The 57,671-nt window shown below is 36.3% G+C and carries 61 protein-coding genes and 1 riboswitch (1 of these 62 only partly in view); of the genes, 35 read left to right on the forward strand and 26 right to left on the reverse strand.

The genetic code is table 11. The features are described 5' to 3' along the window. Positions 1-422: 422 nt before the first annotated feature. Positions 423-926 (reverse strand): hypothetical protein, encoded by a 504-nt coding sequence (locus K9M53_RS10630; protein ID WP_224014646.1) that lies wholly within the window; start codon positions 924-926, stop codon positions 423-425. 227 nt (positions 927-1,153) lie between these two features. On the opposite strand from K9M53_RS10630, the gene miaB reads away from it, so the two are divergent. The 12 genes from miaB to K9M53_RS10690 all read left to right on the forward strand — a co-directional run bounded on the left by miaB (position 1,154) and on the right by K9M53_RS10690 (position 12,265). Further along, positions 1,154-2,569, forward strand: coding sequence for a tRNA (N6-isopentenyl adenosine(37)-C2)-methylthiotransferase MiaB (miaB, locus tag K9M53_RS10635; protein ID WP_224014648.1), 1,416 nt, complete (start codon positions 1,154-1,156; stop codon positions 2,567-2,569). A gap of 53 nt (positions 2,570-2,622) precedes the next feature. Beyond that, the gene (locus K9M53_RS10640; protein ID WP_224014650.1) at positions 2,623-3,864 is read left to right on the forward strand and encodes a sigma-54 interaction domain-containing protein; all 1,242 of its coding nucleotides are present in this window, start codon (positions 2,623-2,625) and stop codon (positions 3,862-3,864) included. Then, entirely contained in the window at positions 3,848-4,411 is a 564-nt protein-coding gene (gene lptE, locus K9M53_RS10645) for an LPS assembly lipoprotein LptE (RefSeq protein WP_224014652.1), read from the forward strand. The genes K9M53_RS10640 and lptE overlap by 17 nt, the downstream gene beginning before the upstream one ends. Positions 4,412-4,487: 76 nt before the next feature. Continuing rightward, the gene (locus K9M53_RS10650) at positions 4,488-5,357 is read left to right on the forward strand and encodes a hypothetical protein (protein WP_224014654.1); all 870 of its coding nucleotides are present in this window, start codon (positions 4,488-4,490) and stop codon (positions 5,355-5,357) included. 1 nt (position 5,358) lies between these two features. Next, complete coding sequence (gene secG / locus K9M53_RS10655; protein WP_224014656.1) at positions 5,359-5,697, forward strand: preprotein translocase subunit SecG; 339 nt, start codon at positions 5,359-5,361, stop codon at positions 5,695-5,697. 91 nt (positions 5,698-5,788) lie between these two features. After that, the gene (mltG, locus tag K9M53_RS10660) at positions 5,789-6,811 is read left to right on the forward strand and encodes an endolytic transglycosylase MltG (RefSeq protein ID WP_224014658.1); all 1,023 of its coding nucleotides are present in this window, start codon (positions 5,789-5,791) and stop codon (positions 6,809-6,811) included. A 21-nt stretch (positions 6,812-6,832) separates the two neighbouring features. Continuing rightward, positions 6,833-7,804 (forward strand): YihY/virulence factor BrkB family protein, encoded by a 972-nt coding sequence (locus K9M53_RS10665; RefSeq protein ID WP_224014660.1) that lies wholly within the window; start codon positions 6,833-6,835, stop codon positions 7,802-7,804. 2 nt (positions 7,805-7,806) lie between these two features. Next, positions 7,807-8,733 (forward strand): WG repeat-containing protein, encoded by a 927-nt coding sequence (locus tag K9M53_RS10670; RefSeq protein WP_224014662.1) that lies wholly within the window; start codon positions 7,807-7,809, stop codon positions 8,731-8,733. 168 nt (positions 8,734-8,901) lie between these two features. Next, positions 8,902-10,290 carry a dihydrolipoyl dehydrogenase gene (lpdA, locus tag K9M53_RS10675; protein WP_224014664.1) on the forward strand — a complete coding sequence of 463 codons (1,389 nt, stop codon included), beginning with the start codon at positions 8,902-8,904 and terminating at the stop codon, positions 10,288-10,290. 87 nt (positions 10,291-10,377) lie between these two features. Next, entirely contained in the window at positions 10,378-11,217 is an 840-nt protein-coding gene (locus K9M53_RS10680) for a mechanosensitive ion channel family protein (protein WP_224014666.1), read from the forward strand. A gap of 99 nt (positions 11,218-11,316) precedes the next feature. Next, on the forward strand, positions 11,317-11,754 hold the full coding sequence (locus K9M53_RS10685) for a 5-fold beta-flower protein (RefSeq protein ID WP_224014669.1): 438 nt from the start codon (positions 11,317-11,319) through the stop codon (positions 11,752-11,754). 268 nt (positions 11,755-12,022) lie between these two features. Further along, positions 12,023-12,265 carry an NINE protein gene (locus K9M53_RS10690; RefSeq protein WP_224014671.1) on the forward strand — a complete coding sequence of 81 codons (243 nt, stop codon included), beginning with the start codon at positions 12,023-12,025 and terminating at the stop codon, positions 12,263-12,265. 70 nt (positions 12,266-12,335) lie between these two features. Here K9M53_RS10690 and rlmB read toward each other — a convergent pair whose 3' ends face one another. Then, positions 12,336-13,100, reverse strand: coding sequence for a 23S rRNA (guanosine(2251)-2'-O)-methyltransferase RlmB (gene rlmB, locus K9M53_RS10695; RefSeq protein ID WP_224014673.1), 765 nt, complete (start codon positions 13,098-13,100; stop codon positions 12,336-12,338). A 141-nt stretch (positions 13,101-13,241) separates the two neighbouring features. Here rlmB and K9M53_RS10700 point away from each other — a divergent pair, with 141 nt between their 5' ends. Beyond that, positions 13,242-13,682, forward strand: coding sequence for a DoxX family protein (locus K9M53_RS10700; protein WP_224014675.1), 441 nt, complete (start codon positions 13,242-13,244; stop codon positions 13,680-13,682). Here the strand turns inward: K9M53_RS10700 and K9M53_RS10705 are convergent. The 5 genes from K9M53_RS10705 to K9M53_RS10725 form a co-directional block, all read right to left on the reverse strand. Then, complete coding sequence (locus K9M53_RS10705) at positions 13,679-13,921, reverse strand: CBU_0592 family membrane protein (RefSeq protein WP_224014677.1); 243 nt, start codon at positions 13,919-13,921, stop codon at positions 13,679-13,681. The genes K9M53_RS10700 and K9M53_RS10705 overlap by 4 nt on opposite strands. 23 nt (positions 13,922-13,944) lie before the next feature. Next, positions 13,945-16,365 (reverse strand): T9SS type A sorting domain-containing protein, encoded by a 2,421-nt coding sequence (locus K9M53_RS10710; protein WP_224014679.1) that lies wholly within the window; start codon positions 16,363-16,365, stop codon positions 13,945-13,947. Between the two features lie 97 nt (positions 16,366-16,462). Further along, a complete protein-coding gene (gene metK, locus K9M53_RS10715; protein WP_224014682.1) occupies positions 16,463-17,716 on the reverse strand; it encodes a methionine adenosyltransferase in 1,254 nt (417 codons plus the stop codon). 99 nt (positions 17,717-17,815) lie between these two features. Next, a complete protein-coding gene (locus K9M53_RS10720) occupies positions 17,816-19,324 on the reverse strand; it encodes a DUF4270 family protein (protein WP_224014684.1) in 1,509 nt (502 codons plus the stop codon). Between the two features lie 29 nt (positions 19,325-19,353). Beyond that, positions 19,354-20,166: a glycogen/starch synthase gene (locus K9M53_RS10725; protein ID WP_224014685.1), complete on the reverse strand. Its 813-nt coding sequence runs from the start codon at positions 20,164-20,166 to the stop codon at positions 19,354-19,356. A 112-nt stretch (positions 20,167-20,278) separates the two neighbouring features. On the opposite strand from K9M53_RS10725, the gene panC reads away from it, so the two are divergent. From panC to K9M53_RS10750, 5 genes are all read left to right on the forward strand, one after another. After that, positions 20,279-21,124 (forward strand): pantoate--beta-alanine ligase, encoded by an 846-nt coding sequence (gene panC / locus K9M53_RS10730; RefSeq protein ID WP_224014687.1) that lies wholly within the window; start codon positions 20,279-20,281, stop codon positions 21,122-21,124. A 42-nt stretch (positions 21,125-21,166) separates the two neighbouring features. After that, positions 21,167-21,511, forward strand: a complete 345-nt coding sequence (gene panD / locus K9M53_RS10735; RefSeq protein WP_224014689.1) for an aspartate 1-decarboxylase — start codon at positions 21,167-21,169, stop codon at positions 21,509-21,511. An 82-nt stretch (positions 21,512-21,593) separates the two neighbouring features. Then, positions 21,594-22,607 carry a lysylphosphatidylglycerol synthase transmembrane domain-containing protein gene (locus K9M53_RS10740; protein ID WP_224014691.1) on the forward strand — a complete coding sequence of 338 codons (1,014 nt, stop codon included), beginning with the start codon at positions 21,594-21,596 and terminating at the stop codon, positions 22,605-22,607. Next, positions 22,594-23,082, forward strand: coding sequence for a D-glycero-beta-D-manno-heptose 1-phosphate adenylyltransferase (rfaE2, locus tag K9M53_RS10745; protein WP_224014693.1), 489 nt, complete (start codon positions 22,594-22,596; stop codon positions 23,080-23,082). Before K9M53_RS10740 ends, rfaE2 begins: the two co-directional genes overlap by 14 nt. 142 nt (positions 23,083-23,224) lie before the next feature. Then, positions 23,225-24,520, forward strand: a complete 1,296-nt coding sequence (locus tag K9M53_RS10750) for a hypothetical protein (protein ID WP_224014696.1) — start codon at positions 23,225-23,227, stop codon at positions 24,518-24,520. A gap of 11 nt (positions 24,521-24,531) precedes the next feature. On the opposite strand, the gene K9M53_RS10755 is transcribed toward K9M53_RS10750, so the two are convergent. Further along, the gene (locus K9M53_RS10755; protein WP_224014698.1) at positions 24,532-25,638 is read right to left on the reverse strand and encodes a hypothetical protein; all 1,107 of its coding nucleotides are present in this window, start codon (positions 25,636-25,638) and stop codon (positions 24,532-24,534) included. Between the two features lie 141 nt (positions 25,639-25,779). Here K9M53_RS10755 and ppk1 point away from each other — a divergent pair, with 141 nt between their 5' ends. Both ppk1 and K9M53_RS10765 read left to right on the forward strand, forming a co-directional pair. Next, entirely contained in the window at positions 25,780-27,867 is a 2,088-nt protein-coding gene (gene ppk1, locus K9M53_RS10760) for a polyphosphate kinase 1 (protein ID WP_224014700.1), read from the forward strand. Positions 27,868-28,052: 185 nt separating this feature from the next. Continuing rightward, positions 28,053-28,931, forward strand: coding sequence for a Ppx/GppA phosphatase family protein (locus tag K9M53_RS10765; protein WP_224014702.1), 879 nt, complete (start codon positions 28,053-28,055; stop codon positions 28,929-28,931). A gap of 4 nt (positions 28,932-28,935) precedes the next feature. Here the strand turns inward: K9M53_RS10765 and K9M53_RS10770 are convergent, their stop codons facing one another. From K9M53_RS10770 to K9M53_RS10785, 4 genes are all read right to left on the reverse strand, one after another. After that, entirely contained in the window at positions 28,936-29,727 is a 792-nt protein-coding gene (locus K9M53_RS10770) for a 5'-nucleotidase, lipoprotein e(P4) family (protein WP_224014704.1), read from the reverse strand. 107 nt (positions 29,728-29,834) lie between these two features. Beyond that, positions 29,835-31,211, reverse strand: a complete 1,377-nt coding sequence (locus K9M53_RS10775) for an ATP-binding protein (RefSeq protein ID WP_224014713.1) — start codon at positions 31,209-31,211, stop codon at positions 29,835-29,837. 19 nt (positions 31,212-31,230) lie between these two features. Further along, positions 31,231-31,773, reverse strand: coding sequence for a YfiR family protein (locus K9M53_RS10780; protein WP_224014715.1), 543 nt, complete (start codon positions 31,771-31,773; stop codon positions 31,231-31,233). Positions 31,774-31,780: 7 nt separating this feature from the next. After that, positions 31,781-33,895, reverse strand: a complete 2,115-nt coding sequence (locus K9M53_RS10785; RefSeq protein WP_224014717.1) for a TonB-dependent receptor plug domain-containing protein — start codon at positions 33,893-33,895, stop codon at positions 31,781-31,783. A gap of 234 nt (positions 33,896-34,129) precedes the next feature. Between K9M53_RS10785 and K9M53_RS10790 the strand changes: the two genes are divergently transcribed. The 4 genes from K9M53_RS10790 (at position 34,130) to K9M53_RS10805 (ending at position 37,922) form a co-directional block, all read left to right on the forward strand. Next, entirely contained in the window at positions 34,130-36,319 is a 2,190-nt protein-coding gene (locus K9M53_RS10790; RefSeq protein ID WP_224014719.1) for a PAS domain S-box protein, read from the forward strand. 3 nt (positions 36,320-36,322) lie between these two features. Further along, on the forward strand, positions 36,323-36,697 hold the full coding sequence (locus K9M53_RS10795; RefSeq protein ID WP_224014721.1) for a response regulator: 375 nt from the start codon (positions 36,323-36,325) through the stop codon (positions 36,695-36,697). Positions 36,698-36,804: 107 nt separating this feature from the next. After that, entirely contained in the window at positions 36,805-37,662 is an 858-nt protein-coding gene (locus K9M53_RS10800) for an SDR family oxidoreductase (protein ID WP_224014723.1), read from the forward strand. 20 nt (positions 37,663-37,682) lie between these two features. Further along, positions 37,683-37,922, forward strand: coding sequence for a hypothetical protein (locus K9M53_RS10805; protein ID WP_224014725.1), 240 nt, complete (start codon positions 37,683-37,685; stop codon positions 37,920-37,922). A gap of 28 nt (positions 37,923-37,950) precedes the next feature. Here K9M53_RS10805 and K9M53_RS10810 read toward each other — a convergent pair whose 3' ends face one another. The 3 genes from K9M53_RS10810 to K9M53_RS10820 form a co-directional block, all read right to left on the reverse strand. Continuing rightward, the gene (locus K9M53_RS10810; protein WP_224014727.1) at positions 37,951-38,244 is read right to left on the reverse strand and encodes a hypothetical protein; all 294 of its coding nucleotides are present in this window, start codon (positions 38,242-38,244) and stop codon (positions 37,951-37,953) included. Positions 38,245-38,299: 55 nt separating this feature from the next. After that, complete coding sequence (locus K9M53_RS10815) at positions 38,300-39,136, reverse strand: hypothetical protein (RefSeq protein WP_224014729.1); 837 nt, start codon at positions 39,134-39,136, stop codon at positions 38,300-38,302. Positions 39,137-39,210: 74 nt separating this feature from the next. Beyond that, on the reverse strand, positions 39,211-40,305 hold the full coding sequence (locus K9M53_RS10820) for a DNA topoisomerase IB (protein ID WP_224014731.1): 1,095 nt from the start codon (positions 40,303-40,305) through the stop codon (positions 39,211-39,213). Positions 40,306-40,496: 191 nt separating this feature from the next. On the opposite strand from K9M53_RS10820, the gene K9M53_RS10825 reads away from it, so the two are divergent. Further along, positions 40,497-40,691: a hypothetical protein gene (locus K9M53_RS10825; RefSeq protein WP_224014733.1), complete on the forward strand. Its 195-nt coding sequence runs from the start codon at positions 40,497-40,499 to the stop codon at positions 40,689-40,691. 125 nt (positions 40,692-40,816) lie between these two features. Here the strand turns inward: K9M53_RS10825 and K9M53_RS10830 are convergent, their stop codons facing one another. The 3 genes from K9M53_RS10830 to K9M53_RS10840 all read right to left on the reverse strand — a co-directional run bounded on the left by K9M53_RS10830 (position 40,817) and on the right by K9M53_RS10840 (position 43,339). Continuing rightward, the gene (locus K9M53_RS10830; protein ID WP_224014735.1) at positions 40,817-41,404 is read right to left on the reverse strand and encodes a DUF4142 domain-containing protein; all 588 of its coding nucleotides are present in this window, start codon (positions 41,402-41,404) and stop codon (positions 40,817-40,819) included. Between the two features lie 79 nt (positions 41,405-41,483). Then, entirely contained in the window at positions 41,484-42,776 is a 1,293-nt protein-coding gene (locus K9M53_RS10835; protein WP_224014737.1) for a PQQ-dependent sugar dehydrogenase, read from the reverse strand. 308 nt (positions 42,777-43,084) lie between these two features. Then, positions 43,085-43,339: a YtxH domain-containing protein gene (locus tag K9M53_RS10840; RefSeq protein ID WP_224014739.1), complete on the reverse strand. Its 255-nt coding sequence runs from the start codon at positions 43,337-43,339 to the stop codon at positions 43,085-43,087. Between the two features lie 200 nt (positions 43,340-43,539). Continuing rightward, positions 43,540-43,639, forward strand: a riboswitch (TPP riboswitch). A gap of 102 nt (positions 43,640-43,741) precedes the next feature. Between K9M53_RS10840 and K9M53_RS10845 the strand changes: the two genes are divergently transcribed. After that, on the forward strand, positions 43,742-44,266 hold the full coding sequence (locus tag K9M53_RS10845; protein ID WP_224014741.1) for an inorganic diphosphatase: 525 nt from the start codon (positions 43,742-43,744) through the stop codon (positions 44,264-44,266). A gap of 397 nt (positions 44,267-44,663) precedes the next feature. Here the strand turns inward: K9M53_RS10845 and K9M53_RS10850 are convergent, their stop codons facing one another. After that, complete coding sequence (locus tag K9M53_RS10850; protein ID WP_224014744.1) at positions 44,664-45,038, reverse strand: hypothetical protein; 375 nt, start codon at positions 45,036-45,038, stop codon at positions 44,664-44,666. A gap of 135 nt (positions 45,039-45,173) precedes the next feature. Here K9M53_RS10850 and K9M53_RS10855 point away from each other — a divergent pair, with 135 nt between their 5' ends. Continuing rightward, positions 45,174-45,428: a hypothetical protein gene (locus tag K9M53_RS10855; RefSeq protein ID WP_224014746.1), complete on the forward strand. Its 255-nt coding sequence runs from the start codon at positions 45,174-45,176 to the stop codon at positions 45,426-45,428. A gap of 93 nt (positions 45,429-45,521) precedes the next feature. Then, entirely contained in the window at positions 45,522-46,046 is a 525-nt protein-coding gene (locus tag K9M53_RS10860; protein WP_224014748.1) for a hypothetical protein, read from the forward strand. Between the two features lie 85 nt (positions 46,047-46,131). Here K9M53_RS10860 and K9M53_RS10865 read toward each other — a convergent pair whose 3' ends face one another. After that, positions 46,132-46,464: a four-helix bundle copper-binding protein gene (locus tag K9M53_RS10865; protein ID WP_224014750.1), complete on the reverse strand. Its 333-nt coding sequence runs from the start codon at positions 46,462-46,464 to the stop codon at positions 46,132-46,134. A gap of 84 nt (positions 46,465-46,548) precedes the next feature. Here K9M53_RS10865 and K9M53_RS10870 point away from each other — a divergent pair, with 84 nt between their 5' ends. The 5 genes from K9M53_RS10870 (at position 46,549) to K9M53_RS10890 (ending at position 49,014) form a co-directional block, all read left to right on the forward strand. After that, the gene (locus K9M53_RS10870; protein WP_224014752.1) at positions 46,549-46,725 is read left to right on the forward strand and encodes a hypothetical protein; all 177 of its coding nucleotides are present in this window, start codon (positions 46,549-46,551) and stop codon (positions 46,723-46,725) included. Positions 46,726-46,765: 40 nt separating this feature from the next. Continuing rightward, the gene (locus tag K9M53_RS10875) at positions 46,766-47,230 is read left to right on the forward strand and encodes a response regulator (RefSeq protein WP_224014754.1); all 465 of its coding nucleotides are present in this window, start codon (positions 46,766-46,768) and stop codon (positions 47,228-47,230) included. A 3-nt stretch (positions 47,231-47,233) separates the two neighbouring features. Beyond that, positions 47,234-47,512 (forward strand): hypothetical protein, encoded by a 279-nt coding sequence (locus K9M53_RS10880; protein WP_224014757.1) that lies wholly within the window; start codon positions 47,234-47,236, stop codon positions 47,510-47,512. A 94-nt stretch (positions 47,513-47,606) separates the two neighbouring features. Next, positions 47,607-48,290: a uracil-DNA glycosylase gene (ung, locus tag K9M53_RS10885; RefSeq protein WP_224014759.1), complete on the forward strand. Its 684-nt coding sequence runs from the start codon at positions 47,607-47,609 to the stop codon at positions 48,288-48,290. Position 48,291: 1 nt separating this feature from the next. Next, positions 48,292-49,014, forward strand: a complete 723-nt coding sequence (locus tag K9M53_RS10890; protein ID WP_224014762.1) for a lysophospholipid acyltransferase family protein — start codon at positions 48,292-48,294, stop codon at positions 49,012-49,014. Between the two features lie 72 nt (positions 49,015-49,086). Here K9M53_RS10890 and K9M53_RS10895 read toward each other — a convergent pair whose 3' ends face one another. Continuing rightward, entirely contained in the window at positions 49,087-50,229 is a 1,143-nt protein-coding gene (locus K9M53_RS10895; RefSeq protein ID WP_224014764.1) for a DUF2891 family protein, read from the reverse strand. Positions 50,230-50,459: 230 nt separating this feature from the next. Here K9M53_RS10895 and K9M53_RS10900 point away from each other — a divergent pair, with 230 nt between their 5' ends. Continuing rightward, complete coding sequence (locus K9M53_RS10900) at positions 50,460-51,296, forward strand: hypothetical protein (RefSeq protein ID WP_224014766.1); 837 nt, start codon at positions 50,460-50,462, stop codon at positions 51,294-51,296. A gap of 13 nt (positions 51,297-51,309) precedes the next feature. On the opposite strand, the gene K9M53_RS10905 is transcribed toward K9M53_RS10900, so the two are convergent. Together K9M53_RS10905 and K9M53_RS10910 are read right to left on the reverse strand one after the other, a co-directional pair. Then, positions 51,310-52,644: a hypothetical protein gene (locus K9M53_RS10905; RefSeq protein ID WP_224014768.1), complete on the reverse strand. Its 1,335-nt coding sequence runs from the start codon at positions 52,642-52,644 to the stop codon at positions 51,310-51,312. Between the two features lie 376 nt (positions 52,645-53,020). After that, entirely contained in the window at positions 53,021-54,316 is a 1,296-nt protein-coding gene (locus tag K9M53_RS10910; protein WP_224014770.1) for an alpha-amylase family glycosyl hydrolase, read from the reverse strand. Between the two features lie 109 nt (positions 54,317-54,425). Between K9M53_RS10910 and K9M53_RS10915 the strand changes: the two genes are divergently transcribed. After that, positions 54,426-55,658 (forward strand): 4-hydroxy-3-methylbut-2-enyl diphosphate reductase, encoded by a 1,233-nt coding sequence (locus K9M53_RS10915; protein ID WP_224014772.1) that lies wholly within the window; start codon positions 54,426-54,428, stop codon positions 55,656-55,658. On the opposite strand, the gene K9M53_RS10920 is transcribed toward K9M53_RS10915, so the two are convergent. The 3 genes from K9M53_RS10920 to K9M53_RS10930 form a co-directional block, all read right to left on the reverse strand. Continuing rightward, positions 55,653-56,270, reverse strand: coding sequence for a hypothetical protein (locus K9M53_RS10920; protein WP_224014774.1), 618 nt, complete (start codon positions 56,268-56,270; stop codon positions 55,653-55,655). The genes K9M53_RS10915 and K9M53_RS10920 overlap by 6 nt on opposite strands. 299 nt (positions 56,271-56,569) lie before the next feature. Continuing rightward, the gene (gene cmk, locus K9M53_RS10925; protein WP_224014776.1) at positions 56,570-57,244 is read right to left on the reverse strand and encodes a (d)CMP kinase; all 675 of its coding nucleotides are present in this window, start codon (positions 57,242-57,244) and stop codon (positions 56,570-56,572) included. A gap of 83 nt (positions 57,245-57,327) precedes the next feature. Continuing rightward, on the reverse strand, positions 57,328-57,671 hold the end of the coding sequence (locus K9M53_RS10930) for an ATP-dependent Clp protease ATP-binding subunit (RefSeq protein WP_224014778.1). It continues 2,206 nt past the right edge of the window; only the last 344 of its 2,550 coding nucleotides appear in the window; the start codon falls outside the window, past its right edge; it ends in the stop codon at positions 57,328-57,330.

The raw sequence follows: 57,671 nt of genomic DNA on the forward strand, positions 1-57,671 counted from the left end.
CTTAAAAGTGAATATTATGATGCCTAATACATCCCGAAATAGTACCTCATACATCCCGAAGTAATGTCGATTCTCTAACCAACCAAACACGCATACGTTAGTAAGTAAATACGATTGTATGTTTAACCTATGCACCACCTCTTAACAACCTATACCCCATCACTTGTTTAAACAGGTATCCATACATAATTTGGAAATGGTGATTCCATAAACAACACAATCGCCATCTATATTTAACGTATACACCACCACTTCGCTATGTGTATACGACTACTTCAATACATTGTCGCCATACGTTGCACACCTATTCCGGTTACATGCAGTACCTATGTTCCATAAGCCTAACTTGCTGGTAATAATTCAATTAAATAAAAATGCCCGTTCTTCAACGGGCATTCACTTAAACCTTACTTACGAACAAGTCAACTATTATTAGCAGGTGCATCAGGCGTATCGCTGTCTCCACCATTGTTATTTGTTTTAAAAAACGGCAACAGGTCATTGTATTTAGTTTCCCAGCCGGCACCGGCATCGCCTGCTTCCATACGGTATTTTACGTAATTGTAATCTGTACGGGCGGCATTGTAAGCATCATAATCATGCGTAATGCGGATATTATCAAAAATCAAACTGGCTTCTGCCATGCCGCTTATTAAGCCTGCAACAAAAGTTCTGTCATCCCAATCGGCGATTGTTTCTACATAATCAACTTCAGGACAATTTAGGTGCGGCTGATTTTTATTGTATTCCAATACCTTCATTACAACCAGCTTGTTTTGCTCGGCAACACTGCCATATTTCTTACGCTCTTCCGGCGTAAGGTTTTTCTTTTTAGTCTCAATTAATTGGCGAATGGCAGTCCAGTGTTGATTGATTTCATCTTTTTCTGCCTGGGTAAAGTGTACGTTGTTCAGATTCGTGATCATGGTACCTATAGTTTTTAAAATTAGAAAATACGATAGAAGAGATTGATAGATCAAATGTAAAGGCTTGCACCGGCTATAGAAAGAAGGCTATGTAAAATATCTATCAAACATCAAGTAGTTTTTTTAATTGTTATACGTTCTTAAGCGTAAACATCTTTAACATTCCTTATCTGCCAGAACGTCAGCAATCAATCTGTTTTAGTTATATTTGCAGACTAAATTTCTACATGGAAGGCTTATTAATTGATAGTAAAGTGCACGACGAATCCCGCCAGGGAGAGGCATACGCCATAGATAATACCGCTCAATACAAAAAGTATTTTTATATTGAAAGCTATGGCTGCGCCATGAATTTTGCAGATACGGAAGTGGTGGCATCTATCCTTCAAACCAATGGTTTTGGTGCTACAAAAAATGCCGAAGAGGCGGAACTGATCTTCATTAATACCTGCTCTATCCGTGAAAAAGCAGAGCAAACCGTTCGTAAGCGTTTAACAGAATTTAAAAGCCTGAAAAAACAAAGACCGGGTTTGGTTATTGGTGTATTGGGCTGCATGGCGGAACGCTTGAAAGATAAATTTTTAGAAGAAGAAAAGCTGGTGGATATAGTGGTAGGACCGGATGCTTACAGAACATTACCTGCTTTAATTGAAGAAGCAGAAGGCGGACAAAAAGCAGTGAATGTTTTATTAAGCCGCGAAGAAACCTATGCGGATATTTCACCCGTTCGTTTGAACAGCAATGGCATTAATGCGTTTGTAAGCATTATGCGTGGCTGTAACAATATGTGTGCTTTTTGTGTTGTTCCGTTTACCCGTGGCCGTGAGCGTAGCCGCGATGCCAATAGTATTGTTAAAGAATGTGAAGAGTTATTTAATACTGATTATAAAGAAGTAACCTTGCTGGGGCAAAATGTAGACAGCTATTATTGGGCAGATGAGCAAAAAGGTGAAACAGTAACATTTGCCATGCTGATGGAAAGAGTAGCACTGATATCTCCCTTATTACGTGTGCGCTTTTCTACTTCTCATCCGAAAGATATTACAGATGAAGTATTATTCACGATGGCTAAGTACGAGAATATTTGCAACTACATCCATTTGCCTGTACAAAGCGGCAGCAGCAGGGTGTTGCAGATGATGAACAGAACGTATACAAGAGAATGGTACATCGCTAAGGTAAATCGTATTAAAGAATTATTGCCCGATTGCGGATTATCTACCGATATGATCACCGGTTTTTGTACCGAAACAGAAGAAGAGCACCGGGAATCATTAAGCCTGATGGAATATTGCAAATACGACCTGGCATATATGTATTTTTATTCCGAACGTCCCGGTACATTGGCGGCAAGAAGATACAAAGATGATATACCTGAAGAAGTGAAGAAAAGAAGATTGCAGGAAATGGTAGCATTGCATCGCACTCATTCTTTATTAAGCATGCAAAAAGAAGTAGGCAAAACATTTAAAGTATTAGTAGAAGGGATTTCTAAAAAAAGTGAAGAGCATTTATATGGCAGAAACGATCAGAATAAAGTAATTGTTTTTCCGAAAGAAAATTACCAGCCCGGTGAATATGTATATGTAAAAGTGAATAGCTGTACGGCAGGAACATTAATTGGAGAAGCGATCGTTAATTAATAATCTATAATTAACAATTAGTAATTATTTACTTTTTGTTGGAGCTAAGAAATATGGCAGACATACAAAGTATTAAAAACCGTTTTGGAATCATAGGCAACTCCCCTGCTTTAAATCATGCATTGGATATTGCAGCACAGGTTGCCAATACAGATTTAAGCGTATTGATAAATGGTGAAAGCGGTGTAGGTAAAGAAGTAATATCGCAGATCATACATTCTTTATCTGCAAGAAAACACAATCCTTTTATTGCGGTTAACTGCGGCGCTATTCCCGAAGGCACCATCGATTCCGAATTATTCGGACACGAAAAAGGTTCTTTCACCGGCGCTGTTGATAGTCGTAAAGGTTATTTTGAAACAGTGAACGGCGGTACAATTTTTTTAGATGAAATTGGTGAAATGCCGTTGGGTACGCAAGCCCGTTTGTTGCGTGTACTGGAAACCGGTGAATACATTCGTGTAGGAAGCAGCAAAGTACAAAAAACCGATGTGCGTGTAATTGCAGCTACCAATAAGGACCTGTTGGATTTTACACAGATAGGCAAATTCCGAGAAGACCTGTACTATCGTTTAAATACAGTGCCCATCCGCATTCCGGCATTGAGAGACAGAAAGGAAGACATCCCTTTATTGTTCAGAAAATTTGCTGCTGATTTTGCAGACCGTTATAAAGGCGCTCCCATACAGTTAAATGAAGAGGCAAAAACAGAGTTGGCTAATTACAGTTGGCCCGGTAACGTAAGAGAGTTAAAAAATATGGCAGAGCAAATATCTGTTTTGGCAAAAGAAAAAACTGTTACCGCAAAAGATCTGCAGGCATTTTTGCCCGATCATAGCCAGAATCGTTTACCCGTTCTGGTTAGTGGCAAAGGCGCTGTTAGCCAGCAGGAGTTTGCCAATGAAAGAGAGATATTATACAAATTGTTCTTCGACATGAAGAAGGATGTTACCGAACTGAAGAAGATATTGTTTGATATGTTGCAGAATCCTAATGGTGCAAGGCATATCCCTGTTTATAACGATAATCTTATTTCAGAAATTCCCTCGGCTCCTCCCGTTACATCATATAGTCAGCAGCCGTCACAACCTGTAATTATTAATCAGAATGGTTCCGGAAATATAGATCATCATGAAGATGTTGAAGAATCATTAAGCATAATGGATAAGGAAAAAGAGCTTATCATCAAGGCATTAAAAAAACACAAAGGCAAACGTAAAGATGCTTCTGCCGACCTGGGTATAAGTGAAAGAACACTTTACAGAAAATTAAAAGAGTATGATATTGAAGAGTAATGTAGAGGCAAAAAGCAAAAAGTTTAATAGATACATTGCCTCATTAAAGTTGTTGGTAGGGTTAAGCCTAGTGCTTTACGCTTTCAGCTTTTCCACCTGCAAGTATTCTTTTAAAGATACCTCTCCTATTCCCGTAGATGTAAAAACATTCAGGGTAAATTATTTGGAGAACAAAGCCCGGTATATTAATACACAATTAAGTCCGCAACTCACCGAAAAACTAAAACAAAAAATTATCGGCAATACCCGCTTACGTCAAACCAACGATGACAGCGCTCATTATGATATCAGCGGTTTTGTATCGCAATACGATGTAAGCACCAGCGGCATCAGTGGCGCTTCCGTTGCTACCAACCGGTTAACGGTCAGCTTTCATCTGATCTTTAAAAACAATATCGACCCTACTAAAAACTTTGAAGCGGATATTTCCAATAACTTCGATTTCCCCGCATCTCAAACCCTAACGCAAGCAGAAGGTTCTTTAAGCGACCAGATCATTTCGAATACGGTTGATGGTATCTTTAATAAGATATTCTCTAACTGGTAATCGAATAAAATATCCTTGGAATTGCGATTTTGAATTTGTTTTTTGGTATTTGTTATTTGTAAGTTAGTTTTGAATTATGCGTTCTTCTATTGATCTTTTTGAAGCCTTATTTAAAAGAAATATAACTGCTGCCGGCAATGTTGAATACCTGCAACAGCTGGCAGAGAAATATGCGTTCTTTGCTCCTGTGCAATTTTATTTATTGCAACAGAAACCGGAGAGCGATGCTGATTACAACCAGGTAGCAGCAAAACTAAATTTGCTGTTGAACAATTCTTATTGGGTGAATTTTCAGCTAATGCATACCAATGAAGAAATTGCTAATATTACTTCTACAGTAACTGAAACCCCGGCTATTGAAGATACTGTTCCGGCGAATGAGCCTGAAAGCACTATTATACCGGTTAACGAGCCTACTCACGAAGAGGTAGAAAACATAGAACAACCGCAGGAATTTGCAAGCAAAGAAAGCGTCGCATCGGCAACTGAAGAACCAGAAATTATACCCGCAGAAACACCGAATGAGCCGCCGCTCCCAATTTTGAATTTTAAACAGGAAACTATTTCCGGCACCGAGCTGCTTTTTGAGCCTTTGCATACAACTGATTACTTTGCCAGCCAGGGAATCAAATTAAGTACGGATGTTCAACCGGCAGATAAATTAGGCAACCAGTTAAAGAGCTTTACACAATGGTTAAAGGAAATGAAAAAGATCAATGTGAACAAGCCTACCATCGATCTAAACACAGCTACAGACAATTCAATAGAAAAACTTGCCGAAAAGTCGAATGTAGAGAATGAAATAGTTACCGAAACAATGGCTGAGGTTTTGATACAACAGGGCAAAATAGAAAAAGCCATTGAAGTATGGCAAAAATTAAGTTTGCTCAATCCTTCTAAAAGTGCTTACTTTGCAGCCAAAATTGAGCAATTAAAAGCGCATTAGCATGTTAATCATCTTTATTATTTTGATCATTTTATCAGCAGTTATCTTAGGAGCGATCGTATTGATCCAAAACCCTAAAGGAGGCGGTCTATCAGGCAGTTTCGGCGGAATCGGCAACCAATTAATGGGGGTAAAACAAACTACCGATATATTGGAAAAAGGAACCTGGATCTTTGCCGGTCTTTTGGCTATTTTATGCATCCTGTCTCCTATGTTCATTCCAAAAGAGGCTGGCAGTTCGTCTAAAAGTGGAGAACTGATCCAAAAAACGTCTGCAACACCTCCGGCAGCTCCTTCCGGCAATACAGGAACTTTGCCCGGCAATCAACCATCAAAATAAATATTTATAAAATATTCACAACCCTGTCGCATAACGACAGGGTTTTTTATTTTACTTGCGTATAATTCGTGTTTTAAAACTCGTGTAAAAAATGAAAAAACTTTTCCGCTTCCTCTTTTTAATAATCCTGGCAATAACAATTGGTGTGGTATGGCTTTTATTTGGCAGCAGCACCCATTTCAACGAAAGCAAAAAAAACTTTTACATACATACCGGCAGCAGCTTTAATGATGTGGTTCATGGATTGGAAGAACAAAACATTCTTTCCGGTACAGCTTTATTCACAAAACTGGCTGCCGTTACAGGATATAATGACAATACGGTAAAACCCGGAAGATATGTGATAAGTAATGGCGCAAGCTTATTCAGCATTTTACGCAAATTAAAATCCGGCGGTCAAACAACTGTTGATCTTGTAATTACCAAACTCCGTACAAAAGAAGACCTGGCAAAAAAGATCGCTGCCAATTTTGAATGTGACTCTGCAAATGTTATGAAATTCCTGAACAGCAATGATTCTCTTACAACATATGACCTGGATAGTAATACCGTGATGACGGCTGTCTTTCCAAACACTTATAATTTATTCTGGAATACGTCTTTCTCCCGCATCTTTAAAAAGTTATTTACAGAACATGAACGTTTCTGGACGGATGAAAGAAAAAAGCAGGCAGCAGCAAAAGGCTTAACGATGGTTCAGGCATATACACTGGCAAGTATCATTGAAGAAGAAACAAGGTTTGATGAAGAGAAAAGTAAGATCGCAGGCGTGTATTTAAACCGCATAAAAACCAATATGAAGCTACAGGCTGATCCCACAATAAAATTTGCATTAAAAGATTTTACCTTAAAAAGGATTTATGATGGGCATATCAATCGCAGCGCCGAATCACCTTACAATACCTATACACATTTAGGATTGCCGCCCGGTCCCATTTGTACTCCCTCTATTAAAACGATCGATATTGTTTTGAACGCACCTGCAACCGATTACCTGTATTTTGTAGCGCAACCTAATAATTCAGGACTTTCCAATTTTGCAAGCACGTACCAGCAACACAGTATTTATGCAAAAATGTATCAACGCTACTTAGATAGTATTAATATTAAATAGCTTCTTATATTGTGTTTGTAAATGCTGAAGATCGAACGCATTATATTAACAACTCCTCCTATTTCTTTTGTAGTACGCAAAAGCAAACACTGGATATTACCCGGCTTTGAAGGCGTGCCGTTATTTGATGTACTGAAATTCTTCCGAAAGCAATTAAAAACAGCCAGTCTTACAGAAAGAGCTTCCGCCATTTCCTACAATTTTATTATGGCGATACCTCCTTCTTTATTATTCCTGTTTACGTTATTACCAAGTCTTCCTTTTATAAAAAAGTTAGATCTTAAAAAGCAGCTCACTTTCTTGATACGGGATATTATTCCCGCTAAAGGCTACAATGATTCTATCATTAATTTCATCAACAGCACTTTCTTCCAATCCCCCCGCATCGAATTGATCTCTACCAGTTTGATACTGGCACTATTCTTTGCTTCCAACGGAATGATCGGGCTAATGCGTTCCTTCAATAAAAATTATTTAGGTTTTGAAAAACGCCATTGGCTGCGCAGTCGCTGGATCGCTATTCGGCTTACTATGTTGATATTTGGATTAGTATTAAGCTGCCTTATCTTATTGGTAACGCAACGTACTGCTTTAAAATGGATCGGTATTCAAAGCGCCGCTATAAGAGAGACGATTATTTACCTGCGATGGATATTGATCGTTACACTAATGTATTACTCGATTGCATTTATTTACAAGTTAGCGCCGGCGGTAAAAAAAAGATGGAGCTTAAAATCGCCGGGAACTATACTGGCAGCTTCTTTAAGCTTATTGGCTACTTATGGCTTTTCTACTTTCGTAAATAATTTCGGGCGTTATAATGCGTTGTATGGTTCTATCAGTGCCATCATCGTTTTAATGGCGCTTATTTATATCAACTCCTTAATGTTGTTGATAGGCTTTGAATTAAATGTTAGTATTAATTCTTTAAAAGCAATTGCAGAGCACAGGATGGAAGAAGAAAAGAAGAAAACTTCTACAACTACGAAATAATTATGGCTTCTAAAATAAAATTAAGATATACCCTTTTTATTGTTCTTTATTTGCATCCGGGTTTTTCTTTTTGCCAAAACTCTAAGCCGCTTACCAATTTCTCTGCAACAGAAAAATGCCTTTACAATTTTTTATCAGACAATAATTATATCCCTAAATCGCAAAGCCTTAATGATAGTTTTTATATTTTAAGTAAGGATAGTTTATTCATGTTTCAATGCCCGTTGAAAAAAACCGATACTACTTATATCTTGATCCATTTAATAAAAGACGGCAAAGAAAAATGCTCAACCATAAAATGGAAAATTGACAACATTGAATACATCATAAAAGGAATAACCCGCTATAATTCTGCATCTCACTACAAAAAATACTTTGATAGTTCAGATGTTTTCAGCAGCGATCTACTTGCGGTAAAAAGAAATAACAAATGGGGTGTTATAAATAGTTTTGGTGAAATTATTGTTCCTATAGAATTTGATGAACTTAAACCACATAGCTTGGGTATATGGGCTAAAAAAGATGTGCAGGTGAAAATTTTTGGAATAAGAAATACCGGCAGCACTATTAGAACAATTGCACAAAGCGATTATTTTGACGACATCGGAATAACTTCTCCCAAATTTAAGCCTTCCGGATTACGCCTTACAGGAGTTAAAAAAAATGGCAGGAATGGTATGGTGAATGCTGATCTAAACTTGATAGTTCCTATAGTCTACGATAAGTTGAACATTCTTGGGCAAAAATTTCTACTTGGATCCAGGTTGAAAAAAATTGTACTGATCGATCCTGTCAACGGTAAAGAAATATCTTCATTATATGATAAGGTCGCTTTATCAAATGATGGAACGTATTTATTAACTTCTATCGAAATAAACGGTAAAATAGTACAGGGAAAAATAGATATTAATGGCAAAGAAGTTGAGTAGACTCAGGTAACTCCGGGATACACTATCGATGCCTTTCAACCTGCACCTAAGATCAACGCAATCGATTGAGATACTCTCTGCCTCAACCTTTTGCTGTTTCCCTTGTTTAATATTAACTTCGCAACCGCAATAAAGCATTCAATATTAAATCTTAAATACACGATCAACATGGCATACGATGTAATTGTATTAGGCAGCGGACCCGGTGGTTATCCTGCAGCAATAAGAGCAAGTCAGTTAGGCAAAAAAGTAGCAATTGTAGAGAGAGAGAGCTTAGGGGGCATTTGTTTAAACTGGGGTTGTATTCCTACCAAAGCATTATTAAAAAGTTCGCAGGTATTTGAATATGCCAAACATTCGGTTGATTATGGAATTAACATCAGTAATCCAACGGCCGACTTCGGTGGGGTTATCAAACGCAGTCGTGGTGTAGCAGATAAAATGAGCAAAGGCGTTCAATTCTTAATGAAGAAGAATAAGATAGATGTGATAATGGGAACCGGCAAGTTCTTAGCTAAAGATAAATTGGAAATAACAGCCGCTGATGGAAGCAAACAAACTCTGGAAGCAAAGAACATTGTTATTGCAACCGGCGGCCGAGCCCGTCAATTGCCAAGTTTACCAATAGATGGTAAAAAAATTATTGGTTACCGTGAAGCAATGATATTACCTACACAACCTAAAAGCATGATCGTGGTAGGTAGCGGTGCTATTGGTGTTGAGTTTGCCTATTTTTATAACAGCATTGGAACCAAAGTAACCATTGTTGAATTCTTGCCAAGAATAGTTCCGGTTGAAGATGAAGACATTTCTAAAGAACTGGAAAAACAATTCAAAAAACAAGGTATCGACATTATGACCAACAGCGAAGTGTTGAGTGTTGATACAAGCGGTACCGGCGTAAAAGCAAAAGTAAAAACGCAAACGGGAGAAATTACGTTAGAAGCTGATATTGTTTTAAGTGCCGTAGGTGTTGTTGCTAACGTTGAAAACATTGGTTTAGAAACATTAGGTGTAAAAGTTGAAAAAGGAAAAATAATTGTAGATGCCAACCAGCAAACGAGTGTTCCGGGTTTATATGCCATTGGTGATTGTACTCCGGGACAGGCTTTAGCTCACGTCGCTACCAAAGAAGGTATCAATGCTGCAGAACATTTAGCTGGTCATCATCCTACTCCTATTGATTATAATAATATTCCGGGTTGTACATATTGTACGCCCGAAGTTGCCAGCGTTGGTTATACCGAAAAAGCAGCAAAAGATGCAGGCTATGAAATTAAAGTAGGTAAGTTCCCTTTCATAGCAAGTGGTAAAGCTACTGCTGCAGGCGCTACAGAAGGTTTTGTAAAAGTTATTTTTGATGCAAAATACGGTGAATTCTTAGGTTGTCATATGATCGGTTACGGCGTTACCGAAAACATTGCAGAAGCTGTGGCAGCACGCAAACTGGAAACAACCGGTCATGAATTATTGAATGCTATTCACCCGCACCCAACCATCAGCGAAGCTATAAAAGAAGCAACCGCTGTGGCTTATGGCGAAGCAACCGATATCTAACTCAGACAGTCTTTATAATATTTTAAAATGCAGGCTTTTCAGTCTGCATTTTTTTATTGTATCTTTCTAAAACTTAAAACTATCAACATGAATTTTCCTCTTTTGCAACAAGCCTTTTTAGACAAAGGCACCAGCATTGCTCACAAATTTGTAGCCACCGCTATTAGCTATGCACCTAAAGTTATTGGCGCCATTTTATTTTACCTCATTGGCAGTTGGATCATTGGCAGGCTTGCTATACTACTCCGCAAAACGCTTATTGCCCGTAAATTCGATGCTTCTTTACAATCCTTCTTAGTTTCTTTTTTTAAGATCATTTGTTTGGTGCTGCTCGTGATCACCATCTTTGGTATTTTAGGCGTTGACACCTCTTCCTTTGCGGCATTGATTGTTGGTGCAGGTGTTGCTATTGGCTCTGCCCTGAACGGCACATTGGGCAACTTTGCAGGTGGAGTAATGATGCTGATATTTAAACCGTTTAAAATAGGCGATATTATTGAAGCGCAAGGCTGTATTGGCACTGTAACTGAACAAGGCGTTTTCAATACTACTTTATTAACTCCAGATCATAAAACAGTAATACTTCCCAACGGGCCACTTTCTACCGGTGTTATTACAAACTTTAACACGCATGGCACCTTACGTGTTGATATAACCATGGCCGTTGCCCTGGATGTTCCTGTTGATAAAGCAAGAACAGTAGCTATACAAGCGATGCTGCAACATCCTAAAGTTTTAAAAGATCCTGCTCCGGAAGTGGCCGTTTCAAAGATCGGCGATGGCATGATAACATTGGCTGTTCGACCTTATACTACACAAACAGATTATTGGGATGTATTTTTTGGCGTGCAGGAATTGGTGAAAAATGCGTTTGATGCAAATGGTATAGCCGGGCCTATTCCGCATAGAGTGGTCATTCAAAAATAATTTTATTGAGACTGTAACCTGTTGAAGTTTTTCAATAATATAAGAGATACAAACTTTGATTGTTTTTTAAACTAATTAGTTCCCTATAGTCTTAGTTTCATGAAAGCATTTATCTCTATATTGTTGATTGTTTTTTTAATTGGTTGTGAAAAACCTATTTACCTACCAGACAATCCTGATGCAGGCTCTTTTGAAGATTGGCATCATTCAATACTCGGTTATGCAGATTATGATGGAACCATAAGAGATTGGCATCATTCAATAACAGGATATATTGATCCCAATGGCACAGTAAGCGATTGGCATTATTCTGTAATGGGATATATTGATGCGGATGGAACTGTTCGAGACTGGCATCATTCGACTATAGGATATGTAGATCCTGATGGCACGATAAGAGATTGGAATTATTCAATTATTGGATATATCGATGCGGATGGAACTGTTCGAGACTGGCATCATTCAATAATAGGATATGCAAACAACGTACCCCTTACATGGGCTGCGGCAGTATTTTTCTTTTTTGAATTTAAATAATAACCCTGATAAATGTTCAAAACAAATATCTCATTCAATCGTTTCCAATAAGAGAAATAAAATATCCCGTCATTCATCTTTATTACAACAAAAATCAACCTTACTAAAATACATTTTTGCGTATTCTACTTATCTGATTGTGTTATTGAACACTCACCAATAATTAAATACGATAAAATTAAATATTCAACAATTATCTTTATCTTGAATCAAGTTTTTCAATTTCGAAAAACAAACAAATTAAATATCAAAACTTAAAAAACGTTTTATGAAATCAAAAGGAACTGCTTATTTATTATGGCTGGTTAGCATTTTTGGAGTGTTAGGTATCCAGCATTTTTATTTAGGTAAAACAGGGAAAGGAATCCTATGGTTTTTTACCGGAGGACTTTTCGGCATAGGTGCTTTTATTGACCTGTTTACTCTTGGTGGAGCTGTAGACAATTATAACACCAAAGAAGAACTTAAAACGATCAGGTCTGCTACAATGGCTAATGCAGTAAAAAGCTAATCAAAAATTATTACTATTATTTGCGCACTTCCGATTGCTTTGTTCCTTCAACAACCGGAAGTGCTTGATCTTAGCTGTTTCGCTGTTTCATCGCTTCATATAAAATAACTCCCGCAGCTACAGAAACATTCAATGATTCAAAATCTCCCGGCATTGGTATTTGAAATTGTTCGTCACATATTTTCATCAATGCAGGAAAAACACCATGCTCCTCTCCTCCCATAACAATAGCACATGGTTCCGTAAGATCAATATCAAAAACTTTTTTAGCCGCTTTCATTTCGCTGGCAAATACTTTTATGCCATTTAAATGCAATTCATCTACCGCTTTCATTAAACTGTTTACCCTACATACCGGCAATTTTTCCAACGCACCGGCAGACGTCGTTATAGCATCTTCATTCAATGCGCCTACACCTTTATCAGGGATAATAATGGCATTTACGCCAAAGCAAAAAGCACTGCGGGCAATACCGCCAATATTACGTATATCGGTAACACCATCTAATATCAGGAACAAAGGCACTTCCCCTTTTTCTACAATAAATGAAATTACCTGCTGTAGATCCTGGTATTGAATTTTGGAAATAACAGCTACACAGCCATCATGATTGGAAATATTGAACCCATTTAATTTCTCAACCGGCACTTTATTTATAGGAACATTAAATGTTGCTGCCAATTTTTTAATATCATCTACAGCAGCACCGTGCCGGGTACTTTGCAAATAGATGCGCTCCAGCTGTTTACCGCTTTGCAGCGCTTCGGAAATAGCTTTAAAACCTATTACTAATGTATTTTTTTTGGGGCGTTGTTGTGGTCTGAAATTTTTCACATGGCAAAGAAAGTTATTTTCTTACAGAATATGTAAACACACCGCAAAATGAATGTTATAACAAGAAATAGCTGTTGACACAACGGATTAATTTGCTTAAATTTATAGTAGCTCTTTATTTCTTCACTTAAATCTTGCTATATGAACCTCATTCATCGTTTAGAGCATTGGGGGGATCTGCATCATCCTAAATGGCTCGACATAATACGAATGGTATTAGGAATCTTTCTTTGTTTTAAGGGATATCAGTATTTGCAAAACTCCGGCACTTTAACCAGCTTAATGACCCTAAGATCTCCTTTCAGCGGGTTAATGATCATTTTATTGGCACACTATGTTGCTTTTGCTCACTTGATAGGTGGTATTTTAATGACGGTTGGAGTATTTACCCGTTTTGCCTGTGCTATTCAAATACCTATACTCGTTGGCGCTATTATTTTCGTGAATTCAGCAGAAGGAATTTTCAGACCTTATTCAGAATTATTTCTTTCTGTTATAGTATTGTTGTTGCTCATTTATTTTATGATCATTGGTAACGGACCCTGGGCGTTAAATATAGATACTGAAGAAAAAAAGCCTTAGTTTGAAGGTTTTCGCCGATTGAGCAACCCGACTATAGAAACCAGCGTCCAGGCAGTTTCTAAAATAATAAAAGGAATATAGTGTAGCAATATAGAAGCTATACAGGCAATAGAACCTCCTGCTATATTCAACACAATATAAATAGTGCTATCGTTGCTTATTTTACCAGCAAGATTCAAAAAATAAGCGGTTAATAGTATAGTTACACCTGCAAAACCGATCCAGTCGATTATTGACATACAAAAAATTTGCTGCAAGATAATTATTGAAGAACAAAAGACTGTAATTTGCTTACCCCCTTCGCTGTAATTTTTAACCAATATGCCCCACGCTGAAGTTTTGAAAGATTCATGGAAGTTACCGGTTCAACAGTTGCATCTGTTTTTTTAGAAGCTACCTCTTGCCCCATTCCATTTAATACGGATATATACACTTCTCCGGAATATTTTTTTAATGGAATATTTATAAGGCTAAAAGCAGGGTTTGGATAAATATGCTCATCGCTGTTACCGATCTTATCTAAAGTAACGGTATTGGTATATGAATAACATTTATCATTATTATTAGAAACAACTGCTACACGATAATTATAAATTCCTATAGAAGGAATATCACTATCTACAAAAGAATAGTTTGGGAAAGGACCTGCAGGGACAGAACCGATATTGGAGAAAGCCATTGTTGGAAACAATGCTCTCTCTATTTCGTAATGATCGATGTTGGTTTGTTCATCATTCGTCCATTGTAACTGTAAAGTTCCGTTTGGCAAAGGTTGAGAATATAAATAAGACCCTCCTCTTATTGTTCCTTCCACACAAGGTTGGGTACAGGAATTAACGGTAAGTACCTGACCGGAACGTATCATATCTGCGGCTTCTTCATAAGTTGGTTTTTTAGGAAAACAAGTTAACGGGTTGGTCATACCAGCACGGATCGCTCTTATTTTATCCGCTTCGGGGGTATTGGCTAATTCAAAATCTCCATTATCAGGATCAACAAAAATTGCTTTTAATCCACGAGGATCTTTTCGAAGATCAAAATACAAACCGTTCTTATCAAAGCCTGTTTTTTGCTGCCATTGTTGAAAGGTGGTATAAGTATTAAGATCCAATTTCCATACTAAGCCATGCGATGCCAAATTGATATATACATTGTTATTCCATTTATTTTGCGCAGTTCCCTGAACAACATAAGCCATCGTTGCATTGCCTTCTGCAATAAAAATATTTCCATTAGCTGTAATTGAGTTTGTTGGCTCTATTGCTCCTATTACAAATGTCCCACCCAGTGACCCGTTAAGACTAATGATCGAATTACTAAGATTAAGTGTAGTATTCATGTTACATTGTACTCCTCTAACAAGAACACCTGAATTTGCTTTTATTAAAACATTATTAACAGCTATAGTACCCCCTGAATTTGATATAATTCCGTTACATACATTTCTGAAATAGCAATCTTTAAGTGATACGTATGATGAGCCGTTAATATACCCTGAATTAAAATTTTCTGCGTATGAGTTTGTAATAATAGTAGAATCTGTGTTAGCAGCAGAAACAAAAAGAGAACTTGGATATGAAGGTCCAAATGCTGCTATTTTATCTACTAATAGTTTATTGTATGTAGTTCCATAGCTTGTATGGGAATAAATTGGTGTAGGAATATCTAGAAAAATTGTATTGGATACCGAATTTACAGCATGAAAACCTTCTACGTTATAAAAAACAATTGAATAAGCATTTGCATTCAAGGGAGCAGGTAAAAAGAGAGAATTAGTTACAGTCCCACTAGAGATCACTGAATGATGAATAGCTGCGCCTGGTCCAAAAATGACCTTATTGTAATAAGAATTTTCTCCACCAGGTAATAACCCCTGCCCGGCACCAAAACCATATACCCATAAATTCTCGAATCGATTGCCGGAATAAAGTGCATCATCTACGGCTCTTGCTCTTACAGTTACTTCATACCGATATTTAGAATTATTATTTGGGCTGCTTCCATTGCTTGTGTGTATATATACCGTTACAGCACTATCCTTTGGGTCAGTAATAGGTTCATAAAAAGAACCTGGAGTTTTGTCAACATCATCTTGGTTAGTCAGGAAAATCAAGGGCTTACGTGCTGTAAATGGAGCAGATTTCTCTAATTGCTTATCGATTTCGAGTACGTAAATATAGCTGTATTGTCCTATAGCATTAATTTGACGACCTGTAAAACCCGTAAATTTTATTGTTTGTTTATAAGTATTACTGGTTCCGGGTGCTTTTACCCAACCTGCGTCAAATGATTCCGACCCTTTGAAAATTGCAAAATCATTTCCACCATAAGTGTTTATTTGCACAGGGTTTTGCAACGTAAGTGTTTCATTAAATACATTTCCACTTTTCAAGCCTAATGATAAACTTCCATTGTCACTAAATATTTTTTTAAGCAATGGCTGCACAGCTGCAATTGTTTGTTTAGGGCTGTTTACAGAAGTCCCTGCATTCAAATCATTACCTGTATTGCTTAGATAAAAATCAAAATTGGTCTGAGAAATAGCTATGCAGGGAATTAGAATACAAAACGAAATAAAATACAATAATTTCATGCGATATATAACAATTGATAAAATCTTACTTGGGAGATAAGAATCGATGGCACCTTGTGGCTTGGCAGAGGGTATTGATATAAGGAACAAATATAAGGTTTCTTAACGATGTTGTGCATTATATTAACTTTAAAATAAAAAGCCCCGCAAGAAGTGCTTGCAGGGCCTTATCAAAAATTGAATTGAATTATTTTAATCCAAAAGCTTTCTTCACTTTTGAAACATGATCTAATTTTTCCCAGGTAAATAATTCTACTTTCTTCTTAACTACTTTACCATCAGGTGATTTGAACGACTTTTCAACTACCTCATTTTTGCGGCCCATATGACCATAAGCAGCAGTTTCGCTATAAATTGGGTTACGCAATTTTAAACGTTGCTCGATAAAATAAGGACGCATATCAAAGATACCTTCCACTATTTTAGAGATTTGTCCATCGTTCAATGCAACCTTTGCAGTGCCGTAAGTATTTACATTAATGCTGGTAGGTTGTGCTACGCCAATAGCATAAGAAACCTGCACTAATATTTCATCGCATAAGCCTGCAGCTACTAAATTTTTAGCGATATGGCGTGTCGCATACGCAGCACTTCTGTCTACTTTACTTGGGTCTTTACCGCTAAAAGCTCCTCCGCCATGTGCACCTTTACCGCCGTAAGTATCTACAATGATTTTACGACCGGTTAAACCTGTATCACCATGAGGACCGCCAATTACAAATTTGCCGGTTGGGTTAATGTGGTACTTAATGTCTTTATTAAAAAGATGCGCATATTTTTTATACTTGGCTTTCACCCTTGGTATTAAAATATCAATGATATCTTTTTTAATTTTTGCCAACATTTTTTCTTCTGAATCAAAATCATCATGCTGTGTAGAAACAACAATAGCATCTATACGAACAGGTTTGTTATGATCATCATACTCCAATGTCACCTGGCTTTTCGCATCAGGACGCAAATATTTAATTTGCTTATTCTCTCTTCTTAATGCAGCCAACTCAATTAATAATTTATGGGCAAGATCCAAAGCCAATGGCATGTAATCTTCTGTTTCATTGGTAGCGTAGCCAAACATCATTCCCTGGTCGCCGGCACCTTGTTCTTCTTTTTTCTTTCTATCAACCCCTTGGTTGATATCAGCACTTTGTTCATGTATAGCAGATAATATACCACAACTGTTTGCTTCAAACATGTACTCACTTTTGGTATATCCTATTTTTTTAATTACATCACGTGCAATATCCTGCACATCTAAGTAAGCTTTACTTTTAACTTCACCCGCTAATACAACCTGGCCGGTAGTTACCAATGTTTCGCAAGCAACTTTACTGTTTGCATCAAATGCTAAAAAATTATCTATCAAGGCATCGCTGATCTGATCAGCTACTTTGTCCGGGTGGCCTTCACTAACGGACTCTGAAGTAAATAAATAAGGCATGTTGTTTTATTTGAGATTGCAAATATATGATTGTAATGTGTAATGAAAAGCAGTTCTTTAAATATCTTTTCACCAACAATTAATTACTATACCAATTTACTATAGTTTAGAATAAATGATATGAAACCTCATAGGATGTGCCGTATTACCCGGACCTCCGATTTTTACCCTTCCATATGCCAAACTGTTTCCAAATGCATTTAGTATGTTATAATATTTCAATTCAAATGGTGCATATAAACGTATGTTATAGGAATGAAGTTTATTGGTTACGATATGTTGTACATATCTCGACAGGTTGAAATTATAATAAGCAATATTATTACCTGAACCATCTGTCTTAAATTTACTTACCCCTCCAAAATAATTATAATTTATACCACTGGAAGGTAAAAATACAGTGCTATTATCGGGATCATAAGCATCATAAGGGTTTAGATCGTAATAAACGGGTTTGAATTTATTGTTGGATGATGGCGTATCAACCAGATCAAAGTATAAATAGGTTGGCGGTTTTAGCGCATTATCTAAAGCTTGGTTGCCGGGAATTTCTTCAAAACTTAATTCTGCACGATGTACAATGCAGTTGGCAAAATTTTGTAGATCCGGGATAGCAATAGTGGCATAAGAGCCGGGCGTAGCCTGTATATAAAGTGCATCAGGTTGTGGCGAGTTGATCTCGGCACCTGCATAATCTCTTTTCAAATAATTAGCATGCGCACATGCGGTCATTGACGCTGTACTGGTAGTATCTGTTGTAAAAACAAGGGATGAATAGGCTGTATCGATCACATTATTTCTTTGTTTACGATAATGAACTTCTAATCTTGTAGTAGCATCAGTAAAGTTGGTATAAAATAATCCATTGCCTCCTGATGAAGGATCTGCTACAATTGCAAAACCATTAAAGAAGGTTTTAAACAAAGAGTCGGAAACAAATGCATTATGCAGTGGATTGTTGGACGAGTCCATGTTCCATAGCTTATTGGCAAAATCGCTGCTTAGTTTGATGCGGATCTGGTTATTTACAGAATCAGTGCCTCCTGCGAGAAATATATAATTTTTAAGGCTGCGAACATCAATGGTAACACTACCAATAGCAGTATTGCTTACCTGAGAAGGTTGATAGTTTAAAAAATAAGCCGAATCTTTGTTCACATTGCCAAAATTCCCAAAATCAGCAGTGGTTGGAATTTCATACACCGAAAAATGCTGCGGTAACGTAGTATCTCCATAATATCCCCTGAAGGAAAGACAAAGCACGACAGAATCTAATCCAATTAAAGTATCTCCACTGTTGCCAAAATAGTAAGGAAAGAACGGAGGTTTTAATTGCAGATATGCGTTAGCGGTAGTTTTTCCAAAAACCGGATCATTGCTGATGCTCCCAAACACCACATTGTCATATGCTCCCGAAACGGTAGAATCATTGGTGAACATACCCTGTGTGGCATTCACCGTAAATGCGGTATCAAAAGTATGTACGTTATCTACTGCCGGAATAAGATCACCTCCAACATCTGTGGTAGTTATCTTGGTACAACCGGCATTAATCAGTAAAAGAAAAACTATTGTTATTGAAAAAAAACTGAAGACTTTTTTTTGCACGAATACTTTGTTTAATAGGTGTTAATCAGTTACTTCGCAAGGTCTGCATATAATTGTAAATACTCTGTTAAATCACTATCCTCTTTAAATGGCAAGGTTTTCTTTCCTTTCACTTTACTAAACTCTTCCGTTAACTTTTTATCTACCTTTTCAGCGCCAAAAGTAATGGCGTCTGCATAAGAAGCGCCGGCTCGGAATAACGCTACGTTATTGGCATCTTTTAAAATATCCAATTCCTTTTTTCCAACATTGTCATTGATAGTTGCCAGCTTGGCAAAGTCAGTTCCCAGCTTTTCTTTAAAAGTAGTTTGCCCAATGGTATAAACAACTTTACAATTGCTGAAAACAGGTTCTTTTTTATAAGCTGTTTTAATAAACAAAGGAATCAAGCCTGTCATCCAACCACTGCAATGGATCAGATCAGGAGGCCAGCCGAATTTTTTTACGGTTTCTAAAGCACCTTTACAGAACAATACTGTTCTTAATCCATTATCATCAAACCATTTTTCATTTTCGTCATGAAAAATAGATTTACGTTTAAAGAAATCTTCATTATCCAAAAAATACACCTGTAAGCGTGCATTGGGTAAAGATGCCACTTTAATTACCAACGGGTAGTCATCTCCTCCAATGGATACATTGATCCCGGAAAGCCTTACCACTTCATGCAGCCGATGCCTTCTTTCATTAATAACGCCAAATCTTGGCATAATGCAACGCACTTCCATGTTGTTGTCATTTGCCTTTACAGCCAGTTTATTAATGGTTTCTGCAAATTCTGTCAGCTCCAAATAAGGCGACATTTCGTTGGCAATAAATAAAATTCGTTTTTTTGTTGACATTTGTGCTTAATTGTATAGTCTGTCTTCAGGCTTAAAGAGGGCTGCAAAAGTACAGATTTTTTTCGGCAATTCAGTATTTGCCATTATTTACCGATTTTTTAGCAACAGAAAAATGATATTATTTAAAACAGTTGAACAGATAACGTCCTTTCTTAAAAACAAAAAAAATGAAGGCTGCAACATTGGTTTTGTACCTACCATGGGGGCGTTGCACCAAGGGCATATTTCGCTGGTAGCAGCAAGCAGGCTTGATAATGATCTGACCATTTGCAGCATTTTTGTAAACCCTTCTCAGTTCAACGATCCGAAGGACCTGGAAAAATATCCTGTTACTACCGAAAAAGATATTTACATGCTGGAAAAAGCAGGTTGTGATGTGCTCTTTCTTCCACCTGTACAAGAAATATATCCTGTCTATCCTCCTGAAAAGAAACAATACGACCTGGGATACCTTGAAACTATTCTGGAAGGTAAATTCAGACCTGGACATTTTCAGGGGGTTTGTATGGTAATGGATAGATTGCTCCACATTATTGTTACTGATAATTTATACATGGGACAAAAAGATTACCAGCAATGTATGGTCATTAAAAGATTGATCGGTTTATTAAATTTGGATACGACACTTATCATTTGCCCTACACTCAGAGAAAATGACAAACTGGCTATGAGTAGCAGAAACATGCGATTAACTGCTGAAGAAAGAAAACAGGCAACTGCTATATCTGAAGATCTTTTACTTATTAAAAAAAATCTTCAACCTGGCTCATTAAGCAATCTAAAAACAAAAGCTGCCACTTTTTTAGCAGATAAAAATTTCAAAATAGATTATGTAGAAATTTGCGATGCCAATGATCTATCCATTGTAGAAAATTGGGACGGCAAAACCCCTCTTGTTGCCCTTTGCGCCGCCTTTTTAAACGAAGTGCGTTTAATTGACAATATGCCGTTAAACTAATTCTACCTGCAAATTGTTATTAGTTATTAATTTTGCAGCGAAATGATAATAGAAATCCTGAAATCGAAAATACACCGGGCTGTTGTTACAGAGGCAAACCTGAATTATGTAGGCAGTTGCACCATTGATGAAGACTTAATGGAGGCTGCTAACTTAATTGAATTTGAAAAAATACAAGTGGTAAGCATTAATACAGGCGCCCGGCTGGAAACCTACGTTATTAAAGGCAAACGTGGATCGGGTGTTATTTGCATGAATGGCCCGGCTGCCCGACAAATTATTGCAGGCGATATTGTAGTAATTATGAGCTATGCCTCCATGAGCTTTGAAGAAGCAAAAAAATTCAAACCTACTTTAGTGTTTCCCAAAGAAAATAATAAGTTATAGTTAAGAATAAAGTAAGAATAATTAACCAGGAGAATTTGTAATTTGACATTTATAATTTGTTATTTGTAATTTGTAGCCTGATATGAACAAACGGTTACGCACAATCCTTAATTACACTTTATTTTTAGGCATAGGTGTTTTTTTAGTTTGGTGGCAGTTTCATAAAATGACGAATGCTGAACTTGAAAAATTCAAGTTTGCCTTAAGCAATGCCAACTACTGGCTCATCATTCCCGTAATTATCATGGCTATCTCAGCTCATATCAGCCGGGCCATGCGCTGGAAAATCCTTATACACCCACTCGGTTATAATCCCTCTTTGTTCAATACTTTCAGCTGTGTAATGTCAGGATACCTGGCCAATTCATTTTTACCAAGATTTGGAGAAATATTGCGATGCACATTATTAGCCCGCTATGAAAAAATCCCTGCTGAAAAATTATTAGGCACCATCGTTTTTGAAAGAATATTTGATCTGTTATGTTACCTGATCTTTATTGGATTAACCATACTGATTCAATTTAAGCTGGTAGGAAGCTTTATTGAAGAAAGCCTAGAGAATTTTATACACAGCAGCAGTGCAGAAATAGCATTGATAAAAATTATTATTGCAATTGTTGTGTTAATACTGGTAATAATTTTTATCCGCCGGTTCTTTAAAAAAAACAGTACCTCTCCTATTGCTGTACGTTTACGCAATTTCTTTACCGGCTTATCCGAAGGTATTACCACCGTAAAAAAAATGAAACAACGGCGCTGGTTCCTGGCACATACTTTTTTTATTTGGACAATGTATCTTTTGCAGATATATGTAGGTTTCAATGCAATCAAAGAAGTTTCTCACCTGGGGTTAGATGCTGCTTGTTCCGTACTTACATTGGCAACCATCGCTATGATCGTAATGCCGGGTGGCTTAGGCGCTTTTCCCAAAGCTGTAGCCTGGGTGTTATTGTTATATTCAATCGAGGAACCAATTGGTGAAGCATTTGGATTTTTAATGTGGGGCGTGACCACTTTCATAGTGTTATTGTTTGGCATCATCTTTTCCGTATTAATGTATTACGTCAACAAAAAAAAGCAGGATGCAATCAGCTAAATATATTGGCGATAAGATCTTTACGATTGAATCTATTCAGCACCAAATAAACCGCTGGCGCTTACTTAATAAAAAGATCGTTTTTACAAATGGGGTGTTTGATATCTTACACGAAGGACATATTGCATCGTTAACAGAAGCGGCCACTTACGGTGATGTATTAATTGTAGGCTTAAATGCCGATGCTTCCGTCAAACGACTAAAAGGAGAAACAAGACCTGTAAACAATCAACATTCAAGAGCGATCTTATTATCCTCTTTAATAATGACAGATGCTATTGTTGTATTTGAAGAAGACACCCCTCTTGATCTTATTAAATCTATTCTACCTGATATATTGGTAAAAGGTGGTGATTATACCGTTGAACAAATTGCCGGCGCAAAAGAAGTGATTGCCAATGGCGGAGAAGTAAAGATAGTACCCATAGTAGAAGGATTTTCTACAACCGGAATTATAGAGAGGATGAAGAAATAATTTATTTCATTTATTGGGCAAAGAAGAAGAACATCTCGAAAAACGAAAGAGATAGTTGGATTTTTTAAATGTGCAATAGCATAACATCACTTAATTCTAATTTTGTAGTTTTGATCTTAAAAGAAAGAATATCCTATTTTGAATGAAACAGCTGAAATTTTTCCTTTTTTCTGTTATTATATCTTCTACAGGTTTAGGCCAAACTCCAATTGATCTTATACGAAAGAATGTTGATAGCTTACCTAATTTATCGCCCATTTTCGATGCTTTACAAAAGGCAGACAATAGCTCGGATCTTCGCATTAAAAACTTAAGCCCTTATTTTACCATTCAAGTAGATTCATCTTTAAAATATCAGTTAGAGATCAATAAAGATCCTTCTCAGTATTTTTTCTTTTTAAGAAACCAACCTGTCGGACTAAAAATAAACAAGGATAATGGGCTTATAACTGCCAGGATAGACAAATCCTATTTTTTATCCGGTCGCTTAAAATATAATTATGAATACAAAGTCGGAGTATGTGTACAAAACCTGAATGACCCTACAGACAAAATAGATACGTCTTTTACGATATTATTTTACAGTACAGAGATAATACCTTCTACTCTAAAGCCAACAGTAACTAAAAGCCTTATGGTAGATGAGGGTGATACAGTACGTTTTAAAATACAATGCGATAATGGAAGCTTCCCAATTGCTGCTATCACCTATATAAGCAATTATCCCATCAGGTCGCTAACACCTATAACAACTTGTGGCAGTGATTTTACATGGTATGCACCATATGATTTTGTAAAAGAAAATGATAAAGACAAACAACGTAAAGTTGATCTGTATTTTATTGGCACCAACGAATTTCATGCTTCCGATACAGCTCATATAGAAATGACCGTAAAACAAAGTATCAATTATCCCCAACAGGTATTAGAGTTTCAAACACTACAAGAGGATATAAAAACATATGTAGTTCAGTTAAAAGCAAGCTTTCGATTAGTTGATAAGAAAATAAAAAAGGTAAAGAAAACAAGAATATGTTTCGATCTTGCTTCTGCATCAACCGCATTAGGAGGAACTGTTTTTTCATCCATGCCCGGCTCTAATCAAAAAACGGTAGGCGCCATTTTGCCAAGTGTTGGTGTGGCGTTGGTACCTGTAAAAGAAGCGGTGGCTCCGGGTAATTCTTATGATCAAAATGTTGCAACACTTATCCGCAGCAGTATTAAACGACTGGAATATCTTTTAACGCAAAATACGTTGGTAGGTCCTCACGATCCAGACATTATCAATAAATGCGGAAAACTTAAAGAGGAATTAAAACAAACACAAATTCAACTCATCGATATCCCTATTGCCGAAGAAACACCGGATGAAAAAGAGGTGGATGACTACTTCAACAATCCTGAAGTAAATAAAAAATATAGGGTCAAGAAAAAATAAATGCTTAAAATTTATTTCTTAGCCATTGCTACCTTAGGAGCAAACCCGGTTTTTCGTATGCTCCACAACTCTTTTCCTATACCTGTTATAGAAACCATGTTCAATGGAAACTCTAACAATACATGGCAAAAACTTAAAAAGAACAACCAGTTTAGTCCTAATGAATAATTTATGCCATAAAGTATTAAAGAGGCTACCCACAAAATGATCACACCAACAAATCTTGCTTTAGGAACTTTATGCCAGCGAATAATTTCTGTTTTGCTGAACCAGTTCAGATAGTGATACGTATAAGCAAACGCTATAAAACGCATTAGTAAGATGCCCGTAGAGGAATGAAAAACAAGATTAGCTGCATTGCCGTAATCCATTGCAACGTTGCCGTTTTCATAATATAACAAATTTCCATGGGCATCTTTCAATTGATGAAAGGCTCCAAAGAAATGATCCAATACTTCTACGTTTAAACTAAAGAAGCCATCAGAGTCTGTTGTTTTACCGTACGCATTCATTCCGTATTCAGTTACCGGAACAAACGTTTTATCTCTAAATAAAAAGAAAAGTACAAAGGGGCAAAGCACAAAAACTATAAATGACCAAACACCCGAAGAACTACGAGCCTTCAATGCTCCATACAAAATAAAAAAGCCGGTAAACACATACACATGTACCAAAGTTGGCAATAACGCTCCTATAAAAAACGTAAAGCCGTCCCTGGCATCAGGTTGAAAAATGGCGTTTGAAATAAGCAAAACAAACAACAGCCCGAATATTTTAAAGAAAACATTTTGTACAAACACCATCAATAAAGAGCCTGCCAATGCAACAAAAATTATTTTATTTCCAAACTCACTGCTAAGCGGCAGATTAATACCCAATTTATGTGCTATTGCTTCTAACGCAATAAGTGCTCCTATGATCCAGAGAATAACATGATCGTGTTTACCTTTTGTAAAATATTGCCTGTCGTGCAGCCAGCTTATTTCAGTAAGATAATGTAAGGGTCCCATGAAGGCGTAGGCAAATAAAAAAACTTCAAATGGCATGATGAATGCAGCTACACAGCTTAGCAACATCAAACCAATATTTAAAACATTTATACGGGTATCTTTTGTCATGGCAAAATTTTTCGATAGGCAAGTTACTTAATTATTATGGTGTATAAAAAGCATACACATTCAAACAGCATTTATTTTAAGTAAAAATTAATATTGCTTTCTTTAGTAAAAATTGCATATTGCGTTTCAGCAAGGATAAAAATGCACAAAAGAAAAACAATCGCCAGAGATATAAGCTGGCTTTCCTTTAATGGGCGGGTATTACAAGAAGCTGCCGACACCAACGTACCATTACGTGAACGTATCAAGTTCATGGGTATTTTCTCCAATAATTTGGATGAATTCTTTCGTGTTCGTGTTGCCACATTAAAACGGCTTACTGAAGTAGGTAATAAAAAGAATATGTACCTCGATATTCCACCGGAATTGATACTGGAGGAAATACAGGAAAAAGTAATTGAACAGCAGCAGGTATTTGAAAATACATGGAATGATATTTTTCGTGAGTTGAAAAAACAAAAGATATTTCTCATTACTGAAAAGCAATTAACTAAAGAACAGCAAAAGTTTGTTACCAATTATTTTAATGAAGAGGTGCGCACAAACATTGTTCCGTTGATGATCGAAAGCATACAATCCTTCCCTACACTGAACGATAAGTCTATTTATCTTGCCTGCAAACTTTCTAAAGCGGATAAAAGTATTCCGCAAAAATTTGCGTTGGTAGCGGTTCCATCGAGAAGATTATCTCGTTTTTTGATACTGCCATCCAAACCCGGCGAACATCATATTATCTTATTGGAAGATGTAGTACGCTTTTGTTTGCCTTATCTTTTTTCATTTTTTGGGTACGATGTTTTTTCATCTTATATCATTAAAGTAACCCGTGATGCGGAGATAGATATTGATAATGACATCTCCACCTCTCTTATCCAAAAAATAGAAAAAGGAATTAAAAGTCGCAGAAAAGGCAAACCCGTACGTTTTGTTTTTGATAAAGAGATCGATGCCTCCTTACTAACGTACCTGGTTAAACGCTTAGGGCTATCGCAAAAAGACAATTTGATCGCCGGTGGCCGTATTCATAATTTTAAAGATTTTATTGACTTTCCGGAGGCTGTTTTTGAACAAAAGAATCCTCGGAAAAGACCGTTCATACATCCTGCACTAAGAAGCGCTCAACGTATTACGGATATAGTTTTGGAGAAAGATATTTTGCTGAACTTTCCTTATCATTCCTTTGACAGCGTTACCGATCTTTTGCGTGAAGCCGCCATTGACCCTGAAGTGACGAGCATTAAAATAACCTGTTATCGTTTAGCACCCCGTTCTAAAGTTATTAATGCGCTAACCAATGCTGTTCGTAACGGAAAAGAAGTAACTGTAGTATTGGAATTAAGAGCCCGTTTTGACGAAGAAGCAAACCTACAATGGAAAGAGGAACTGGAAGAAGAAGGCGTAAAAGTATTGCTGGGAGTGCATGACCTGAAAGTACATGCCAAGCTTTGTTTAATTAAAAAGAGAGTTAACAATCGCACCGTTCATTATGGCTTTGTAAGCACAGGCAATTTAAATGAACGAACTTCTAAAATATATGCCGACCATTGTTTGCTTACATCCGACAGAAATATAATGGCAGATGTGAACCGCATCTTTAATTACCTGGAGCAGCCTAAAGAAAGAATGGACCTGTTAAGATCCTGTAAAACATTATTGGTCTGCCCTACTTCCATGCGCAGGCAGTTAACCGATCTTTTAGATAAAGAAATAAAAGCAGCGAAAGCCAAAAAGCCTGCTGCCATTACGCTTAAGCTAAATTCTTTAAGTGATCTAAGCCTTATTGAGAAATTGTACGAAGCTGCAAAAGCAGGTGTAGAAATAAAAATGATCATACGTGGCATTTGCTGCATGTTTACGTCAAATAAACGTTTTAAAATTCCTGTGCAGGCCCTTAGCATTATTGATGAATACCTGGAGCATGCACGCATCCTTATCTTTCATAATAACGGGAAAGAAAAAGTATTTATTTCATCTGCAGATTGGATGGTTCGCAATCTCGACCACCGCGTAGAAGCTGCCTGTCCCATTTTTGAGAAAGAGATCAGGGATGAATTAAAGGATATTCTACAAATTCAGCTTTCCGACAATATAAAGGCCCGCATACTGGACAATGATCTTAACAATCAATATGTAAATCCGCGTAACAAAAAGAAGGTTCGCAGCCAGGTAGAAACCTACAATTATCTTCATCGAAAATTATCCACATCAACTTCGATTGATAGTCGTTAGCCTCTAGTCATTAGTTCATAGTATTATATTTGTGCTGTTGATTTTTTTGGGAACAAGCATTGATACCGCTACCAGCATTGTTGTGTCACTCACTTGTACTTTTTTGTTCTTTATTCATCACCTTTAGAACACATCAACAAATAAAATCACAAGGTTATTAAACAACTAAACTACTAAACCCATTTGTGAAGCTCGCAGCTATAGATATAGGAAGTAATGCCGCTAGATTATTAATTACTGAAGTAAAGCCTGATGAAAAAGGAAACACTTCGTTTAATAAGGTAAACTTAGTGCGTGTGCCACTGCGATTAGGCTTTGATGTATTTGAAACAGGCGCTATCTCCAAGCAAAGGATCGGAATGCTATTGCAAACCATGAAAGCATACAAACACTTATTGAATGCTTATGAAGTAAAACATTTAAAAGCCTGTGCCACCAGCGCCATGCGTGATGCAAAAAATGCTGCAGACATTATCCGTAAAGTAAGATTGGAAACGGAAATAGAAATTGAAGTTATCAGCGGTGATTATGAAGCCGGCATTATTTATGAAAATCATGTGGCTGAAAATTTAGACAAAGAACACAGCTACATGTATATTGATGTAGGCGGCGGCAGTACAGAGATCTCTTTTTTTAGCAATGGCATACTCACCTTTAAAGAATCTTTCAACATAGGTACCATACGTTTATTAAAAGGTATTGTAGATGAAAAGCAATGGGATTTTATGAAAGAAGTTGTACGTTCTATTACCAAAGGACAAAAAGAAGTAATAGCGATCGGTAGTGGCGGGAATATCAACAAAGTATTTTCATTAAGTAAAAAGAAAGACGGAAAACCTCTTACATTAGAGCTCCTGAAAGATTATTATAAAGAGCTTGGCAACTTTAGTTTAGAAGAAAGAATAAACATATACAACCTCCGCGAAGACAGAGCCGATGTGATCTTGCCGGCATTACAGATATTCATTAATATTATGCGCTGGGCAAATGCCAATGAAATTTATGTTCCTAAAATCGGATTAGTAGATGGATTGGTGAAACATTTGTGGGATGAGGTAAAGTAAGGTATTAATAAATCTTCAATACACTTTTCATCACAGAATCTTTCTGCTGTTGGGTAAGCTTATAATTATATTTATACAAAGCCCCTTCCCAATCACCATAATTAGCATTGGGAAAAACAATAAACTTTTTTCCAAACTCAGTAACCGAAGCATCCACATTTTGTTTACGTTCTTCTTCCGTTTTTCTATCAAATAAAGCACTAAAGTCTGACAGGTTATCTCCCATTAACAGCACAACTTCATAATCTTTCATCACCTGCAACCTTCTTGTTTCCTTACTGGATGATGATTGTTTTAATAATAAATGTGCACTGTCTGCGTCAGGCAAACCAAATTGTTGCAGGTTTTTTAAAGTGCCGCTACGTTCTTTCTCATCCCGGTTAGTAATGTAAAAAATGTTGATCCCTTTTGAATGGATATAGTTCAGCAAATTAGCAGCTCCCGGCATTGTATCAGCGGAAGATCTGCTTGTCCAATCGTACCAATCACTTTGAGTATATTCCTTACCGCTATATGCCTGGTGTACTGCAAAAGGACTATTATTTAAAATTGTTTCATCGATATCGGTAATAATGGCTTTAGGCTTTGTACTTTGGGCTACAAATTCATCTGCACGTAAACGGGCGATATTATACGATTGCAGGCAAAGCGCCCTATATTCAGCCGCACGTTGCTGAAAAAGAGAAGTAAATACCTTCCCGTTCAAACTAGTATTTTCAGGAGCTAATTGCCGGGTAGTTTTACAGGAACAAAACAGCACAGTAAATACTATACTAAGAAATAAGTAGCGTGTCATAAATGTTTAAAAGATAAATGTATGCAAAGTTGGTATTCTTCTTTACATAAACCTTATACAAAGTATTATCAATTTGTTTTCTCTTCTCAATGCTAAATGAAAGCAGCTTATACATTGTTTATTGGCAATTCAAAATAAAACACTGAACCCTCTCCTTCTTTACTTTCAGCCCAGATTTTACCGTTATGCAATTTTATTATTTGTGAACATATATAAAGTCCTAATCCAAAACCGGAAATACCGACACTTTTACCCGGAGCCCTATAAAAACGGTCGAATATTTTCCCCAATTCTTCGGCAGATATTCCTAAACCAAAATCCTTAACGCTTACAATTATAGAAGGATCAGTTTTTTTGATCCCAACTAAAATCTCTTTTCCATCAGCAGAATATTTAATAGCGTTCGATACAAAGTTCACAATTACCTGTTCAATACGATGCCTGTCTGCCAAAACAAACTGATCAACAGGCAAGGTATTTTTTACGATCATGTGCTTGTGCGTACTGATCTGCATATTATTAATACACTCGTCTACCAATTCATCAATATTAAATTGCTTGATATTAAGCTGTAATTGCCCGGATTGAATTTTTGATACATCCAGCAGGTCAACGATCAGATCCTGTAATTTTCTTGTTCCGCTTAACGCTTTCTGAACAAATATGCGCTTTGTTTCTTCCGTTTCAATTTCATCCAGTAATTCCAAAAATCCTTTAATGGTAGTTAAAGGTGTTTTCAATTCATGACTGGCTACACCAATAAATTCATCTTTCTTTTGATGGCTGCTGACAATCTCTTTTAATAGACTATTGAATTCAGCCGAAAGTGTAGAGATCTCATCTTTTCCCGCAACCGGCACTTGTTGTCCGTAATCCCCATTGTTGCGTATTTCTTCCATAACATTCACCAATGATAATATAGGTTTTGAAATAGAACGTTGATTGATGTAAGCGACTATAAAAGAGAAAAGCATTCCAATTATCAGCAATAAAGCTGTCATCGTATAGTTGAGCTGTTTTATCTGCTGTAGTTCTGTAAGCTGTATTTGCAGGCATACTGTACCAAAAAGCTCTTTGTCTTTACTGATATTTCGATAGACGTATAATAAACTGTCGCCTTCAAACTGGTATGAATTAACGTATGGGGCGGGAAAATGATATGTGCTATAATCTTTTTTGGTATAGGTTGCAAATACATTTCCACTCTTATCCAATATACTTGCATTAACCACATCTGTTTGTACTTGCTGAAAGTTTTCGAGGATCTTTGTTGCCGCTTCATTATCTAAAAACTGGATAGCAGATACACTATTACTACCAATAACCTGCGCAATAGATTCAGCGCTTCTTACCTTTCTTTCTTTATAGCCTTTTATACTACTGATCAAAAAAGCGACAAAACATAAGCCTAGCACCAAAAGACAGGTAAACATCTGTATCCCGATCAATTTACTTTTTATAGATAATCCTCTTATGCTAAACATATATTCGATCTGCTCTTATCTAATTATTAATTACAAAAGCGGCATGCTGCAATAATTGCGAGCTTATTTTAATACCTGCCTGTGACGCTGCTTTTAAATTTATTTCAAACTTCAATTTATTATCTCCGATAAAAAAGTTGATGTGCGCACCTTTTGTACAAGCGTCTTTTTGTTCCGTTACAATAAGCACCGGTCTATTGCCAAGCTTTGAAGTAACTGCACTAATATCTGTCCCAAAACCTTTTGAAATAAACAAAATCTGGCAATCACTTATATCATTAATATTCTGGGCTACTTTGATAGATACAATTTTGTTTTTTATTTTTTTAGCCTTTGCTATTTCATTTAAGGACGGTGTAATTGCCGATTCGCCCAATACTGTTATTACGAAATTGTCGGAAGATGTTATTTCCGGCCAATCGATATAATCTGCAAAGCGATACAAAAAAGCGGCCTTCAATGCATATTCCTGTTCGGGATCCGGCACAAAAGATGAAAAAGAAGATGCCATAAGCATTACCATGCTCATAGTAAAAACGGTTATAATTCTCTTCGCTATCATCTATATCTTAATTATTTAAGTCAATGCTTATTTTAAATAAAGCTGTTCTTCCCGGCTGCTCCAATACTGTTGAATACACCAGCCCATCGGCAGTTCTAAAACCCGGATCTAACCAATGAGCGTCAAATATATTTTTGATATTTAAACTTGCTGTTACCCTGTTATCAAACATTTTTTTTGTGGTGATCTCACAATTGGTAAGTGCATAACCTGCAACGGGTCCGTAAGGATCAGTAAACGGAGTTGGTCTTTCACCGACCATGTTCTCTGTAATACAAAATGTAAACAGATCATTTACATGGACAGTTACCCCTGCATTTCCTTTTATTTTTGGAATGGCAGAAACATTACGCACCAATCCCGTTATCAAATTTTCGCCACGTGTATCACTGTAAGTAAAATTGGCAAAGGCAGATGCATTTTTAGATATCACCCAATCAACAACTCCTTCTATTCCATTTACCCGTAGCTTGCCCGGATTTTTATTGGCATTAAAGCCTGATAAATTGCTTAACACAATTACATCCGTTAATTCGTTGCGGTAAAAATTTAATTGAGCTCTTACATTTTTAGAGAAGGAATAAATGATATTCACTTCATGCGTTTTTATTTTTTCTGTTTTTAAAGAAAAATCAGGAGGAGCCTGGTGTATCTCAAGGTTGGTAGGCGCCCTGAACGCCATTCCAAATTGATACTTTAATGTAAGCTTATCATTCGGCTGATTCACAACGACAGCTCTTGGACTTGTCATGCTTCCAAAATAGCTGTTATAATCATATCGAACTCCCCAGGTAAAATTTGTTTTGCCCAGGAGGTTTGTATTTAAGATATATTGAAGATAGCTTCCGATATTATTACGTATATCATATTGTCTTGGCAGGTAGGTTGTATGCAGATTAGTCAAAGTATCTTTTCCATCTAAAAAATAAATAGTAGAATCAAAGGTTGATTGCCTGCTGCCTTGCTCTACATTATCTTGTCTTGCTTCAACGCCTGCAGAAAATTTATGCATTTCAGACAACATATAATTTGCAGACAATTCTCCGGATACACTATTAGAATACGTTGCAATGTTGGCACGTATAAGTTTATTTCCGTCTGCTGTTACATAAACATACGAATCATCTGCTGTACCTGTTTCTCTATACGAAACACGACTTAAGATATCCCATTTTTCGTTCGGCTTATATTCATTTTGCAGAAAGATCGTTTGCAGATAAGACTCATCCAATCCCGGTTTTTCCCCACGTATTGAACTAGTCAAAAGCCCTACTACCCCTGAGTTTCCATATCCCTGTGAAGGCAGCCTTAAATAGACAGTAGGACTATTGGAATAAGTGCCCCAACCCATTGGCGTATTATACGTACGATAACCCAATGTTGTTACAGACTTTTCCGCATTGTAACTGATAGTACCATTAAATGAATAGCCGTTGTCAACAAAAGAGGCGGCATAATTCGGATCCCTGTTTGTAAATTTTGGGCCATCTGTATTATACAACGTTCCGGCAAAAGCAAATTCAAACTTCTTTTCTTTTAGTCCAACGCTTAGTTTCTCAAAAGAAGTATTAAACGTTCCATATCCTTTTTCCGCATGCAATCCATTTATATCCTGTCCTTTTTTACTGATCATATTAATTACACCGCCAAAGGCATTGGCCCCATACAAGGCAGATGCCGGCCCCCATATGATCTCAATATGATCAATATTGTGTAAACTATATACCGGACCGGCCATATCATTCGTTCCTAAAATATTATTTTCAACTATTCCATCGATCATCAGTAAAGCACGCAGGTTTTCAGCTCCGTACATTCCTCTAAAATAAAAAAGCGTGGGTGCATAACCGTTAACATGTATCATGTCTATGCCGGGCACATCACGTAATGCATCTTCCAATTGCTCATATCCTCTTTCAGCAATTTGTTGTGCAGTTATTACAGTTATCGTTGATGGCGCTTCTGCTACTGTTTGCAGATAACCTGAAGCAGTCACCACTTGCGTATTCAGTAATTCATCCAGAGAAAGATCAGACAAAGACGAAGCATCTTTACCAGTATCTTTTTGCGCCCGAACAACAAAAAAGAAAAAGAGAAATAGTACAAGCAAAAAAGATCTCATTTTCATATTGTATAATTTGATAGTGTGTAAAAAAGCAATACTGTAAGCTATATAAAAAATTGAAGTATTTATTTTTTTAACGTACTTAAATACGCTTTGATCAAAAATTGTGGAAATAATTCTACACCCTTTAAGTGCATAATAATTATGCCATACTTTTATTCTATTGCATATTTATTAGCTTGTTATTACTCACAATTATTTCGTTATTTTTAATTAGCAATACCAAGTTGAATGTCAATAGCAGAAAAAATTAAAATACCGGATGAAGAGTTGCAAACCATATTAAACTCAGCAGGCATTGCTACATTTAATTGCCATTTTCCTACTGACACTTTCATTGTTTCCGAAAGATATATGGAGATGTTCGACTTTGATAAAGGCAGCAAACCCTCTATCCACGATATTCCTGCCAGGATACACCCCGATGACCTGGATTACAGGAATGAGATAATCAAAGTAGCTTTTATTACCGGTACTATCAATTATGAAGTTCGAATTGTTCATCGCGACAGATCTATCCATTGGGTGCGTGTAAACGGCTCTATCACATTTGATGAAAACAAGCAACCAATATCATCTATCGGAATCGTTACAGATGTTACCAAAGAAAAAAACATTCTGCAGTCGCTCGAAGAAAAAGAACTACGACTTCGTTTAGCTATGGACGTTAGTAAGCTCGGCATCTGGGATCTTGACTTTACAACAGACGACATCATTTATTCAGAAAAAGTAGCAGAAATATTGGGACACCCTCCTTCTGCGATCTTAACACATCAGCAAATGGTAGATCAGATCTATCCTGATGATAAAAAAATTGTGGAAGATGCATTAGCAGCTGCAAAGCAAAATGGCATCTACGTGTACAACGCCCGCTTTATTCGTCCTGACAATTCAGTAATATGGGCACATATGAAAGGAAAGGTTATTTTTAACGAAGGCGTGCCCATCCGTGTATATGGAACAATGACAGACATAACCGAAAACAGGATCATTGATGAAATGAAAACAACACTGGCTGCTATAGTTGCTTCATCGGAAGATGCGATCGTAAGCAAGCGATTAGACGGCATTGTTACCAGTTGGAATAATTCTGCAGAAAGAATTTTTGGTTATACGCCGGAAGAAATGATAGGACAACATATTTCCAAGATCATCCCCCCCGACCGCCTGAATGAAGAAACAACAATAATTGAAACATTAAAGAAAGGATTAAGAGTAGAACATTTTGAAACAAAACGATTGACAAAAGATGGCAGGCTGCTGGATGTTTCCTTAGCAATATCTCCTCTTAAAAATTCCAATGGCATGATCATAGGTGCTTCTAAAGTAGCCAGGGATATTACTGAACAGAAAAAAATCATAAGAGACCTGCAGGAAAGTGAAGCAAAATTTCGTTTGTTGGCAGACTCGATGCCACAAAAAATATGGACAAGCGATATTAAAGGAAACCTGAATTATTTTAATAAAGCTGTGTATGATGAGTCGGGATTACAATATGAAGACATCTATAATTACGGGTGGATGGATGTTGTACACCCGGATGACAAAGAAGAGAATATCAGGCGATGGAAACACTCCATTGATACAGGTGAAGATTTTATCCTGGAACATCGATTACGTGGTTATACCGGTGAATATCGCTGGCAATTAAGCAGAGCCATTCCGCAAAAAGATTGCAATGGCAATATACAAATGTGGGTAGGTACCAGTACAGACATACACCAGATAAAAGAATCTGAAGAACAGAAAGATTTTTTTATCAGCATTGCAAGTCATGAATTAAAAACGCCTGTTACATCTATAAAAGGTTATGTGCAGATATTATTAAGCATTTATGCAAAAAAGGAAGATACCTTTCTTAATAATGCTTTGCTTACCATTGACAAGCAGATCATAACACTTACCACTCTTATCGGCGATCTGTTGGATATGTCTAAAATAAAAACAGGCGCTCTTGAATTAGAAAAACAACAATTTGATATAAATACATTGGTGGAAGAAACAGTTAAAGAAATAAGGTATGCTACACCGGCTCATTCTATCAACATTACAAAACCGGGCAACAACATAGAAGTGTTTGCTGATAAAAGAAGAATTTCGCAAGCACTCATTAATTTTCTTACCAATGCTGTAAAATATTCGCCGAACAACCACCAGGTGGATGTAACGGTTACGGCGAATAACAAGGAAGTGCATGTTTCTGTACGTGATTATGGTATTGGGATAGATAGGCAGGAACACGAAAAGATCTTTGAGCGTTTTTATCGTGTGGAAGGAAAAGATGAAAAAACATACCCTGGTTTTGGCATCGGCTTATTCATTGCATCAGAAATCATAAAAAAACACAGCGGGAAAATAATGGTTACAAGTGAAAAAGGAAAAGGTTCTACTTTTAGCTTTATTATTCCAACACACAATTAAACTATGAGCGCTAAAAAAGAAAGGCTATTGATCCTGGACGACAATGAAGATATTTTAACGATGTTGAAAACCATGTTGGATTATAACGGGTACGAAGTATTTATTAAAAAGAGTGCAGACAACATCAAAAACCATATAAAAGAAATAGCGCCCAAAACTATTTTAATGGATAAGCTTTTGTCTGGTATTGATGGTTGCGATATTTGTAAGAATATTAAAGAAGATACACAAATAGCATCTATTCCCATCATCATGATCTCTGCATTGCCGAATGCAAAAGAAGTTTGCATGGTAGCCGGTGCTGAGTACTTTATTAGCAAACCATTTGAGATGAAACATCTTTTACAAATTGTAGCAGATGCAATTTCCAGGAATTAATTTCTGTGTAACAAAATCTACAGGTTTTTATAATTTCAAACTTTTTTCTTCTACAAATTCGTTGGCGCAGTTTTAGTTTATACCCAGTTATATTCTAAACTATTTTTATGGAAGCGCAAACACGAACAATGCCGCCGCAAAAGCAACAACTACCCGGTTCTGAAAAGAAAATGGATCCGAAGCCCGTAACAGATGATCCTGATTATAAACCAACCGGAATGTTGAAAGGAAAAATTGCATTGATCACCGGCGGAGACAGCGGCATTGGTAAAGCGGTTGCTGTTTTATTTGCAAAAGAAGGTGCAAAGATCATCATCTCCTATTTAAATGAACACGAAGATGCAGATGATACAAAGAAACTAATTGAACATTATGGCGGCGATGCAATATTGGTACCAGGCGATATAGCAGAACCTGCATTTTGTAAAAGGTTGGTAGAAGCGGCAGTGAAAGAATTTGGAAGGATAGATATCTTAATTAATAATGCAGCGGAACAGCATGACGCTAAAACATTGGAAGAAATAAAACCCGATCATTTGGAAAGAACGTTTCGGGTAAATATTCTTGCTATGTTTTACATAACAAAAGCAGCGCTACCCTATATGCAAAAAGGAAGCTTAATAATAAATACTGCTTCTGTAACAGCCTACAAAGGAAGTCCTGAACTATTGGATTATTCTGCTACTAAAGGCGCTGTAGTAGCTTTCACAAGAAGTCTTTCCATAAACCTGGAGAAAAAAGATATACGTGTAAATGCTGTTGCGCCGGGCCCGATCTGGACACCGTTGATACCGGCATCTTTCGATGCGGAAAAAACAGCAAAGCATGGTGCCGATGTTCCTAAAAAGCGCCTGGGGCAACCAATTGAAGTAGCACCTTCTTATCTTTTTTTAGCAAGCGAAGCAGCTACTTATATGAGCGGGCAAGTGTTGCATCCTAATGGCGGAACTGTTGTAAACGGATAAACATAATTTAAACATACATCATGAAACAACTTATTTCTTTACTGACTATAATTTTACTTTTTTCATCCTGCATCGCAACCGGTAATTATGGCTATATGCATCCTGCATATATTGCGCCGGGTGTAGGCTTGGGAACCATTGTCGCCGTTGTTATTTCCTGGAGCCGTAATAAGTCTATTTTGTGGGCGATCATTCACGGCATATTGGGATGGCTGTATGTTATTTATGCACTATTGACAAGCAATGGTAAAAAATTATAACTTCTTATTTAAACTGTTAAATGAGAATTTAAATATAAATAAATCTACAAGCTATTAATACCAATAAGATCAAGGCGATCACTAAAATATATTTGTCAAAAAAATAAAGAATAAGTGCGGGTATGCTTGTTATTGCACAAACAAAACTTTGAAAAATAAATTGCTTATTTATTTCCCAAATTGTATGTTCCGTTATTAATGGGCTTACTAATTGATACCCTGTTTGATAAGCCCTTGCTAATTGTTCAACGATAGTAAATAACAAAACAATCAAAGCTATTTTAGACGTCATTTTTAAAACACCTTGTTTTTTATTTTGCATTCTATGTTGAATTTATCTTATTGTTATTCATGGATGAAGTGCTCTGCTGTCAGTTTCAATATTTTTTACTTATTCTTGTCTTTACAAATTCACCGTTTTCTTTTTGCTGATATTGTGAAATGCATCTAAAATTATTACCCATATATTCATAATCATTCAATCTCCCTGAATATGATTTCGGCAAAGTAGCATCTGATCTGTAAATTATTGTTAAGCAGTATAGATCGGAATCCAATTTTTTAATTAAATATTTCTGTTCCCCAATTTGCCGCCATTGCTTTGATGAAGTAAAAGCCGTATCACCCTGTATCCAATACGTTCCTGTATCACTCATGATCTTACCATGCGAACAACCGCCGGTAACTGTCCAATTATAATTGTTATCAGGCTTTATATCCAATTTACCAAACGTATCACTGTAATACTCTCCATAAATTTTTGTTTGAACATCTGCATTATCAATACGTACCAATCCCTTCTTCTTTTCATCATACTCCCATTGTTGAAGCGGCTTATCTTCTTTCTCAGAATAACTTATAACTTCTCCTACAGCATTATAAGAAGTATGCATAAACCCGACAGTAGCTAAAAAAGGATTGGAGAATATGTCTATTAAAATAGACTTTACCGGTTCCTTAGGATAAGTTGCATCCGGACCAATTGATCGTACCACAACAAAACTTATATGCTTTTCATTTACAAACTTCTCTATGCTCTTATTTTGGTAAACATCTCCCGAAATGATCAATAATTTAAAGCTGGTATCAATCTCTGAACCAAGCGTATCTAATAATTTGCTTAACAGCAACGTGTTTTTCTTAAACGTATTGCCAGATTGGGAAAAGCTTTTTATTGAAATTGTAAAAAAAATTATTAACAACAGTGCTCGCATAAAATGAGGGTTGGCCGGTTACACTTATCCGGTTAAGAGTTATGCAGCTAATTTAAACACAATAACGCACAAAATCACTTTCCTTCCAAAATCTCCATCACTACTTTCTCTTCTACTGTCAATTCATTATTGTTAGAGGCATTTGTTGCGCCGTTTAAGCGAGTAATATATTTATCCAGCTTATTGTTTTCATAAAGGTCCAACAGCACGGGATGTACATAATATTTTTTACAAACCGTTCTTGTATTTCCTAAATGTTTTGCTACTATATCCAATGCTTCAACTATTTTCTTTTTTGCTTCACCGGCAGTTTCAAAATTGCCCAGTTCTTTAAATGCCATAAACGTCTGCACCGTGCCTGCCCATGTACGGAAATCCTTTGCTGTAAAATCTGCCCCTGATAGTCTTCTTATATATTCATTCACCATTCCGGAATCGATGGAGTGATGTGTTCCGTCTTCATTATAATATTGAAACAATTCTTTGCCGGGTATATCTCTGCATTTTTTAACTATTGCCGAAAGCTTTTTGTTTTGTATGCTGATATCATGCTCTACTCCTTTCTTTCCTCTAAAGGAAAATTTCACCGTATTGCCGGAGATGCTTACATGTTTATCTTTTAAAGTAGTCAGCCCAAATGAGCCATATAATTTTTCATAAAAATTATTACCGATACGAATACCTGTGCGTTCCATCAGGCTAACAATAGCAGCCAATACTTTTTCCACAGGCAAACCGGGCAAAGCAAGGTCTTTATCTAATTGTTTTCTTATATCAGGCAATGTTTTTCCAAAATGATGCAGGCGAAAGAATTTGGTATAGTTGCGCAATACACTCCACAACGGATGATACTTGTATTGTTTACGTTTCATTGCATCTAAACCCGTAGCCTGCAAATGCCCCTTAGCCAACGTACATATCCACACATTTTCCCAGGCAGGCGGAATTACCAATGAAGCAATACGCTTTAATACTTCTTTATCTTTTACCTCTTTATCATCCAGCAGGTATTTAAATGATGTACCACTTTTAACTCTTGTGATTCCTTTTTGTTTATCATCCACATATACCAGCTTAATTGCTTCGGCTGTTTTTTCAGGATCATTTACAATAGCGTTCATAGTACGCTTGGGTAGTGAGACCACATTCTCTTCCATGTTATTTTGCATGCTTAGTATATAGAAACTTTCATGCCTTTCTACATATACTCACAATTCAATAACAAATGAGCAATAACATACACAATATGTTTATCATTCATGCCAAAAATATACGCTGATAAAGATTTCAACATTCAAGCAACCTTGGCATCAATGTTGATTTCATACATTCATTATTTACTTTTAAAAATATAATTGTTATGCCAACTAAAAATCAACAGGGGCCTAAACAACGTCAAAGTTCCCCAAAAAGTTCTCAAGGAACTCATCCTACAAGGACTGAAAAGAGCAATCAAAGCAAATCCACTCAATCATCAAAAGTTGGAGGAAGAAGTACAAAACATTCTTCTGATATGAGAGATGACAACATGGACAACAACATGGATAACGAATAGTTATTCAAAAAGGAATTGATAATTTAGGAAGCAGGGAATTAAACGTTCCCTGTTTTCTTTTGCGCCTGGTCATACAATAAAAAAGCCGGATCAAATATCCGGCTGTTGAAACGATAGGTGCTGTATTATTTTTTCATCTTATCATGCAATGCTGTAGCCATTTCCAGGTGATGTTGCAACTCAGGCAATGCATCTGAAAAAAGCGCCTTTATATCAGGATCTGTACAATTTTGTGCACTTTTCTGAAACAGGTCTATTGCATCTTTATGCGCCGATACAAGATCGCTTACATAGCCTTTATCTCTTTCCGCTTTATCTTTTTGTTCTTTCCATTTCATGATCTTGTCTGCCTGTTCTGGCGTAATATCGGCAGGCAATGAAACACCTTTCTTATCTGCCAGTCCCTTGATCTTCATATTTAATTTGCTATGCGCATCGGCCATTGTTCCGGCAATGGATTGTACATCTGCATTGGACGAATACATTTTAACAGTGTCAGAAACGCGTTGTTCAAACGTACTGGCAGCATAAGCATCCACCAATGCCTGTGCATCTTTTTCTCCAACCTTGTCAAACTTTGCATCATTCTTTGCTTCTGCTGTGTCTTTTGTGTTTACAGTATTCTCATTGTTATTTCCACCGTTACCACAGGCATTTAAACCAATAACGATCGCTAATAAAAAACAGCTCTTTAAAAATTTTAAACTACTCATACATTTTGTTTTAGTTGTGAATGAAATTGTTTTGGGCACAGATCATAAATTGTTTTTCTACTTATTTATAATAATATAATTATTGTTTGCTAACCCGCCATAGTCTGTTTCCACCGTCATCAGCTACCAATAATGAGCCATCCTTTAAAACAGCAACGCCAACCGGCCTGCCGTACACTTCATCTTTACTTTCATCTGCAATGAACCCGGTTAGAAACGGTTCGGGTGCGGCAATTGGCTTACCATTTTTAAATGGTACAAAAGCTACCTGGTATCCTGCAAACTTTGAACGGTTCCAGGAACCATGCTCTCCGATAAAAGCTCCTCCGCGATATTTTTCAGGGAAACCGGTTGCTTTGTAAAATGTCAATCCTAATGCTGCCGTATGTGCATTCATGGAAACATCCGGCACTATTGCTTTTGCTACCAGGTCAGGGTTTTGCTGGTCTTTCATTCTTGGATCAAGATGCTGACCAAAATAGCTGTAAGGCCAACCATAAAATCCTCCTTCTTTCACACTTGTTAAATAATCCGGCACTAACTCATCTCCTAATTCATCCCGTTCATTTACAACCACCCACAAGTTTTTTGTACCCGGAGCCCAATCCATCCCAATTGGATTTCGCAAACCGCTGGCATATATCTTTTCTCCGCTGCCATCTGTATTTACTTCTAAGATATTGGCACGTCTTACTTCTTTATCTATTCCATCTTCTGCTACATTACTGGAGGAACCAACAGAAATATAGATCTTATCCTTTGTATCGTTGGTAACTATGTTACGTGTCCAGTGTCTTTTATTTCCCGGCAGAGAAACAATTTTTTTACCTGCCGCAGTTATAGCATTACTTCCCGCCGTGTAAGGAAATGCCATTACCGCATCGGTATTTGCTACATAAAAAGTATTTCCAATTATCAACATTCCAAATGGCTTATTTAATCCTTTTAAAAAAACTGTTTTAAGATCAGGTATTCCATCTCCATTTGTATCTCTGAATAAGAGGATGTCGTCTGCACTTCCATTCATTACTGATTTGAGTGGGTTATGCTCAACCTTTGCTTCTGCAACAAAAATATCCCCGTTGTCTGCAACATATATCCAACGTGGATTATTTAAACTATCTGCAAAAAGATTAACTACAAAACCCGCCGGCGCCGTGGGTGTTTTATTTGCCGGCCAACCGATAACCTTACTGATTTTTTTTGCAGATGGAGTAGCATATGGCTCAGGAAGATTGACTTCCTGTGTTTTAGTTGCTACCGTATCTGCTTTTACAGAAGTCGGTGATGCATCTTCCTTTTGTTTTTTTTGTCCGCATCCGATCGATGTAATTAATAAGATGAAAGAAGCGATGACAAGACTTTGTTTCATACAATAATTTTTTCTTATTGTTTTTGCAACAAATATGCCTGTAAGAATAAACCGTATTTATCTTTCTTTACGCCGATTATTTTCCCCTGCTTGAGGATTTTATTTCCGTGGATTGTAATTGTATAAGATCACGCTGCTAAAATGTATGAAATAAAAAGGCTCCGTAAACGGAGCCTTGCTTGATTACCTCTCAAAGTAATTGCCCTACGAAAAACACCGGGTCAAAGATAAGTGCATGATTGCAATAGACCTGTTACATAATTGTTTGAAAAAATTGTATAATTTTTTCAACTGCATTTGATCACAAATCAAGACTGGATCGATGTTTCGCTCCTGGTGAAATCAGTTGCACCTGCAATTGCTTCTTCAGCCTCTTTGTACTCTCTCATCAATGCTTCACGAATGGTTGTTACACTCCATTTCAAAGCTTTGGTGATGTCTTCACTTTTCTGAAGTATTTTCTTCCTGACCTTTGTTCCTTCATCAGGAGCACATAATAAACCGGCAATTGCGCCTATTGCAATTCCCGATAAAAAGCTTGCTGCAATTTTTCTATTACTCATAATAAATAGCATTTAAATAGTGATGAATGAATAACAGGTAAAAATAATTGTGCCTGATTTTATAATACAATCATTTACACAATTATATGAATGTGTTGTAGCAGAATATCCCCGATAAAAACAAAATCGTTGCTATATTCTCTCACAAATCTTTGCCCGGTTAAAATATATCTGGCATGGTTATTTATCTATATATCCCAGATTCATTTGAGGGGTGCTTCACAATTTAAAGAGCTGAGAAATACCCATAGAACCTGACACGGATAATACCGGCGAAGGAAAGCAAAAGAATCAAGGGGCTTCTTCTTTAAGGAAGCCCTGTTTTTATTTAAAATGGCTTGAGTTTTGTTGCATTAAATTCTAATCACTTACTATTTAAAAAACTTACTAAACCATTGAGTTATGAAAAATTATGACATCATAATCGAGACCCCTAAGGAGGGACATTTCAAGTACAAGTTCGAACCCTCTGCCGGCATGTTCAAATTAAACAAGATTCTTCCTCAAGGTCTTGTGTTTCCTTATGACTTTGGCTTTGTTCCTTATACCGTTGGAGAAGATGGTGATCCCCTGGATGTATTGGTATTTTCTGAACATGCTCTTTTTACGGGTTGTGTGGTAGAATGCAGAATAATCGGTGGTATACAGGCATCCGAGATGGATGAAAACAAAATATCTATTAGAAATGACAGACTTATCGGAATACCTGTTTTGTCTAAAGTATATGCACACATTAATTCTATTGATCAGATAGAAGAAGAAAAGATCAATGAGATAAAAAACTTTTTCATATCCTATAATTCTTATTACGATAAAACGTTTATCACAGAAGGCGTGCTGAGTGCGGCTGACGTAGAAAAATTAATAAAGCAGAGTAATAACAGTTATCATCATTTTAAAAATAAGCCCACTTTGTCAAGGCTATAAAAAAGAAGGGAACTAAATAGAAATTCAGTTCCGTTCGAAAAATCCCTTATTGAAAAACCTATAGTTTCTATTAAATAAATATTGTGCCGAACAGCTAGAAAGATAAATTACACTGTCCTTTATTCTTTGCAATTACTTATCTGTACTGGCTTTTAAACAAAATGATGTAACTATTATAAAAAGTTGCTTAGTAATATTACGATGTTGTTATTTTTCCCCAATGTGTAGAATTTTTTAGCATCAATGTGTAAGTGAAATGTGGCAGAAGAAACGGCTTAGTTTTTGTCCAAATAGTTTTATACAATTTTTTCTCTCTCATAATCGACATATATAGCAATTAGCAAAATCCCCTCCTTTCGGAGGGGATTTAGTTTTATATATAATCTTAAGTATCTACTTAAATAAAAGTTGAAACATCTTCCACTTCGCTTGCATTATTTATTGCAACCTTTGGATAAATGAACGCTTTAAAATCTCCATGCGAAGCATTGTCCGAAATGATCATCAAATAACGTTCATCAATATAATAGACATTATCCTTTGTATTTTTAAATGTATTGGGAAACAAATCGGATGCTATGTCTTTATTGAACAAGTAGATAGCATCTGTACGCTTAGATTCTATAGTAACTACCTGTACAGTGGTTTTATATTGCGTGGTCTTTTCTTTTACCTTAAACTGCACAATAGCATCAAAAGACACAGACCCATCCGAACTGATCAGATCGAAATCTGTAATAAACTCCTGCACTGCTGTTGAATACGCTCTCATAAAAAATAAACTAGTGTTGTACAAATTAAAAAAATCAAGCCATATCTCATAGTAATTCATTAATTATTTGTAAAAAATTATTCACGTAATTATTGGTATGCCATTTGATGCTAATTAATAACAAAAATCACTCGAATGACTTCCAATGAATTTAATATGCTGAATAAGGAAATGCAGACAAGCATTTTGTGGAACCAGGGAATAGTAATTTCCGAAAGACAAGATCGCGGCACTGCCTATATTCTTTACAGCATTGGTTCTTTTTATGTAGAATTGAAATATGTGAACAACTCCCTGGTTGCTATTAAAGGATTTACCTGCACCGATATGTTGGATCCTTACATTGATAATATTCCTATTTACACTTCACTTCCTTTTTTGCTGGAGTAAAAAATTTCATTGAACACATCATTTATCACTCACAAGGCTGTGTGATTATCTCTATATATTTGCATCTCTTTTTAAATACTAAAACTTAAATTCATGAAAAAAATTCTGCTTACAGTCTTATTGGCAACAACATGCATGGTTGTAAAAACATCTGCACAAACAACTACTTCTACCGGAGAGATAACACCTAAAAACTCATGGTTAAAAGCCGGGCTTACTGTTGGATTGCCGGTTGGCGATGCCTCCAATGTAAGCTCTTTTACCGCCGGCATTGAACTTCGTGGACAGGTAATGAGCACCAACCATTGGGGATTTGGCTTGGCAAGTGGCTATGACCATTTCTTTCCTAAAAGCGGGTTTAGCTCTTTCGGCGAAATTCCTTTAGGCGTAATGATCCGTTATTATCCGGAGGCGAAAGGTTTTTTTGCCGGCATTGATGGTGGTTATACTTTCTTAACCAACTTTGGAAATACTTCCGGAGGCGCTTACATTAAACCACAAATAGGTTATCATGATTATAACTGGAATTTTTATGCATTGTATAATCATGTATTTGTTGACGGCAGCGCTGTACAAAACGTTGGCATAGGCGCTACTTACAATCTTCGATTTAAATAAAGCGTTCACCAATAAACACATTTAAAAAGAGCGTAGCAATAATTGCTACGCTCTTTATTTAATAAGATGTTGCTGAATTGAAAAGTTATGCAGCTGCCATGCCGTAACATTCATCTGCACAACGGCGACAGGCTATTGCACATTTTTTACAATGTTCCATATCATGTCGTTCACATTCCTTTGCACAGCGTGTACGTATATCGGCGCATATCCTGCATAATTCATCCGCCGTTTCGCCCCGTATGCTCATTACCTGCACCGCAGCATTACAAACTATTGAACATTCTATATTTAACTCAATACATGCTTTCATCATTTTAACAGTAGCCTCTTGCAGGCAGGCAGAAGTGCAATTATTACATGCCACCATACAATCCAGGCAAGCATCAATACACCATTGATAATTTCCTTCTTTCATAATTAAAGTTTAAATAAAGAGTGAAAAAACAATGCCACCTACTATGGCAGGAATATTGAGCCTTTTTTTTATAAAATTATTAGCATGAGCCTACAAAAAAAACCTGGTGATAAAGCCACTCACAAAACAGTTACCCATACAGATAAAGCGATCGCTATTGCAGGTGTTAAAAAGCCTGCAAAAAAAGACAGATCAGAACACCATCCCGTTTCAACCGGTTCAGCAAATGCATTTGAAGGTACCGAAGATGTAAGAGAATAATTATTGATTGTGTGGAACTTGTAGAAATTACTTCCCGTTAATGGAAAAAATAAAGATGCTTTTATCAATGAATCATAATGGTATATATTTTGTTTTTTTAATGACAGAGGAGAATGTACGTATGAAAGACAAAATTATTATAGTAGATGATGATCCCGGTATCCAGGAAATAATAAAAGTTATTTTTGATAAGGCAGGTTATGAAACCACCGTTTTTTCAAACGGGAATAATATTTTCACCGGTCAATATCAATTACCCGATATTTTTCTGTTAGACAAAGAGCTGGTGGGCAAAAGCGGTTCAGATATCTGCAAGTTTTTAAAATCGCAAAGGAAAACAAAAGATATCCCGGTAATTTTATTTTCTGCTATATCCGATCTGGATAAAGTTGCTAAAGAAGCAGGTGCAGATAATTATATTGAAAAACCATTCTTAAAAACTGAATTATTGGACAAAGTAGCAGCAGCATTAAGACATGACAATAATTTAAGAGCATCTGCCTGAGAAATGATAAAACAACTTTCAATAGCATTTTTATCGCTGTTGCTGCTAACCGATTGCAGCAAAAAACACACTCCTGAAAAAAACACTACAACAAAAATTGTAGTTCCCAAAGGTCCTTGGCCAAAAACACTTTCATTAAATGATAAGGTAGCTAAAAGAGCTGTTGACGGCAGGTTATATTTTGACCTGGATGGAAAACGTTATTGGAAAAATTACAATGATGGTAAATACTATTTATTCAATAAGAAAATGTATGATGATCCTGCCTTTAAGCCGCATTAAATGAGTTTCAAAATCCCAAAAACAAATTCCACCGGAAACTCGCACAAGCAATTAAAGACTCAATTCTTTATGTATTTTTACCAAAACTATTTAGATGGATGTACAAATAGAAGCCTCCTGGAAGAAGGTTTTAAAAGATGAGTTTACCAAACCTTATTTTCTAGAGATAGTAACTTTTTTAAAAACAGAAAAAGCAGCAGGCAAAACGATCTATCCTCCCGGTCCGCTTATTTTCAACGCATTCAATCAAACTACTTTTGATAAAGTAAAAGTAGTGATATTAGGACAAGACCCTTATCACGGCCCGGGGCAGGCACATGGTCTAAGCTTTTCTGTGCCGAATGGCATAAAGCCTCCTCCATCTTTAGTTAATATTTATAAAGAAATAGAAAAAGATATTGGTGTGGCAATGCCACTACAGTATGGCAATCTTACACATTGGGCCGAACAAGGCGTTTTATTGTTAAATGCTGTACTAACGGTAAGGGCTAATGAGCCTGCCAGTCATGCAAAGATCGGATGGATGAATTTTACAGATGCAGTTATCCGGAAATTATCTGAAGAAAAAGAAGGTGTGGTATTTTTATTATGGGGGCGTTTTGCACAGGACAAACAAACCTTAATAGATGAAACCAAACATCATGTATTAAAAGCAGCACACCCCTCTCCTTTTTCTGCGGATAAAGGTTTTTTTGGTTGCAAGCATTTTTCCAAAACAAATGAATTTTTGACCAGGCAAGGTTCTGAACCTATTGACTGGAAATTATTAACTCCTTAATATGAGAAGTATTCTTGCTCGTTTATGGGCTATATGGGCTTTACTATGGTTTGTTATTACCATGTTGCTGTTCTTCATTCCTTTTTGCTGTTGTTTTTTTTGGAAAGAACCAAAGAGAAGTCATGTATCTTATCCATTATTTCGTTTATGGATGGATTTTTATCTTCCGGCAGTAGGCGTGTTTGTAAAAGTTGTTGGACTGGAAAATTTTAAAGAAGGTAAAAATTATATTGTCGTTTGCAATCACAGAACATTAATGGACATTCCTATTTCCTCCACAAGAATTCCCGGAGCCAATAAAACCATTGCCAAAATTGAATTTGCAAGAGTCCCTATTTTTGGAACTTTGTATAAGTTAGGCTCCGTATTGGTGGATAGAAAAGATAAAAATAGCCGTCGCAACAGCTTATTACAAATGAAATGGGTGCTACAAAATGGTTTGCACATGTGCATTTATCCGGAAGGCACCCGCAATAAAACCAATAATCCTTTAAATGAGTTTCACAGCGGCGCTTTTAAATTGTCGGTAGATACAAGAAAAGAAATACTACCTGCGATCCTGTTTAATACCAACAAGGTACTCCCTAATAATAAATTCTTTTATTTTCTACCGGGCAAAATAGAATTTCATTTTTTAAACCCGATACCACCAGGTAATGATGTTGAAGACTTAAAAGAAGAGGTTTTTAATGCCATGCAAAATTATTACGAATGTAATACCTGAAGCGGAAAACGTCAGTCGTGAGTTATAAGCTACGTTCAAATCTTTTACACCTTTCACGCATCACGTCTAACGTTACTTATATCCTTCCAAAGCAAATACCGAGAAAGAGGATAACCAATGATCAATATCGTAATTACCTTTTCCAATGCTTTCCTGTGCATAATCCCACATTTCTTTTTCGGCGTTAATCCAGGCTTTTCTCACATCTTCACTTAAGGCATTTGCAGGTAATGATTTTAAAATACCATTTAAACACCAAATACGGTTCAAATGAAAACCATCAAAGTGCGAGGAGTAACTAGTATGTTTTTTAAGGTGCTGTACTTTTAAAACTTCTGCAACACCATCTGTTGTAAATAAGTCCGGAGCAAAATTATGTAACCATTTTACATATTCATCTGCCGGCAATACTTTCCGCATCAGATCGGCTATCAATAATCCCGCACTCATAAAATCATAATCAAAAGGCTCTTTTGCCAAAGGAAACTCTTGTTCAAAAGATCCATAAAATTTTTTCGAAACAGTCAATATCACTTTTTCCAATGAAGCTTTATTAGCAGCACGTGCATAATCCAACGCAAATGATAATCCAAAGGCTGTACTAAAATGATTACCGGTAAAATTAGCCTCAGATATAAATGGAAACTCAAGCATGTACTTGGAAACAATATAATCAGTCAATGGCTGCAAATTCTTATTCCATTTTTTTGCTAAAGGATTATCCCATGTTAATAATTCTTCTGATACCTTTAAGAGCCAGGAGGTCCCATACGGAAATTCAAAATCATCGTCCTGGTGCGTTTTTACATATTGCAGTTCTACCAAAATATTTTCGGCTTTAAAGCTTTGCTCTAACTTTTCTTTTATAGCTGCTGCTTCCGGAATGTTCGGATAAGTTTTCAATAATTTCAATAAGGCCCAATGATTGTGTACGCTGGAATGCCAGTCGTAACAACCATAAAATGAAGGCCATAATTTTTCCGGCGGCTTTAAATCCTCTGCTTTTGTTAAACGTTCCCAATAATAATGCGGATAGATACTGTCTGTACAAGCCAAAGATAGATTTGCAAAATAAGATGCACCATCAGTGCTTAATGTTAATCTGCCATCAGTTAATGTAGTTGTAAGCGTTTTTGTTGCAGCCGTTTCAACCAATGGCTGCGTAAAACCTTGGAGACTAACTAATAATAGTGTAATAACGGATAACTTTCTCATAGTAAGTTTTGTTAAGTAAATATAAGAAAAAGATCGTGGCTGTAACCGATCGTATCGATTAGCGGCATTGGTCCGGGCTTTACGCTTGTAGTGCCTGCTACGCTACATTCCCGGCGCACAGCGGCAGCTACCGCTTCAATCCCGCAGCTTCCCAGCTATGCAATTTATTTCAGCATCATCTTTTCAATAATTTTATTTTACATTCGGCAATCTAAAAAAAGCTCGCAACTATGGATACTAATAAAACGAAATTGCTGCAGGCAATACTTATATTGATCATCATTCAGGTAATCACGAATTGGTATTTTGATTTCTCTTACTTAAAATATTTTTTTTTAAATCCTAGCATGGCTGATTGGGAGTTTGGTATTTTGCAAAACTTCTTATTTCTTTTTGTTTTGCCTTATGCAACCTACCTTTTGTATCAAAAGAAAAGCGCCGGTTATGTTTTGCTGCTTTATTATTTTAGCTTTACACCCTCTTCCACATTATTTGCTTATCTAAAATATCCTTGGCGGTTTCCATATAATAGTATAACACCCTTCCTATTTATTATTATCAGGATCATTACGCTTATACTTCTTGTTCCTTTAAAATTTTTCAGTAAAAGTTCAAAATGGCTGGCGATTATAACAGGCGTTTTGGCTTCCACTCTAACACTCACCATTTATATGCCGTTTATATTAGTCTTCGTTTCTTTACCCTTACTTATTATAATCATAGTTTGGGATGTAAAATTATTTTTAAAAAATAAGTTAGGTTTAGAAGACAAGAAAGCTTTATCCAATCTATTCAAAACAAAACTTAAAATGTGCTTAATTCCTTTTTTGATTTCTATTCCGCTTTATTTTATTATTCCATTTTCTTCCAGCCTCACAGTAGAATTATATTTTATAACGCCGGCAGTTGTTGCATTCATATGGTTTCAGCTGGCTTTAGCCAAAAAGACCAACTTAAGCCTGATTACTCAAAATTATTATTGGACGATGTTTATGTTGTATTGTCTGTTATTTGGAAGCCTGGCAATCTATTCGCTTGCGGCGTCTTTTTCTTCGATGCATTTTTAAAGAAAATATATAGCTATTGCTGATCCGGCTGCAGGTCGTAAAATATTCTTACTAAATTATTTTCACCAACGGTAGTTTCAATATTAAATGACTTACGTTTTTTACCATCAATGATCTCCATCATTGATGTATTGGGAGGAATACTTCCTAAATTTTCAGCTCTGAAGATAATTGTATTAGGTCCCGGTTTTAATAATACTGTGAAGAATTGTGTTTTTTTAGTAACTCTCATATTTTGCACCAGCCATTTACCGTTAATTTCTATTGACACACTATCTCCATCCTCTACAGCATCATCCCAAATAGCAAACGTTAATTCCCTGGATGTAGAAACTATACTCGTTATTAGCTTGTCGTCCTTTTTTAAGCTATCGTAGGTACCCAGGTTCTTTTTTTCAGGTGTAGGAATGTATTCCTGGAAGCTCAGTTGCCGCATGGTGTCCGGTGAAGAATACAATTGTGCCACAATGAAATTGGCGGCACTGTCTGCCGAACTATTAAAATCGAGTGATAGTTTTTTATAATAAAATTGAATATCTAATTTCCCCTTATTAGGAACAGCATCTCCAAAATTTTCGGCAAACAATGCCAGCAGGTTTAAACCTGTATCCAGCAAGCACTCGTTGCTATATTTTTTCTTGCCAACATAAGCCTGGTCAATTATGGTTCTTCCATTCAATGCAACTGAAACAATATCATTATCTGTTTTCTTGCTGCTGGTTAATTCCAATAATCCATCCCTGTTTCTAAAAATAATAGTATCTAACAACCCAAAATATGCAGGTGATATAGTCGGACTTAAGATACGTTGGCAATCATCACTTACCCATCCACGATCATTAATCTTTCTAAGCTTAACGTCATCAGTTTCAAAAAACTCTTTTAAGCACAATGCCGTAGAAATATATTTTTTACTAAGCTTGTTTAATCCCGGAAAAACAGTTGGATTTTTTTTTGCTTCCATCCGGATAGCAGTTAAAATTGGTGAACCTTTCAGATCTCTGCTATAATCAAAAACTCCATTCAAACATATCGGTAAATTATCAAGACTAAAAGGTTTTTCATATAAAGGGTATTTGTTTTTACTAATAGCTAATTGGCGAATATTTTTCTTCACCAACAAAAACTCATACTCTGCAACAAAGCTGTCGCAGCTTAATTTTATATGTGCAGGAAACAGAATACTATTTTGAGGAGTTGCAATATTTAATTCTAATTTTATTACAGAACCGGTAGAAGAAGGATATTCCATACGCCATGTTCCCGTAAAATCATTTATTTGAGCGAATGCAGAATGCGCAAAGAAACAATTACAAAAAGAGAACAGAAAAATCAACCAATACTTCATTTTTGCAATAAGAGTTTACTGAAAAATAGTTTAAATTTGAGTAAACAGCAAATTACTGTCATAATCTTCAATAAATAAACCCCTTGAGAACAAGGGGTCGTTAGTTTGACATAGGATTTGATAAACGACTTAGTCTAACGATCGCACACATCAACAATATTTCGATAAGACAGCCCAAATGAATTAAGGAAGCAAGTTGATTGATGCGTTCTGTTGTTTACTCAGACATAAAGTAGCTTTATCAACGTAAAATTAATTCTCTCTTTATATACTATTAATACCCTATTTGTGTACTACAACAAATAGCTCTATCCATCAAAACCATTGGGTTAATGATACTTTTGCTGAAATATCTTATTAAAAAGGAAGCTTGATATTAAACCCGTTTCAATTGTTTTTCATAAACCAGGTAACTCCAGGGAGGCATTTCAAAATAGCGTTCTTTTTCAAATGAATATTCTTCGGAAGTAAAAATATTTTTAAAATTGCCAACGATAGTGTCGTTATAAATACGCGGCCAAATGTATTCGTTACTTAAATTCAATAAAACCAAAACTGCATCATTTTCTTTTTTACGTATATACGATATGACTTGCATTGGTTTATCGTTACTTAAAATCTCTATAGCTGCATCTATATCTGCAGCGCTCATGGCTGCATTATTTGAATGCAGGTTCAATAATGTTTTATAAAAAACATGTAGCTTCATTTTATCTGTCCATTCAATAATATCTTTTTCAAAAAAGGCTAATTTTTTCCTGTTCGGCGCTTCTTGCCCGCTATATATCAAAGGAATTCCATTATACGTACAACTGAACACAGCTAAAGCTTTTGCTGCATCACCAAACTTATCATACTCTGTTCCCGTGTGGCTGTTTTCATCATGATTACTGGTATAGTACAACCGAAAAGCTGTTGCCGGAAAATCTTTTTTATACTTATCTAAAACAGAATACAATCCGTTCATATCTGTATAGCCTTTGCAATAATCTTCTGTTTTATGCATCCATTCCCAGGTGTAGCTTGCATCAAATACTTCATGATATGAAATATCTTCTGTCTCTGCCAGCCAAAATAAACCGGGTTTTATCGTATCAATTTCCGTTCTTGCTGCTTCCCAAAAATCAAGCGGTACTAAATGCGCCATATCGCAGCGATAACCATCTATATTACATTCCGTCAACCAAAATTTCATAGCATCGATCATTGCTTTACGCAGATCCGGGTTATCATAATTCAATTTGCTTACATCATCCCAATCATAAGGATGCATGATATTCCCTTTATCGTCCTGTACAAAATAATCCCGATGTTCGCCGATCCATACATTATCATTACTGGAATGGTTAGCCACCCAGTCTATAATTACTTTTAATTCCAGGGTATGCGCCTGCTGTACCAATTCTTTAAAATCGGCAATAGATCCAAATTCCGGGTTTGTATCCAGGTAATTTTCGATGGAATAGTAACTACCTAAAACCCCTTTTCTATCCAGCTTTCCTATTGGATGAATTGGCATAAACCATAGCACTTCCACTCCCATATCTTTTAATCTGGGCATTTCTTTTGCAAAAGCAGAAAAAGTTCCTTCCTGCGTATATTGGCGAAGATTCACTTCATAAATATTGGTATGATGAACCCATTTTGCAACGGGATGCTTTGATATGATCATAAATTATTTTGTACTGATGATAAATATTCCGGCAGGCTGTTAAATTCGTTATACCAAATTTAAGTAAAATGGATATACGAGCAAGATTGTAACTTTGCAGAATATTACAATGAAACAATTTAATGTTCCCATCATATATCGCAGTCCGTTGATTGCGGCAGTTAAAAACAAGCGTCGCCAACAGGATAAGATGAAAAAAGATTTCAGCCCTACCCTGCTGGATTTTGGGCCGCTGCAAATCTATCTTGCCCGTCATTTTGGCTTTTGTTATGGAGTGGAAAATGCGATCGACATTGCATTCAGAACGGTTGATGAGAATCCCGGTAAACGTATTTTTTTATTAAGTGAGATGATCCACAACCCACAGGTAAATGCAGATCTTCAGCAACGCGGTGTTCAATTTTTGCAGGACACTTATGGAAAACAATTAGTACCGTTTGATGCATTAACAAAAGATGATGTAGTCATCATTCCTGCATTTGGAACGACATTAGCGATAGAAAAAAAATTAAATAATATCGGCATCCCGACCGAAAAATATAATACTACCTGTCCTTTTGTAGAAAAAGTATGGAATAGAAGCGAACAGATCGCTGCAAAAAAATATTCAGTGATCGTGCATGGCAAGCCGTCGCACGAGGAAACAAGAGCAACGTTTTCTCATGCTGCATCGCATACACCAACAGTAGTAGTCAATGACATGAAAGATGCTGTTGAATTAAGCAAATACATTACCGGTGAAAAAGACACTTCCTTATTCAACGAAGAATTTAAAGGAAAATATTCCGATGGGTTTAATGCCGATAAAGATCTGCAACGAATCGGCGTGGTAAATCAAACCACTATGCTGGCAAGCGACACACAGGCTATTGCTGATTTTTTAAAACAGGCGATGACACAAAAATATCAGCTTACTGAAAATAATATTTCGGAACGTTTTGCAGACACAAGAGATACTTTATGCTATGCCACCAACGATAATCAAACTGCGGTGTATGGCTTATTGGAAACGGCTGCTGACCTGGCAATTGTTGTAGGCGGTTATAACAGTAGCAATACTTCCCATCTTGTAGAGCTTTGCGAAGAAAAGCTGCCGACTTATTTTATCAATTCAGAAGAAAAAATAATTTCTGAAAAAGAAATTCTGCATTGCGATTTTCATAATAAACTGGAATTAAGAACTTTTGATTTCTTACCCAAAAAAGAGCCTTTAAAAATTTTGATGACAAGTGGCGCCAGTTGCCCGGATGCACTGGTGGAAGGGGTTATTAATAAACTGGTTTCTTTTTTCCCTGCTGCAAAAAATGTAGAGGAAATAGCAAAGACCTTTACAGAACTATAACCCTTCTATTTTTATTTTTTTTAATTTATAAGAATCATAGCCTGGCTTTGGTCTGAAACAATTTTTATTAGTATCTATAAATTCTATTAAAGTCTGTTTATTCATATCTCCAAGCAATACAAAAGGCTTTTGTCTTTCAGGATTTTCATTATCGGTACAAGCTAATATGAATTTTGTTTTACTGATCCAGGAAACATCATCAACCCACTGCCCCGGCGAGCCAAAATAAATTCTGTTCCAGTATTTTGTCTGAGCATTACAAAGCAGGATCGCTTGATCGATGTCCGGCATTGCGTAATACACATTCACTTTCTTTTCAAGATTCAATTGATAACTGTAGATATCAATAAAGGAAATGCTGTCGGGAGAATATGTTATGATAGGCTTATAAACAGAAAGAAAGTCTTGATATGTGCTAAAATCCTGTTTCGAATTATTATCAAAATGAAGAGTATCCTTTACTTTAAATTCAATGAGATCAAAATCATTAAATCCATTCTTCCATTCTTTCAATTCCTTATTAAAACATGATTTATTCTGTAAAAGAATGTCATTATGTTGTAGTGATTTACACCCTGCAAAAATAAAAAACAGACATACAATATATTTCATTTTATGCCCCTCTCTAAAATAAAAGAGCCCTCCGTATTACCGAAGGGACATCTCTTGTTTGTGCTTGGTTATCTAACTTCTTTATATAATAGTTTACAAAATTAAACTGGTAAATAGCTTTTTGGCTATCAATAAAGAATAGTGGAAATGTCTCTTTTCGGAGGAATTGGAATACTACTTTTTGGAAAGTAAAATCGTAATTGGGTTAAAATAAGATATCTAGAAGGATTATCAATAGAGATTGGGCTCGTAGTAACAGGCTGTAAAAATATAATGCAAAGTTTGGAAATGCAAATATTTTAAACTTTTTCTTTCAAAAAATTTAGTGCAAAATTCAACTGTTCTTCCATGGTAAGATGGGTATTATCTAATTCTATGGCATCCTCTGCTTTGCGTAATGGGCTCACTTCTCTGTGAGAATCAATATAATCACGCATTTCAAGGTTATTCTTTACTTCTTCAATAGTTACATTAGGATTTTTTTCGTACATCTCTTTAAATCTTCGTTCAACCCTAACCGATATATCCGCTGTCATAAAAAATTTCAGTTCGGCTTTGGGAAAAACAGTCGTTCCTATATCTCTTCCATCCATTACAATTCCTTTCTTTTTCCCCATCTGCTGCTGGCGGCGTACAGCAAACTGCCGCACTTCTTTAATGGCGGCTACCTCACTTACTTTTTCGGCAACGATCAGATCCCGGATCAGATACTCAACATCTTCAGCATTTAAAAATATATCTGATTGTTTGGTGTTCTTGTTATAATGAAATTCGATAGTAATATCCTGTAATGCTGCATGCACTTCATCTTCATCTCTCCAATCTACGTGATTACGTAAAAAATATAAAGTGATGGCACGATACATAGCGCCGCTGTCAATATAAACATATCCTAAGCGCTTTGCTAATTGCTTAGCCAACGTACTTTTCCCACAGGACGACCAGCCATCTATCGTAATGATAATTTTTTCCATCACCACAAAAGTCCATCAAAAAAAGCAAACAAAAAAGCCATCCGAAAACTCCGGATGGCTTTTACAAAATTTATAAGAATTTATTATGCTTCTGCAGATTTAGATCCTTTCTTCTTTTCCACTTCTTTAATAGTGAATTTTATTTTTTGATCATCTTTGTTCAAGTCTGCTATCAAAATATCTCCTGCCTTAATGCTCATATTCAATATTTCTTCAGCTAAAGGATCTTCCAGGTATTTTTGAATTGCCCTATGTAAAGGCCTTGCACCAAATTGAGAGTCGTATCCTTTGTCTGCAATGAAGTTCTTTGCATCTTCGGTTAACTCTAATGTAAAGCCAAGATTTACCAGGCGGTTCATCACCCCCTTCATTAATATATCAATGATCTCGAAGATATTTTCTTTGGTCAAAGAGTTGAAAATGATCA

Source organism: Ferruginibacter albus, from assembly GCF_020042285.1.
GTDB classification, from domain to species: Bacteria; Bacteroidota; Bacteroidia; order Chitinophagales; family Chitinophagaceae; genus Ferruginibacter; species Ferruginibacter albus.

What these genes read in the sequence shown, in the direction of transcription:
- K9M53_RS10630 (WP_224014646.1), bottom strand. Translation starts at nt 926, where the DNA reads ATGATCACGAATCTGAACAACGTACACTTTACCCAGGCAGAAAAAGAT.
- miaB (WP_224014648.1), top strand. Translation starts at nt 1,154, where the DNA reads ATGGAAGGCTTATTAATTGATAGTAAAGTGCACGACGAATCCCGCCAG.
- K9M53_RS10640 (WP_224014650.1), top strand. Translation starts at nt 2,623, where the DNA reads ATGGCAGACATACAAAGTATTAAAAACCGTTTTGGAATCATAGGCAAC.
- lptE (WP_224014652.1), top strand. Translation starts at nt 3,848, where the DNA reads ATGATATTGAAGAGTAATGTAGAGGCAAAAAGCAAAAAGTTTAATAGA.
- K9M53_RS10650 (WP_224014654.1), top strand. Translation starts at nt 4,488, where the DNA reads ATGCGTTCTTCTATTGATCTTTTTGAAGCCTTATTTAAAAGAAATATA.
- secG (WP_224014656.1), top strand. Translation starts at nt 5,359, where the DNA reads ATGTTAATCATCTTTATTATTTTGATCATTTTATCAGCAGTTATCTTA.
- mltG (WP_224014658.1), top strand. Translation starts at nt 5,789, where the DNA reads ATGAAAAAACTTTTCCGCTTCCTCTTTTTAATAATCCTGGCAATAACA.
- K9M53_RS10665 (WP_224014660.1), top strand. Translation starts at nt 6,833, where the DNA reads ATGCTGAAGATCGAACGCATTATATTAACAACTCCTCCTATTTCTTTT.
- K9M53_RS10670 (WP_224014662.1), top strand. Translation starts at nt 7,807, where the DNA reads ATGGCTTCTAAAATAAAATTAAGATATACCCTTTTTATTGTTCTTTAT.
- lpdA (WP_224014664.1), top strand. Translation starts at nt 8,902, where the DNA reads ATGGCATACGATGTAATTGTATTAGGCAGCGGACCCGGTGGTTATCCT.
- K9M53_RS10680 (WP_224014666.1), top strand. Translation starts at nt 10,378, where the DNA reads ATGAATTTTCCTCTTTTGCAACAAGCCTTTTTAGACAAAGGCACCAGC.
- K9M53_RS10685 (WP_224014669.1), top strand. Translation starts at nt 11,317, where the DNA reads ATGAAAGCATTTATCTCTATATTGTTGATTGTTTTTTTAATTGGTTGT.
- K9M53_RS10690 (WP_224014671.1), top strand. Translation starts at nt 12,023, where the DNA reads ATGAAATCAAAAGGAACTGCTTATTTATTATGGCTGGTTAGCATTTTT.
- K9M53_RS10700 (WP_224014675.1), top strand. Translation starts at nt 13,242, where the DNA reads ATGAACCTCATTCATCGTTTAGAGCATTGGGGGGATCTGCATCATCCT.
- K9M53_RS10705 (WP_224014677.1), bottom strand. Translation starts at nt 13,921, where the DNA reads ATGTCAATAATCGACTGGATCGGTTTTGCAGGTGTAACTATACTATTA.
- metK (WP_224014682.1), bottom strand. Translation starts at nt 17,716, where the DNA reads ATGCCTTATTTATTTACTTCAGAGTCCGTTAGTGAAGGCCACCCGGAC.
- K9M53_RS10725 (WP_224014685.1), bottom strand. Translation starts at nt 20,166, where the DNA reads ATGTCAACAAAAAAACGAATTTTATTTATTGCCAACGAAATGTCGCCT.
- panC (WP_224014687.1), top strand. Translation starts at nt 20,279, where the DNA reads ATGATATTATTTAAAACAGTTGAACAGATAACGTCCTTTCTTAAAAAC.
- panD (WP_224014689.1), top strand. Translation starts at nt 21,167, where the DNA reads ATGATAATAGAAATCCTGAAATCGAAAATACACCGGGCTGTTGTTACA.
- K9M53_RS10740 (WP_224014691.1), top strand. Translation starts at nt 21,594, where the DNA reads ATGAACAAACGGTTACGCACAATCCTTAATTACACTTTATTTTTAGGC.
- rfaE2 (WP_224014693.1), top strand. Translation starts at nt 22,594, where the DNA reads ATGCAATCAGCTAAATATATTGGCGATAAGATCTTTACGATTGAATCT.
- K9M53_RS10750 (WP_224014696.1), top strand. Translation starts at nt 23,225, where the DNA reads ATGAAACAGCTGAAATTTTTCCTTTTTTCTGTTATTATATCTTCTACA.
- K9M53_RS10755 (WP_224014698.1), bottom strand. Translation starts at nt 25,638, where the DNA reads ATGACAAAAGATACCCGTATAAATGTTTTAAATATTGGTTTGATGTTG.
- ppk1 (WP_224014700.1), top strand. Translation starts at nt 25,780, where the DNA reads ATGCACAAAAGAAAAACAATCGCCAGAGATATAAGCTGGCTTTCCTTT.
- K9M53_RS10770 (WP_224014704.1), bottom strand. Translation starts at nt 29,727, where the DNA reads ATGACACGCTACTTATTTCTTAGTATAGTATTTACTGTGCTGTTTTGT.
- K9M53_RS10775 (WP_224014713.1), bottom strand. Translation starts at nt 31,211, where the DNA reads ATGTTTAGCATAAGAGGATTATCTATAAAAAGTAAATTGATCGGGATA.
- K9M53_RS10780 (WP_224014715.1), bottom strand. Translation starts at nt 31,773, where the DNA reads ATGATAGCGAAGAGAATTATAACCGTTTTTACTATGAGCATGGTAATG.
- K9M53_RS10785 (WP_224014717.1), bottom strand. Translation starts at nt 33,895, where the DNA reads ATGAGATCTTTTTTGCTTGTACTATTTCTCTTTTTCTTTTTTGTTGTT.
- K9M53_RS10790 (WP_224014719.1), top strand. Translation starts at nt 34,130, where the DNA reads ATGTCAATAGCAGAAAAAATTAAAATACCGGATGAAGAGTTGCAAACC.
- K9M53_RS10795 (WP_224014721.1), top strand. Translation starts at nt 36,323, where the DNA reads ATGAGCGCTAAAAAAGAAAGGCTATTGATCCTGGACGACAATGAAGAT.
- K9M53_RS10800 (WP_224014723.1), top strand. Translation starts at nt 36,805, where the DNA reads ATGGAAGCGCAAACACGAACAATGCCGCCGCAAAAGCAACAACTACCC.
- K9M53_RS10805 (WP_224014725.1), top strand. Translation starts at nt 37,683, where the DNA reads ATGAAACAACTTATTTCTTTACTGACTATAATTTTACTTTTTTCATCC.
- K9M53_RS10810 (WP_224014727.1), bottom strand. Translation starts at nt 38,244, where the DNA reads ATGCAAAATAAAAAACAAGGTGTTTTAAAAATGACGTCTAAAATAGCT.
- K9M53_RS10815 (WP_224014729.1), bottom strand. Translation starts at nt 39,136, where the DNA reads ATGCGAGCACTGTTGTTAATAATTTTTTTTACAATTTCAATAAAAAGC.
- K9M53_RS10820 (WP_224014731.1), bottom strand. Translation starts at nt 40,305, where the DNA reads ATGCAAAATAACATGGAAGAGAATGTGGTCTCACTACCCAAGCGTACT.
- K9M53_RS10825 (WP_224014733.1), top strand. Translation starts at nt 40,497, where the DNA reads ATGCCAACTAAAAATCAACAGGGGCCTAAACAACGTCAAAGTTCCCCA.
- K9M53_RS10830 (WP_224014735.1), bottom strand. Translation starts at nt 41,404, where the DNA reads ATGAGTAGTTTAAAATTTTTAAAGAGCTGTTTTTTATTAGCGATCGTT.
- K9M53_RS10835 (WP_224014737.1), bottom strand. Translation starts at nt 42,776, where the DNA reads ATGAAACAAAGTCTTGTCATCGCTTCTTTCATCTTATTAATTACATCG.
- K9M53_RS10840 (WP_224014739.1), bottom strand. Translation starts at nt 43,339, where the DNA reads ATGAGTAATAGAAAAATTGCAGCAAGCTTTTTATCGGGAATTGCAATA.
- K9M53_RS10845 (WP_224014741.1), top strand. Translation starts at nt 43,742, where the DNA reads ATGAAAAATTATGACATCATAATCGAGACCCCTAAGGAGGGACATTTC.
- K9M53_RS10850 (WP_224014744.1), bottom strand. Translation starts at nt 45,038, where the DNA reads ATGAGAGCGTATTCAACAGCAGTGCAGGAGTTTATTACAGATTTCGAT.
- K9M53_RS10855 (WP_224014746.1), top strand. Translation starts at nt 45,174, where the DNA reads ATGACTTCCAATGAATTTAATATGCTGAATAAGGAAATGCAGACAAGC.
- K9M53_RS10860 (WP_224014748.1), top strand. Translation starts at nt 45,522, where the DNA reads ATGAAAAAAATTCTGCTTACAGTCTTATTGGCAACAACATGCATGGTT.
- K9M53_RS10865 (WP_224014750.1), bottom strand. Translation starts at nt 46,464, where the DNA reads ATGAAAGAAGGAAATTATCAATGGTGTATTGATGCTTGCCTGGATTGT.
- K9M53_RS10870 (WP_224014752.1), top strand. Translation starts at nt 46,549, where the DNA reads ATGAGCCTACAAAAAAAACCTGGTGATAAAGCCACTCACAAAACAGTT.
- K9M53_RS10875 (WP_224014754.1), top strand. Translation starts at nt 46,766, where the DNA reads ATGGAAAAAATAAAGATGCTTTTATCAATGAATCATAATGGTATATAT.
- K9M53_RS10880 (WP_224014757.1), top strand. Translation starts at nt 47,234, where the DNA reads ATGATAAAACAACTTTCAATAGCATTTTTATCGCTGTTGCTGCTAACC.
- ung (WP_224014759.1), top strand. Translation starts at nt 47,607, where the DNA reads ATGGATGTACAAATAGAAGCCTCCTGGAAGAAGGTTTTAAAAGATGAG.
- K9M53_RS10890 (WP_224014762.1), top strand. Translation starts at nt 48,292, where the DNA reads ATGAGAAGTATTCTTGCTCGTTTATGGGCTATATGGGCTTTACTATGG.
- K9M53_RS10895 (WP_224014764.1), bottom strand. Translation starts at nt 50,229, where the DNA reads ATGAGAAAGTTATCCGTTATTACACTATTATTAGTTAGTCTCCAAGGT.
- K9M53_RS10900 (WP_224014766.1), top strand. Translation starts at nt 50,460, where the DNA reads ATGGATACTAATAAAACGAAATTGCTGCAGGCAATACTTATATTGATC.
- K9M53_RS10905 (WP_224014768.1), bottom strand. Translation starts at nt 52,644, where the DNA reads ATGAAGTATTGGTTGATTTTTCTGTTCTCTTTTTGTAATTGTTTCTTT.
- K9M53_RS10910 (WP_224014770.1), bottom strand. Translation starts at nt 54,316, where the DNA reads ATGATCATATCAAAGCATCCCGTTGCAAAATGGGTTCATCATACCAAT.
- K9M53_RS10915 (WP_224014772.1), top strand. Translation starts at nt 54,426, where the DNA reads ATGAAACAATTTAATGTTCCCATCATATATCGCAGTCCGTTGATTGCG.
- K9M53_RS10920 (WP_224014774.1), bottom strand. Translation starts at nt 56,270, where the DNA reads ATGAAATATATTGTATGTCTGTTTTTTATTTTTGCAGGGTGTAAATCA.
- cmk (WP_224014776.1), bottom strand. Translation starts at nt 57,244, where the DNA reads ATGGAAAAAATTATCATTACGATAGATGGCTGGTCGTCCTGTGGGAAA.